Source organism: Mesorhizobium sp. M0491 (genome assembly GCF_040321265.1).
Classification (GTDB): domain Bacteria; phylum Pseudomonadota; class Alphaproteobacteria; order Rhizobiales; family Rhizobiaceae; genus Mesorhizobium.
The window spans coordinates 1-53,871 of the sequence record NZ_JAMYRE010000035.1 but is presented as its reverse complement, the minus strand read 5'-3'; the positions used below and the strand labels follow the sequence as shown (position 1 = coordinate 53,871).

General features: G+C 63.4%; 58 protein-coding genes and 2 pseudogenes. 31 read left to right on the top strand and 29 right to left on the bottom strand.

What is annotated here, in order from left to right; all coding sequences use genetic code 11:
• Positions 1 to 216 precede the first annotated feature (216 nt).
• Positions 217 to 816, bottom strand: a complete 600-nt coding sequence (locus NKI69_RS31265; protein ID WP_023809698.1) for a LysE family translocator — start codon at positions 814 to 816, stop codon at positions 217 to 219.
• A 96-nt stretch (positions 817 to 912) separates the two neighbouring features.
• On the opposite strand from NKI69_RS31265, the gene NKI69_RS31260 reads away from it, so the two are divergent.
• Entirely contained in the window at positions 913 to 1,782 is an 870-nt protein-coding gene (locus NKI69_RS31260; RefSeq protein WP_023809697.1) for a LysR family transcriptional regulator, read from the top strand.
• Positions 1,783 to 1,853: 71 nt separating this feature from the next.
• On the opposite strand, the gene NKI69_RS31255 is transcribed toward NKI69_RS31260, so the two are convergent.
• The 3 genes and pseudogenes from NKI69_RS31255 to NKI69_RS31245 all read right to left on the bottom strand — a co-directional run bounded on the left by NKI69_RS31255 (position 1,854) and on the right by NKI69_RS31245 (position 4,909).
• On the bottom strand, positions 1,854 to 2,504 hold the full coding sequence (locus tag NKI69_RS31255) for a dihydrofolate reductase family protein (RefSeq protein ID WP_352723232.1): 651 nt from the start codon (positions 2,502 to 2,504) through the stop codon (positions 1,854 to 1,856).
• Positions 2,505 to 2,612: 108 nt separating this feature from the next.
• Positions 2,613 to 3,457, bottom strand: a pseudogene (locus tag NKI69_RS31250) (protein-L-isoaspartate O-methyltransferase family protein).
• A gap of 87 nt (positions 3,458 to 3,544) precedes the next feature.
• The gene (locus NKI69_RS31245; RefSeq protein WP_352440440.1) at positions 3,545 to 4,909 is read right to left on the bottom strand and encodes an Nramp family divalent metal transporter; all 1,365 of its coding nucleotides are present in this window, start codon (positions 4,907 to 4,909) and stop codon (positions 3,545 to 3,547) included.
• Positions 4,910 to 5,143: 234 nt separating this feature from the next.
• On the opposite strand from NKI69_RS31245, the gene mntR reads away from it, so the two are divergent.
• Together mntR and NKI69_RS31235 are read left to right on the top strand one after the other, a co-directional pair.
• On the top strand, positions 5,144 to 5,596 hold the full coding sequence (gene mntR / locus NKI69_RS31240) for a manganese-binding transcriptional regulator MntR (protein ID WP_352440441.1): 453 nt from the start codon (positions 5,144 to 5,146) through the stop codon (positions 5,594 to 5,596).
• A 94-nt stretch (positions 5,597 to 5,690) separates the two neighbouring features.
• A complete protein-coding gene (locus NKI69_RS31235) occupies positions 5,691 to 5,879 on the top strand; it encodes a hypothetical protein (RefSeq protein WP_352440442.1) in 189 nt (62 codons plus the stop codon).
• An 83-nt stretch (positions 5,880 to 5,962) separates the two neighbouring features.
• Here the strand turns inward: NKI69_RS31235 and NKI69_RS31230 are convergent, their stop codons facing one another.
• Positions 5,963 to 8,062, bottom strand: a complete 2,100-nt coding sequence (locus tag NKI69_RS31230) for a hypothetical protein (protein ID WP_031212682.1) — start codon at positions 8,060 to 8,062, stop codon at positions 5,963 to 5,965.
• A 188-nt stretch (positions 8,063 to 8,250) separates the two neighbouring features.
• On the opposite strand from NKI69_RS31230, the gene ypfJ reads away from it, so the two are divergent.
• From ypfJ to NKI69_RS31215, 3 genes are all read left to right on the top strand, one after another.
• Positions 8,251 to 9,171 carry a KPN_02809 family neutral zinc metallopeptidase gene (ypfJ, locus tag NKI69_RS31225; RefSeq protein WP_023809690.1) on the top strand — a complete coding sequence of 307 codons (921 nt, stop codon included), beginning with the start codon at positions 8,251 to 8,253 and terminating at the stop codon, positions 9,169 to 9,171.
• Between the two features lie 154 nt (positions 9,172 to 9,325).
• Positions 9,326 to 10,591, top strand: a complete 1,266-nt coding sequence (locus tag NKI69_RS31220; protein ID WP_352677289.1) for a TCR/Tet family MFS transporter — start codon at positions 9,326 to 9,328, stop codon at positions 10,589 to 10,591.
• The gene (locus tag NKI69_RS31215) at positions 10,588 to 11,505 is read left to right on the top strand and encodes an aldo/keto reductase (RefSeq protein WP_352723231.1); all 918 of its coding nucleotides are present in this window, start codon (positions 10,588 to 10,590) and stop codon (positions 11,503 to 11,505) included. Before NKI69_RS31220 ends, NKI69_RS31215 begins: the two co-directional genes overlap by 4 nt.
• Positions 11,506 to 11,578: 73 nt before the next feature.
• Here the strand turns inward: NKI69_RS31215 and NKI69_RS31210 are convergent, their stop codons facing one another.
• The 3 genes from NKI69_RS31210 to carA form a co-directional block, all read right to left on the bottom strand.
• A complete protein-coding gene (locus NKI69_RS31210) occupies positions 11,579 to 11,959 on the bottom strand; it encodes a helix-turn-helix domain-containing protein (protein ID WP_023809687.1) in 381 nt (126 codons plus the stop codon).
• A gap of 14 nt (positions 11,960 to 11,973) precedes the next feature.
• Positions 11,974 to 12,225 carry a type II toxin-antitoxin system RelE family toxin gene (locus NKI69_RS31205; protein WP_023809686.1) on the bottom strand — a complete coding sequence of 84 codons (252 nt, stop codon included), beginning with the start codon at positions 12,223 to 12,225 and terminating at the stop codon, positions 11,974 to 11,976.
• A gap of 70 nt (positions 12,226 to 12,295) precedes the next feature.
• Complete coding sequence (gene carA, locus NKI69_RS31200; RefSeq protein ID WP_352723230.1) at positions 12,296 to 13,513, bottom strand: glutamine-hydrolyzing carbamoyl-phosphate synthase small subunit; 1,218 nt, start codon at positions 13,511 to 13,513, stop codon at positions 12,296 to 12,298.
• A gap of 278 nt (positions 13,514 to 13,791) precedes the next feature.
• On the opposite strand from carA, the gene NKI69_RS31195 reads away from it, so the two are divergent.
• Positions 13,792 to 14,241, top strand: coding sequence for a GatB/YqeY domain-containing protein (locus NKI69_RS31195; protein WP_023809684.1), 450 nt, complete (start codon positions 13,792 to 13,794; stop codon positions 14,239 to 14,241).
• A gap of 128 nt (positions 14,242 to 14,369) precedes the next feature.
• Positions 14,370 to 14,684: a hypothetical protein gene (locus NKI69_RS31190; protein WP_352555724.1), complete on the top strand. Its 315-nt coding sequence runs from the start codon at positions 14,370 to 14,372 to the stop codon at positions 14,682 to 14,684.
• Positions 14,685 to 14,793: 109 nt separating this feature from the next.
• Here NKI69_RS31190 and NKI69_RS31185 read toward each other — a convergent pair whose 3' ends face one another.
• Positions 14,794 to 15,699 carry a LysR family transcriptional regulator gene (locus NKI69_RS31185; RefSeq protein ID WP_352723229.1) on the bottom strand — a complete coding sequence of 302 codons (906 nt, stop codon included), beginning with the start codon at positions 15,697 to 15,699 and terminating at the stop codon, positions 14,794 to 14,796.
• A gap of 102 nt (positions 15,700 to 15,801) precedes the next feature.
• Between NKI69_RS31185 and pcaD the strand changes: the two genes are divergently transcribed.
• From pcaD to NKI69_RS31170, 3 genes are all read left to right on the top strand, one after another.
• A complete protein-coding gene (pcaD, locus tag NKI69_RS31180) occupies positions 15,802 to 16,593 on the top strand; it encodes a 3-oxoadipate enol-lactonase (protein WP_023809681.1) in 792 nt (263 codons plus the stop codon).
• 262 nt (positions 16,594 to 16,855) lie between these two features.
• Positions 16,856 to 17,101 (top strand): hypothetical protein, encoded by a 246-nt coding sequence (locus tag NKI69_RS31175; RefSeq protein WP_023809680.1) that lies wholly within the window; start codon positions 16,856 to 16,858, stop codon positions 17,099 to 17,101.
• 111 nt (positions 17,102 to 17,212) lie between these two features.
• Positions 17,213 to 17,362, top strand: coding sequence for a hypothetical protein (locus NKI69_RS31170; RefSeq protein ID WP_245273118.1), 150 nt, complete (start codon positions 17,213 to 17,215; stop codon positions 17,360 to 17,362).
• A gap of 103 nt (positions 17,363 to 17,465) precedes the next feature.
• Here NKI69_RS31170 and NKI69_RS31165 read toward each other — a convergent pair whose 3' ends face one another.
• Together NKI69_RS31165 and NKI69_RS31160 are read right to left on the bottom strand one after the other, a co-directional pair.
• Positions 17,466 to 17,609 (bottom strand): zinc-binding dehydrogenase, encoded by a 144-nt coding sequence (locus NKI69_RS31165; protein WP_023809679.1) that lies wholly within the window; start codon positions 17,607 to 17,609, stop codon positions 17,466 to 17,468.
• 78 nt (positions 17,610 to 17,687) lie between these two features.
• Complete coding sequence (locus NKI69_RS31160) at positions 17,688 to 18,671, bottom strand: hypothetical protein (protein WP_023809678.1); 984 nt, start codon at positions 18,669 to 18,671, stop codon at positions 17,688 to 17,690.
• 403 nt (positions 18,672 to 19,074) lie between these two features.
• Here NKI69_RS31160 and NKI69_RS31155 point away from each other — a divergent pair, with 403 nt between their 5' ends.
• On the top strand, positions 19,075 to 19,788 hold the full coding sequence (locus NKI69_RS31155) for a DNA helicase (protein ID WP_023809677.1): 714 nt from the start codon (positions 19,075 to 19,077) through the stop codon (positions 19,786 to 19,788).
• 19 nt (positions 19,789 to 19,807) lie between these two features.
• Here NKI69_RS31155 and NKI69_RS31150 read toward each other — a convergent pair whose 3' ends face one another.
• Positions 19,808 to 20,761 (bottom strand): hydrogen peroxide-inducible genes activator, encoded by a 954-nt coding sequence (locus NKI69_RS31150; protein ID WP_023809676.1) that lies wholly within the window; start codon positions 20,759 to 20,761, stop codon positions 19,808 to 19,810.
• A 263-nt stretch (positions 20,762 to 21,024) separates the two neighbouring features.
• On the opposite strand from NKI69_RS31150, the gene katG reads away from it, so the two are divergent.
• Positions 21,025 to 23,223, top strand: coding sequence for a catalase/peroxidase HPI (katG, locus tag NKI69_RS31145; protein ID WP_023809675.1), 2,199 nt, complete (start codon positions 21,025 to 21,027; stop codon positions 23,221 to 23,223).
• 181 nt (positions 23,224 to 23,404) lie between these two features.
• Positions 23,405 to 23,961, top strand: a pseudogene (locus tag NKI69_RS31140) (GNAT family N-acetyltransferase).
• Positions 23,962 to 23,969: 8 nt separating this feature from the next.
• On the opposite strand, the gene NKI69_RS31135 reads toward NKI69_RS31140, so the two are convergent.
• Complete coding sequence (locus NKI69_RS31135; protein ID WP_023809674.1) at positions 23,970 to 24,386, bottom strand: MerR family transcriptional regulator; 417 nt, start codon at positions 24,384 to 24,386, stop codon at positions 23,970 to 23,972.
• A gap of 106 nt (positions 24,387 to 24,492) precedes the next feature.
• Between NKI69_RS31135 and NKI69_RS31130 the strand changes: the two genes are divergently transcribed.
• Complete coding sequence (locus NKI69_RS31130; RefSeq protein ID WP_352723227.1) at positions 24,493 to 26,667, top strand: heavy metal translocating P-type ATPase; 2,175 nt, start codon at positions 24,493 to 24,495, stop codon at positions 26,665 to 26,667.
• Positions 26,668 to 26,726: 59 nt separating this feature from the next.
• Here the strand turns inward: NKI69_RS31130 and NKI69_RS31125 are convergent, their stop codons facing one another.
• Both NKI69_RS31125 and NKI69_RS31120 read right to left on the bottom strand, forming a co-directional pair.
• Positions 26,727 to 27,911 carry an MFS transporter gene (locus tag NKI69_RS31125; RefSeq protein ID WP_023809672.1) on the bottom strand — a complete coding sequence of 395 codons (1,185 nt, stop codon included), beginning with the start codon at positions 27,909 to 27,911 and terminating at the stop codon, positions 26,727 to 26,729.
• 144 nt (positions 27,912 to 28,055) lie between these two features.
• Positions 28,056 to 29,720, bottom strand: a complete 1,665-nt coding sequence (locus NKI69_RS31120) for a Na/Pi cotransporter family protein (protein ID WP_023809671.1) — start codon at positions 29,718 to 29,720, stop codon at positions 28,056 to 28,058.
• Between the two features lie 387 nt (positions 29,721 to 30,107).
• Between NKI69_RS31120 and NKI69_RS31115 the strand changes: the two genes are divergently transcribed.
• The 7 genes from NKI69_RS31115 to NKI69_RS31085 all read left to right on the top strand — a co-directional run bounded on the left by NKI69_RS31115 (position 30,108) and on the right by NKI69_RS31085 (position 37,315).
• On the top strand, positions 30,108 to 30,488 hold the full coding sequence (locus NKI69_RS31115) for an RcnB family protein (RefSeq protein ID WP_023809670.1): 381 nt from the start codon (positions 30,108 to 30,110) through the stop codon (positions 30,486 to 30,488).
• A gap of 136 nt (positions 30,489 to 30,624) precedes the next feature.
• Positions 30,625 to 32,559 (top strand): DNA primase, encoded by a 1,935-nt coding sequence (gene dnaG / locus NKI69_RS31110; protein ID WP_023809669.1) that lies wholly within the window; start codon positions 30,625 to 30,627, stop codon positions 32,557 to 32,559.
• Between the two features lie 423 nt (positions 32,560 to 32,982).
• Positions 32,983 to 35,004, top strand: coding sequence for an RNA polymerase sigma factor RpoD (gene rpoD / locus NKI69_RS31105; RefSeq protein ID WP_023809668.1), 2,022 nt, complete (start codon positions 32,983 to 32,985; stop codon positions 35,002 to 35,004).
• A gap of 181 nt (positions 35,005 to 35,185) precedes the next feature.
• On the top strand, positions 35,186 to 35,479 hold the full coding sequence (locus NKI69_RS31100) for a GYD domain-containing protein (RefSeq protein WP_023809667.1): 294 nt from the start codon (positions 35,186 to 35,188) through the stop codon (positions 35,477 to 35,479).
• A gap of 106 nt (positions 35,480 to 35,585) precedes the next feature.
• Positions 35,586 to 35,855, top strand: a complete 270-nt coding sequence (locus tag NKI69_RS31095; RefSeq protein WP_023809666.1) for a putative hemolysin — start codon at positions 35,586 to 35,588, stop codon at positions 35,853 to 35,855.
• A 26-nt stretch (positions 35,856 to 35,881) separates the two neighbouring features.
• A complete protein-coding gene (locus NKI69_RS31090; RefSeq protein WP_031212677.1) occupies positions 35,882 to 36,946 on the top strand; it encodes a DMT family transporter in 1,065 nt (354 codons plus the stop codon).
• Positions 36,947 to 37,315 (top strand): thiol-disulfide oxidoreductase DCC family protein, encoded by a 369-nt coding sequence (locus tag NKI69_RS31085; RefSeq protein WP_023809664.1) that lies wholly within the window; start codon positions 36,947 to 36,949, stop codon positions 37,313 to 37,315.
• Between the two features lie 67 nt (positions 37,316 to 37,382).
• Here the strand turns inward: NKI69_RS31085 and NKI69_RS31080 are convergent, their stop codons facing one another.
• On the bottom strand, positions 37,383 to 37,640 hold the full coding sequence (locus NKI69_RS31080; RefSeq protein ID WP_023809663.1) for a DUF2798 domain-containing protein: 258 nt from the start codon (positions 37,638 to 37,640) through the stop codon (positions 37,383 to 37,385).
• Between the two features lie 271 nt (positions 37,641 to 37,911).
• Here NKI69_RS31080 and NKI69_RS31075 point away from each other — a divergent pair, with 271 nt between their 5' ends.
• Together NKI69_RS31075 and NKI69_RS31070 are read left to right on the top strand one after the other, a co-directional pair.
• The gene (locus tag NKI69_RS31075) at positions 37,912 to 38,613 is read left to right on the top strand and encodes a PadR family transcriptional regulator (protein ID WP_023809662.1); all 702 of its coding nucleotides are present in this window, start codon (positions 37,912 to 37,914) and stop codon (positions 38,611 to 38,613) included.
• A gap of 112 nt (positions 38,614 to 38,725) precedes the next feature.
• A complete protein-coding gene (locus NKI69_RS31070) occupies positions 38,726 to 39,025 on the top strand; it encodes an HlyU family transcriptional regulator (protein WP_127268097.1) in 300 nt (99 codons plus the stop codon).
• An 88-nt stretch (positions 39,026 to 39,113) separates the two neighbouring features.
• Here NKI69_RS31070 and NKI69_RS31065 read toward each other — a convergent pair whose 3' ends face one another.
• The 6 genes from NKI69_RS31065 to NKI69_RS31040 form a co-directional block, all read right to left on the bottom strand.
• Entirely contained in the window at positions 39,114 to 39,323 is a 210-nt protein-coding gene (locus NKI69_RS31065; RefSeq protein WP_023809661.1) for a hypothetical protein, read from the bottom strand.
• A gap of 93 nt (positions 39,324 to 39,416) precedes the next feature.
• Positions 39,417 to 40,040 (bottom strand): outer-membrane lipoprotein carrier protein LolA, encoded by a 624-nt coding sequence (locus NKI69_RS31060; protein WP_023809660.1) that lies wholly within the window; start codon positions 40,038 to 40,040, stop codon positions 39,417 to 39,419.
• Positions 40,041 to 40,089: 49 nt separating this feature from the next.
• Positions 40,090 to 40,353 carry a YMGG-like glycine zipper-containing protein gene (locus tag NKI69_RS31055; RefSeq protein WP_127297410.1) on the bottom strand — a complete coding sequence of 88 codons (264 nt, stop codon included), beginning with the start codon at positions 40,351 to 40,353 and terminating at the stop codon, positions 40,090 to 40,092.
• Between the two features lie 116 nt (positions 40,354 to 40,469).
• The gene (locus NKI69_RS31050; RefSeq protein ID WP_352613118.1) at positions 40,470 to 41,156 is read right to left on the bottom strand and encodes a hypothetical protein; all 687 of its coding nucleotides are present in this window, start codon (positions 41,154 to 41,156) and stop codon (positions 40,470 to 40,472) included.
• Between the two features lie 21 nt (positions 41,157 to 41,177).
• A complete protein-coding gene (locus NKI69_RS31045; RefSeq protein WP_352723225.1) occupies positions 41,178 to 42,380 on the bottom strand; it encodes an MFS transporter in 1,203 nt (400 codons plus the stop codon).
• A 126-nt stretch (positions 42,381 to 42,506) separates the two neighbouring features.
• Positions 42,507 to 42,965, bottom strand: coding sequence for an Lrp/AsnC family transcriptional regulator (locus tag NKI69_RS31040; RefSeq protein ID WP_352677273.1), 459 nt, complete (start codon positions 42,963 to 42,965; stop codon positions 42,507 to 42,509).
• 173 nt (positions 42,966 to 43,138) lie between these two features.
• Here NKI69_RS31040 and NKI69_RS31035 point away from each other — a divergent pair, with 173 nt between their 5' ends.
• Both NKI69_RS31035 and NKI69_RS31030 read left to right on the top strand, forming a co-directional pair.
• Positions 43,139 to 43,873 (top strand): AzlC family ABC transporter permease, encoded by a 735-nt coding sequence (locus tag NKI69_RS31035; RefSeq protein WP_023809656.1) that lies wholly within the window; start codon positions 43,139 to 43,141, stop codon positions 43,871 to 43,873.
• The gene (locus NKI69_RS31030) at positions 43,870 to 44,169 is read left to right on the top strand and encodes an AzlD family protein (protein ID WP_023809655.1); all 300 of its coding nucleotides are present in this window, start codon (positions 43,870 to 43,872) and stop codon (positions 44,167 to 44,169) included. The genes NKI69_RS31035 and NKI69_RS31030 overlap by 4 nt, the downstream gene beginning before the upstream one ends.
• A 55-nt stretch (positions 44,170 to 44,224) precedes the next feature.
• Here NKI69_RS31030 and NKI69_RS31025 read toward each other — a convergent pair whose 3' ends face one another.
• A complete protein-coding gene (locus NKI69_RS31025; protein WP_023809654.1) occupies positions 44,225 to 44,860 on the bottom strand; it encodes an FMN-dependent NADH-azoreductase in 636 nt (211 codons plus the stop codon).
• Positions 44,861 to 44,970: 110 nt separating this feature from the next.
• On the opposite strand from NKI69_RS31025, the gene NKI69_RS31020 reads away from it, so the two are divergent.
• Complete coding sequence (locus tag NKI69_RS31020) at positions 44,971 to 45,921, top strand: LysR family transcriptional regulator (protein ID WP_023809653.1); 951 nt, start codon at positions 44,971 to 44,973, stop codon at positions 45,919 to 45,921.
• Here NKI69_RS31020 and NKI69_RS31015 read toward each other — a convergent pair.
• Positions 45,860 to 46,480, bottom strand: a complete 621-nt coding sequence (locus NKI69_RS31015; protein ID WP_023809652.1) for a TetR/AcrR family transcriptional regulator — start codon at positions 46,478 to 46,480, stop codon at positions 45,860 to 45,862. The two genes, NKI69_RS31020 and NKI69_RS31015, sit on opposite strands and share 62 nt — an antisense overlap.
• Before the next feature lie 66 nt (positions 46,481 to 46,546).
• On the opposite strand from NKI69_RS31015, the gene NKI69_RS31010 reads away from it, so the two are divergent.
• Positions 46,547 to 46,972 (top strand): VOC family protein, encoded by a 426-nt coding sequence (locus tag NKI69_RS31010; protein ID WP_352723223.1) that lies wholly within the window; start codon positions 46,547 to 46,549, stop codon positions 46,970 to 46,972.
• Between the two features lie 6 nt (positions 46,973 to 46,978).
• On the opposite strand, the gene NKI69_RS31005 is transcribed toward NKI69_RS31010, so the two are convergent.
• Positions 46,979 to 47,929 carry a S1C family serine protease gene (locus NKI69_RS31005; protein WP_023809650.1) on the bottom strand — a complete coding sequence of 317 codons (951 nt, stop codon included), beginning with the start codon at positions 47,927 to 47,929 and terminating at the stop codon, positions 46,979 to 46,981.
• Between the two features lie 168 nt (positions 47,930 to 48,097).
• Between NKI69_RS31005 and NKI69_RS31000 the strand changes: the two genes are divergently transcribed.
• A complete protein-coding gene (locus tag NKI69_RS31000; RefSeq protein ID WP_023809649.1) occupies positions 48,098 to 48,970 on the top strand; it encodes a S1C family serine protease in 873 nt (290 codons plus the stop codon).
• Positions 48,971 to 48,978: 8 nt separating this feature from the next.
• Positions 48,979 to 49,614, top strand: coding sequence for a helix-turn-helix transcriptional regulator (locus NKI69_RS30995; protein ID WP_023809648.1), 636 nt, complete (start codon positions 48,979 to 48,981; stop codon positions 49,612 to 49,614).
• Between the two features lie 6 nt (positions 49,615 to 49,620).
• Here the strand turns inward: NKI69_RS30995 and NKI69_RS30990 are convergent, their stop codons facing one another.
• Together NKI69_RS30990 and NKI69_RS30985 are read right to left on the bottom strand one after the other, a co-directional pair.
• Complete coding sequence (locus tag NKI69_RS30990) at positions 49,621 to 50,010, bottom strand: type II toxin-antitoxin system VapC family toxin (RefSeq protein WP_352555774.1); 390 nt, start codon at positions 50,008 to 50,010, stop codon at positions 49,621 to 49,623.
• Complete coding sequence (locus NKI69_RS30985; RefSeq protein ID WP_023809646.1) at positions 50,007 to 50,273, bottom strand: type II toxin-antitoxin system VapB family antitoxin; 267 nt, start codon at positions 50,271 to 50,273, stop codon at positions 50,007 to 50,009. The genes NKI69_RS30990 and NKI69_RS30985 overlap by 4 nt, the downstream gene beginning before the upstream one ends.
• Positions 50,274 to 50,452: 179 nt before the next feature.
• Between NKI69_RS30985 and NKI69_RS30980 the strand changes: the two genes are divergently transcribed.
• Positions 50,453 to 51,319 carry an SDR family oxidoreductase gene (locus NKI69_RS30980; RefSeq protein ID WP_352723221.1) on the top strand — a complete coding sequence of 289 codons (867 nt, stop codon included), beginning with the start codon at positions 50,453 to 50,455 and terminating at the stop codon, positions 51,317 to 51,319.
• A 124-nt stretch (positions 51,320 to 51,443) separates the two neighbouring features.
• Here the strand turns inward: NKI69_RS30980 and NKI69_RS30975 are convergent, their stop codons facing one another.
• Both NKI69_RS30975 and NKI69_RS30970 read right to left on the bottom strand, forming a co-directional pair.
• On the bottom strand, positions 51,444 to 51,959 hold the full coding sequence (locus tag NKI69_RS30975; protein ID WP_023809644.1) for a TIGR00645 family protein: 516 nt from the start codon (positions 51,957 to 51,959) through the stop codon (positions 51,444 to 51,446).
• A 305-nt stretch (positions 51,960 to 52,264) separates the two neighbouring features.
• The coding region (locus tag NKI69_RS30970; protein ID WP_352723218.1) for an OmpA family protein at positions 52,265 to 53,871 on the bottom strand (1,607 nt) is incomplete at its 5' end.

Here is a 53,871-nt window from a genome sequence, read left to right as displayed (position 1 = left end):
CCGCCCGGACCTTGGCTCAATCGCTCTAATCCCACGAAATCTCTCTCGTGTAGATACAAGGTGGCTCGGCGAAGCCGAGACGGAGAGGGGGACTGGCTCGACGGAGATCAAGTTTCAAGAAGTATCCGCCCTACGAAGCCCCCTCTCCGACCGCTTCGCGGCCACCTCTCCCCCGCGTTGCGAGGGCGAGGAACCCAGGTTCTGCAAGGCCGCGCTTTACGCCGTCCGCCACATCGGAATGATCGAGGCGGCCAGCACCAGCGCCAGCACGATGTTGAGCGCGCGCCATTGCCATTCGGTCTTGAGCAGCCGCGCCAGCACCATTCCGGCCACGCACCACAGCGACAGCGAGGCGGCCGCCGCGAGGCCGAAAGTGGCGCCGAGCAGCAGCGCGAGCTGCATCGGCCCGCTGGCCAGCGCCGCGAACGAGGCCGCGGCGCCCAGCCCCATCGCCCAGCCCTTCGGGTTCATCCATTGAATGCCGGCGCCGCCGAGAAAGCTGTTCGGCCTGGCCATGCTCACATCCAGATTGGGCGGTCCGCTGCGGCCGATCTTGATCGCCAGCCAGAGGAGATAGAGCGAGCCGATGACCTTCATGGCCAGTTGCAGCGAAGGCATGGCAAGCAGCAGACCGGCGAGCCCGGCGGCGGCGGCACCCGTCACCGTGGCGAGGCCGGCGGCGCTGCCGACCAGCAGAGGCACGGAACGGCGAAACCCGAACTGGGCGCCGGACGCCGTAGACAGGGTTGTGGCGATGCCGGGCGTGGTGGTGGCGACGATGGCAAACAGGATGAGCGGGAGAATGGGCTCGAGCATGCGGCGTCCTCTGTCAGGGCTGCGATCGTAGCTGCGCGCGAACTTCAGTAAATGCAATGTTTGCCATGGTCGGCATTAGGATGGATAATGCCAGCCATGATCCGAAATCTCGACATGGCGCTGATCCGCACCTTCATCACCGTCGCCGACAAGGCCAGCATGACGGCGGCGGCCAATGCGCTGCACCTGACGCAAGGTGCTGTCAGCCAGCAGGTCAAGCGGCTGGAGGAGGCGCTCGGCTCCAGCCTCTTCGAGCGCGACCGGCGCGGCTTGCGGCTGACGCGCGCCGGTGAACAGCTGTTCGGCAGGGGCAAGCGGTTGCTGGCCTTGAATGACGAGATCTGGGCGGAGATGGCTGGGACACCGGTGGCCGGCCAGGTGCGGCTCGGCGTGCCCTACGACCTTGTCGGCACCTTGCTGGCGCCGGTGCTGAAGACCTATGCCGAGACCTATCCGCAGGTTGAGATATCGCTGGTCTGCGCCTCGTCGCCGGAATTGGCTGCTGCCCTTGCGGCCGGGACCATCGACCTTGCGGTGATCGAGGAACGCGTCGGCCCGTCGGCGGGCGAGTGCCTTGCCATCGACCGGCTGGTCTGGGTCGGCGCCAAGGGCGGCGTTGCCCGCGCCAAGCGGCCGCTGCCGGTGTCGATCGTCGCCGACACCTGCGCCTTCCGCCCGGCGGTGCTGGCGGCGCTCGGTGAGCATGGGCTGGAGTGGCGCACCGTGTTCGAAAACGGCAACATCGACGCGACGACGGCGACGGTGCGCTCCGACCTCGCCGTCACCGCCTGGCTAGCCTCCACGGTTCCGGCGGATCTCGACATATTGCCACCGGAGTCCGGCCTGCCGCCACTGCCGAATTTTGCCATCAACCTGCATCTGCCGAGGCATGGGGTAGGGCCGGCGGCGCAGGAATTCGCACGCCATATCCGCGATGGGCTGGCACGACGGCCGGTGGCGGCTTGAGAGACTTCTCAGAACTTGGGTTCCTCTACCCCGTCGATCGGGGGAGAGGAAAGGGTGCAAAGGCCGTCCTGCTACTTCCAGTTCTTGCGCCGTTCGAGCTCGGCGTCGGACGGCTCCCCTGTGACAAACGACCCAACCTTGATCTCGCCTGATCGTTCGTAGGTCGCCATGATGACGCCGGTGCTGGTTGCCTGCGACTTGATGAGCTTGAAGGCGGCCGGCATCGCGCTGTCGCCGAACAGCCGCTTGCCCTTGCCCAGCAATAGCGGGAAGATCATCAGCCGAATTTCGTCGATCAGCCCGTTGGCGAGCAAGGTCTGGATCAGATCGCCAGATCCCTGGATGAGCAGGTCCGGCCCATCCTCCTGCTTGAGGCGGCGCAACGTCGCGATGATATCGGGTCCGAGCGCTTGCGTGTTCTGCCAGGTGAGGGTGTCAGGCCGATGCGTCGCCACATATTTGGTCGCGGGGTTGAAGGCATCGGCGATCGGATCTTTCTGATACGGCCAGTAGGCGGCGAAGATGTCGTAGGTTCTGCGGCCGAGCAGCAGGGCGAAAGGCTTGGAGAACAGTTCATCCATCGCCGCGGCCCCCGCCTCGTCAAAGTAATGGAAGGTCCAGCCGCCGAACTTGAAGCCGCCGGCCGGATCCTCTTCCGGGCCGCCGGGTGCCTGCATGACGCCGTCAAGGCTGACGAATGTCGCAGAGATGATCTTTCTCATTCCAATGCTCCCGTTCTTCGATCCACGCCGTCGTGGCCGGACTTCAGCCCAAGGACGGGCGACGAGCCACCGGTCCGACAGGACATATGAAATTTTGGCAAACCGCCGTCATTTGCGAGGTCCGGCTTCGAGATTTTCCGACGAGAACCAGACATCGCCCGATATGGCGGTGGCCGTGTCGTCCGGCGCCTTATCCTGCACCAGCCAGATCGAGCGGCTGCGCGCGGCCTGCTCGCGGGTGGGGGGCCTCGACGCTGAGTCTGCGAGCGAGGCGCCGACACAGGGAATGAACCACGATCGCATGAACGGATCGCAGGCGAAGCCTTTTTGCGTGCGGATCACCATCACCGCCAGTGGGACGCGCTCGGCCGGGCGCCAGGGGAAGATCATGCGGCCGCCAGGCCGCAGCGCCTTCAGCCACCCTGCTGGTGGCGCTGCGACCCCGGCATTGACGTAGATGATGTCGGATGGCGGCAGGGGGGCGTCGTCACCGCATCGCCATGGACGACCGTTGCATTGCCATATGCTTCGAGATTTTTGCGCGCCAGATCGGCTAGTTTTTCGTCGAGTTCGAAGCCGGTGACGGTGCCACCTGGTAAAACCAGCCTGGCCAGCACGGCGGAGTAGTAGCCGGTGCCGGCGCCGATATGAGTGACGGCCTCACCAGGTTTAGGCGCAAGCTTTCCGATCCACATGGCATGCAGGAAGGGCTCGCCATTGTTGATGCCCTTGTCGTCGTCGAGCGTCACCAGCACGTTCTGGTAGACATGGGCCGGGTCGGCGCTCGGCGTCGTGACCTTGCCGTTGCCGGCGACGACCGTCCACGGCCCGGGACCGAGAAACGCTTCGCGCGGCACCTCGGCGAAAGCCGCTTCCAGGCGTGGGTCGGGCGAGCCGGCATTGGCGGCCAGCAGCCGCGCGTAGAATTTCCTGATGTCTTCGATCCGGGCCATGCTGCGGGACAACATAGCGCGGATTGCCGATTTGTCGCGAAACTACCCTTTGCGCAGAGGGTAGTCGATTTCCCGGCGAGGCGGAGCTTAGCCGATCCCGAACATGGTGTCGTAGAGCAGCTTGAAGTTGAGCCCCAGGATGACTGCGGCGACTACCCAGGCAAGGGCGGCGACGCCGCGCGGAATGGCGAGATTGCCCATCTTCTTCTTGTCGGAGACGAACTGCACCAGCGGGACGACCGCGAAGGGCAACTGCATCGACAGGATCACCTGGCTGAATACCAGCAACTGGCCGGTGCCCTTTTCGCCATAGAGCGCGGTGACGACCACCACCGGGATGATGGCGAGGCCGCGCGTCAGCAGTCGGCGTGCCCAGTTGGGGATGCGCAGGCGCAGAAAGCCTTCCATGATGATCTGGCCAGCAAGCGTCGCCGTCACCGTGGAGTTGAGGCCGGAAGCCAGCAGCGCCACCGCGAACAGGATCGAGGCGATGCCGAGGCCGAGCAGCGGCGACAGCAGCTCGAAGGCTTGGCCGATCTCGGCAACGTCTTGATGGCCGGTGTTATGGAAGGCGACCGCCGACACGATGAGGATCGAGGCGTTGACGAACAGCGCCAGCATCAGGGCGATGGTCGAGTCCGTCGTTGCCCATTTGATGGCATCGCGCTTGCCCTTGTCGGTGCGCTCATAGGCACGGGTCTGCACGATCGAGGAGTGCAGATAGAGATTGTGCGGCATGACGGTGGCGCCGATGATGCCGATGGCGATGTAGAGCATCGCCGGATTGGTGACGATTTCCGACGACGGCACGAACATGGCATGCAGGATCGAGCCGGCCGGCGGGGCGGCGACGAAGATCTGGATGGCGAAGCAGCTGAAGATGATGATCAAAAGCGCGATGACGAAGGCTTCGAGATAGCGGAAGCCCTTGTTCATCAACAGCAGCACGAGGAAGGCATCGAGCGCCGTCAGCATGGCGCCGCCGATCAGCGGAATGCCGAACAGAAGTTGCAGCGCGATCGCCGTGCCGATGACTTCGGCCAGATCGCAGGCGATGATGGCCAGTTCGCAGGCGATCCACAGCACGAAATTGACTGGACGGGGATAGTAGGCGCGGCAGGCCTGGGCGAGGTCGCGGCCGGTGGCGATGCCGAGCCGTGCCGCCAGCGCCTGCAAAAGGATCGCCATCAGGTTGGACAGCATGATGATGAACAGCAGCGTGTAGCCGAACTGCGCGCCGCCGGCGAGATCCGTCGCCCAGTTGCCCGGGTCCATATAGCCGACCGAGACCATGTAGCCGGGACCCATGAAGGCGAACAGGCGACGGAACCAGACGCCCGAGTTCGGCACGGCGATGGAGGAATTGACTTCGCGCAGGCTGGGCTGCTCGTCCTCGTCGGGCCTGGCGAACCGCCATGAGGAACGGGAGGCTGTGGCTTCGGCTTCAGACATGAAGGAGGGCTTTCCGCGAGACTGGACGATGTTGCCTCAAGCTATGCCATGGCTCAACATTATGCAATATGCTATATTTCATTGTCGTTGCTTTTAGGCGGCTGGCGGTCATCGGGTGAAACGGCAATCGGAAGCGCTGGTTGCACCTGTGGCGGAATGCAAATAAACGGCCTGAAGAATCAGAGCCCGTGCTATGAAAGCGTGGACGGGTGATAGCCTCGGGAGGAGCGCGTATTGGCGCCGAAGAACAGACCAGTCCCGCGTGAGCCGCTGCTCGACGCCGAAATTCATTCGGAGGGATTCCGGCAGCAGCGCGAAGCGCGCCGCAGCGCGCTGGTCGAGGATTATGTTGAGCTGATCGCCGATCTGATCGAGGACGGCAACGAGGCGCGCCAGGTCGACATCGCCGCACGCCTTGGCGTCGCCCAGCCGACGGTGGCCAAGATGCTGACCAGGCTGTGCGCCGACGGGCTGGTGTCGCGAAAGCCCTATCGCGGCGTTTTCCTGACCGATGCCGGCCGCAAGGTCGCCGAGGAGAGCCGCATCCGCCACCAGACGGTGGAAGCCTTTTTGCGCTCGCTCGGTGTCAGCGCCGAGACGGCGCGCATCGACGCCGAGGGCATCGAGCACCATGTCAGCGCCGAGACGCTGGAAGCCTTCCGCAAGGCCATGACAGCAGTGCGCTGAGCTTCCGCCTGGATTTCCCCAGCCACCGGAACCCTCGCACGCTGAGCACGTTGGGTCTGACATCCGCGCAAGGCGAGCGGCAAGGGAGGAAGCGATGGGCGTTGAACAGGCACCGACCGCAAAGGGCAAGCAGGCTGCCGAGGGACTGAAACAGGCAGCGGCCAGGGATGAGCGCAAGACCGAAGCGGAGACCGGCCATCCGTTGAAAAAGGGCGCGGCTCGTTTCGAGGAACGTTCGAAGAGCTCCGACGGCAAGAGCGCCGGCGCCAAGCAGGAAGATTAGACGTCTGTCAGGTTGACGTCAGCTGTTCTGGGCGAACGCCGTCTGCCGGAACGTGGTGGCGGCGCTTTCAACAAACCGTTCCCTCACTCGCGGACGTCCTGCACCCAGCTGCGCGGGTGGCCGTCGACGCGGAACTGGAAGATGAAATAGGGCGGAATGCAGGTGCCTTTGCCAGCTTTCGCTTCCGCCAGATCGTCATAGCCTGCGGTGCAGATGTAGTCCTCGCGGCAGGGATGCGCCTTGTCGCAGGCTCGTAGGCCGGCGGTCTTGGTAAATTCCTTCGTGCAGAATTTGTGGTCCTTGCCCGACGCGATGCAGTCGTTGAAGCCGGTCTTGGCCAGACGCCCGCACGTTGCTTCGTCGGGAAGCTTGTCGCAGCTTGCCTTGCGCAGCATGCCACCGGGAAAGCCGCCGGTCTTCTGCTGCGGATTGTCGTAGCGCTGGCGCGCGGCGCCATAGCCGGCGAGTTTGACCAGCGGCTTCTTGTCCTTCGCGGAGTCGATGGCGCAGGCCTTGGCGGTGGCCGGCGACAGGCGGCAATACTGGTCGCTGCCCCAGCTCGACATCTTGATCTCGCCGAACTCGACGGGGTCGCCGACCACCGTGCCTGCTTCGCTGACGCAGGTGCCGAAGCCTGGATGGAAGGCGCTTTCGTGGACACCGGCGCAGCGCAGGCCCGCACCGCAGCTCCAGTCCTTGAAACTTGCATCCTCGCCGCGATAGCAGATCGAGCCCCAGCCATTGTAGAGGTCGGTGTCTTTCAGCGCCTCGGCATATCTGGCGTCCGGACGGGCGGCGAAGCTGCGCGTAAAGTCTAGCTGACTGCCGGCGGCGAACTGCTCGACGATGGCGCGGCGGCGCGGCAGGTCGGCGAAGAACACGGCCGAGCCCGGCACGAAGACGGCGTTGCGGCGCGGCTCGCTCACCGGATCTGCGCCGGTGTAGTGGAAACCGGCAATGCCACGCGTCTGATGGCAGCCGGTGCAGCTCATCTCGTTGAGCCGCAAGTTGAAGCCGGCCACCGACTTGATGGTCGAGAGTGTGTTGCCCCTGGCGATATAGTTCTTCAGCGCCTTGTCGATGTCCGCGTCGTCGACCAGCCCGTAGACGATGTTGTTCTGCGACCGGCTGAGACCGCCGGGGGCGACGGAGACGGCGCTCCTGGCCAGGAACTTTTCGTCGATCACCAGCCGACCATGGTCGAGGTCGTAGATGTTGCGGTCGGTGAGCAGCCATTTGGCGAAGGACGGCTTGTCGGCCAGCACAATGGCGCGGTCGATCTGGTTTTCCATCTTCGCTTCATAGAAGCTGGACGCAGCCGGATCCCATTTGAAGATCTTCAGGAGATATTCGGCATGGCCGCCGAAATCGCGCCGCGTCGAGGCCGACAGCCTGAGCACCTGCATGTTGAGTTCGAGCCGCATGATCTGCGACGAATTCAGCATGGTGCCTGACAGCGGCCCTTCGTCGGAGCGCAGCCAGGCGGCAAGCTGGTCGGGTGGCAGGTCTTTTTTTCCAGCTGCCAGCCAGCGCTGGGCAACATCGGCGCAGGACACGTCAGTGGCGCTTGGCAGGTCCTTCGAGGCGCGCGCTTGTGCCTGCCTGGGTTTGGCGTTGAACACCAGGCTCATGGTCAGCGGCAGGCGCGAGGAAATGCGCTGGCCCGCCTTTCCCTTCACAGGCTTTTCCGCGACCGAATAGTGGAAACGGTAGATCAGCCGGATCTCGCCGCATTCGGTGTGGCCGAGATAGCCGCGGTCCATGCGGTTGACGACGCCGGTCAGGTCCAGCGTCGAGCCGTCGTCATCGATGTATTTCGGATTGAATTTCTGGCTGGTGTCCTTCGACTTCGCCATGGCAGCAACATAGGGGTCGGGGCTGGTCTTCGGCTCGTCGGCTATCTGCCGCTTGACTGTGTCGCGCACCGTGGCCAGCGCCGGCACCGAAAACAGGCCGCGATTGTCGACCTCGCGGGTGAGGCCGAGTGCCGGGCCCAGCAGGCGGCTGATCGACAGGCCACCACGCTCCAGCGCCTGCAAGGTGGCGGGATCGGTGACGGCAACGCTGGAATCGAGCGTGGCGGCACGGGCGGATCCGATGCCGAAACAAGTCAATGCCGTCAGCAACAGCAGGAATTGGCCGATCGTCCGCAAGCGCCCCTCGCTTCCCAGAGAAACGGACATTAACGGTCTTCGATAGTCTCGGCCATGGGGACGATTGCAACGCCGAGCCGCTCGCCGCAACGAACTTGGCCGCAAGGCGACCCGTATGGCCAAAAAGGCCATCGAAAAATGCTGTGACTTGGCGCAACCATTGGGATAATTGTTTGTTGCCCCGGAACAACGGGGAAGTTGCTGCACGAGGAGTTGCCATGCTCTGGAAGGGCCGTCGTCAGAGTGACAATATCGAGGACGACCGCAGCGACAGCGGCGGTGGCGGACTCGGCGGCGGCGGTGGCCAGTTCCGCATTCCGATCGGCGGCCGCACCGGTGGCGGCGGCAGCATCTTCCTCGTCATCCTGGTGGTGCTGGCCGGATGGTATTTCGGCTTCGATCCGTCGACGATCCTGGGTGGCGGCGACGGCGGCCTGCTGCCGGGCGGCGGCGGCCAGATCACCGACAACAGCGGACAGGACAACGGTGCCACACCGGCCAATGACGAGATGAAGCAGTTCGTGGCCACCGTGCTGGCCGAGACCGAGGACACCTGGTCCGGCATCTTCAAATCTCAGGGCCTAACCTACGAGGATCCGAAACTGGTGCTGTTTTCCGGCCAGGTCCGTTCGGCCTGCGGCTTTGCCTCCGCGGCGGCCGGACCGTTCTATTGTCCCGGCGACCACAAGGTCTATCTCGACATGACCTTCTTCCAGCAGCTCGACCAGCAGTTCGGCGCCTCGGGCGAATTCGCCCGCGCCTATGTGATTGCGCATGAGGTCGGCCACCACGTGCAGAACCTGACCGGCATCATGTCCAAGTTCAACCAGATGCGGCAAAGCATGGGCGAGGTCGAAGCCAACCAGATGTCGGTGCGAATCGAGCTTCAGGCCGACTGCTTTGCCGGCGTGTGGGCGCATTACACCGGGCAGAAAGGCATATTGGAGCAGGGCGACATCGAGAGCGCACTGAACGCCGCCAAGCAGATCGGCGACGACACGCTGCAGAAGAAGACGCAAGGCTATGTTGTGCCGGAAAGCTTCAACCACGGCACCTCGCAGCAGCGGCAGACCTGGCTGGCGCGTGGTTACAAGAGCGGCAAGCTGTCGGAGTGCAACACGCTGAGTGGGCCGATCTGACAGACCGTTTTCGAGCTTCACCTGCCGGCGATGCTGCCGTCAGGGGGTGTCAGGATGAATAGAATCAGCCTGTTCCCACATTGTTCCTTGCGGCGGGCTCGCCTATAAGTGCGTCCGCCTGCGCCTGAGGGCGAGCAGAGGAGCTTGATCCTGCATGATCGACCCTAAAACCGCCAGACGGGGCCTTGCGCTCGTCTTCACCACGCTGCTGCTCGACATTATCGGCTTCGGCATGATCATGCCGGTGCTGCCGGCCTATCTCAGGGAATTGACCGGGGTCAGCATCAGCGGCGCGGCGATCGAAGGCGGCTGGCTGTTCTTCGTCTATGCGGCGATGCAGTTCGTCTTCGCGCCGATCATGGGCGGCTTGAGCGACCGGTTCGGGCGGCGGCCGATCCTGCTCGCATCGGTGCTGACCTTCTCCATCGACAATCTGATCTGCGCGGTCGCCTGGTCCTACCCGATGCTGTTCATCGGGCGTGTGCTGGCCGGCATTTCAGGCGCCAGCTATTCGACGACTTCAGCCTTCATCGCCGATATTTCGAACGATGAGAACCGGGCAAAGAATTTCGGCCTGCTCGGTATCGCGTTTGGCGTCGGCTTCGTCATCGGGCCGGTTCTGGGCGGGCTGCTCGGTACGTTCGGGCCGCGCGTGCCGTTCTATTTCGCCGCCGGGCTCGCCTTCGTGAATTTCCTCATTGCGTTGTTTTTCCTCCCGGAAACGCTCGATGACAAGCATCGCCGCCGCTTCGAGTGGAAACGCGCCAACCCGGTCGGCACGCTGCTCCAGATGCGCCAATATCAAGGCATCGGCTGGATTGGGCTTGTCTTCTTCCTGATGACGCTCGGGCACATGATGTATCCGGCGGTCTGGTCGTTCGTCTCCAGCTATCGCTATGGCTGGAGCGAGCAGCAGATCGGCTTCTCGCTCGGCGCCTTCGGCCTGTGCGGTGCGATCGTCATGGCGACGGTGCTGCCGCGCGTGATCCCGAGGCTTGGCGAGTGGAAGACGGCGGTCATCGGCCTGACATTCACGGCAGCCAGCGCCTTCGGCTACGCCTTCGCGTCGCAAGGCTGGATGATCTATGCGGTGATCGTCGTCGGCTGCCTGGAAGCGCTGGCCGATCCGCCGCTGAGGAGCCTCGCCGCCGCCAAGGTGCCGCCTTCGGCGCAGGGCGAGTTGCAGGGCGCGATGACCTCGATCTTCTCGATCACCTCGATCATCACGCCGCTGCTCTATACGGCGATCTTTTCCTGGTTCACCGGGCCAAGCGCGCCGGTGACCTTCGGCGGTGCGCCCTATCTGGTGGGCGCATGTTTTCTGACGCTGGCGGTCATCGTCTTCGTCACCAAGGTGGCGAGGCCCGCGGCGCGCGCAAATGTCACCGCCGGCGTCGCCGAAGATGGAGCGCAGGTGTGAGTCACAGCCGCATTGCGCTGACTCGGGACGGACTGTCGCTGTCGCGGTTGGTCTTCGGCGCCTCGCGTCTGCTCGACAGCGCCGCCCGCCCGGATGCCGATCAGGTCGCACGGCTGATCGGCACCGCCGTCGATCTCGGCCTGACCAGCTTCGATCATGCCGACATCTATGGGAACTACGAGGTGGAAGCGGCCTTCGGTGCGGGATTGGCGCGCTGGGAAGGCAAGCGCGACAGCATCGAGCTGATCTCGAAATGCGATATCCTGCTGAAGTCGCCAAACCGGCCGGACAACCGGCTGAAGCACTACGATACCGGTGGCGGCCATATTGTTGCGTCGGTGGAGCGGTCGCTTGCCAATCTCGGCACCGACTATATCGACCTGTTGCTGCTGCACCGGCCCGACCCGCTGACGGATGCCGACGAGACGGCGGCAGCTCTTGCCAAGCTGGTCACATCTGGCAAGGTGAGGGCGGTCGGCGTCTCCAACTTCACGCCGCCGCAGTTCGATCTGCTGGCCTCACGGTTGCCGTTCGCCCTCGCCACCAACCAGATCGAAATGTCGGTGCTGAAAACGGCCGCATTGACCGACGGCAGCCTGGACCACGCGCAGCGCCTTGCCTATGCGCCGATGATCTGGTCGCCGCTCGGGGGCGGCTCGCTGTTCACCGGCAAGGAGGGGCGCGAGGCGCGGGTGCGGGCAGCGCTTGCTGCGGTGGCCGCCGAGATCGGAGCCGGCGATCTGGCTGCCGTCGCGATCGCCTGGCTATTGCGCCATCCGGCCCGATTGGTGCCGGTGCTGGGTTCGATGAAGCCGGAACGGCTGGCCGCCATGGTCAAGGCGTTGGAGATCAGCCTCGACCGCCAGCAATGGTTCGCCATCCTGGAAGCCAGCGAAGGCCGGCCGGTGACGTAGGACGAGATACTAGAGTCTTTGTTTGACGCAATTCCCGGACGGAAAACCGTTTCACACTTTTCCCGGGATTGCTCTAGGTTTCGATCCATTCGCCGGGGATATCCAGCGTCTTTGCCAGCATGGCACTGGTCTGCGGCGATGGTTTGCGACGATTGGATTCGAGGTCGGACAGGAAACCCTGGCTGACACCAATAGCAGTCGCCAAATCGGCTTGGGTCAGGTTGCGCCAATTGCGCAGCGCCTTGAGCCGGCTCGAGCCCCGCAGGATATCCATGGTCACGGCAGCGGGCAGGGGCTTTTCCGTTTTGAGCTCGGCCTTCCGTTCATCGTAGATCGCCACATCCGCAGCATCCATGGCTTCTTCAGCGGCATGCAGCAATGCCTCGTAGTCGGCCCTCGGGATGACGACCAGTTCTTCGCCGGTTGAGGTCTTGATGATTTGCGGGGCGTTCATGATGATGTCCTGTCCTATGGCCTGCTATAGGTCGTCGTTTCACGCTTGCCGATGTAGATCGCGAGAATCGTGGTGCGGTCTTCGTCGAATATGACGCGGTAGCGGCCGATACGCAGTCTATAACCGTTCCGGCCGGCAAGACGCTTTACATCTCCACGACCGCTGACGGCGTAAGTGATCAAACCTTCGGAAACCTGCTCGCGGACATCCGCCGGCAGGTTATCGAGATCGCGAGCCGCCGATACTGAAAGGATGATCGTCTTCACAACAAATAATATCGCACATTTATCGCTTTGCGTTAAGCGATATTATAGCTAACAGCCGATCCTCAAAGGATCAGGCCCGTTCGGCCAGCAATTCCTCGCCGCGCTTTTCGCGGATCAAATTGACGAAGCGGCGGAACAGGTAGTGCGAATCCTGCGGGCCGGGGGAGGCTTCGGGGTGATGCTGGACCGAGAACACCGGCCGGCCGGTCAGCGTGATGCCGCAGTTCGAACCATCGAACAGCGAGACGTGGGTTTCCTCGACGCCCGATGGCAGCGAGTCGGCATCGACGGCAAAGCCGTGGTTCATCGAGACGATCTCGACCTTGCCGGTGGTGTGGTCCTTGACCGGATGGTTGGCGCCGTGATGGCCCTGGTGCATCTTGGCGGTCTTGCCGCCCAGCGCCAGTGCCAGCATCTGGTGGCCGAGGCAGATGCCGAACACCGGGATGTCGGTCTTCAACAGATCCCGGATGACCGGCACGGCATAGTCACCGGTGGCTTCCGGGTCGCCGGGGCCATTGGAGAGAAAAATGCCGTCCGGCTGCATGGCAAGGATTTGTTCGGCGCCGGTCTTGGCCGGCACCACCGTGACCTTGGCGCCGAGGCCGGCGAGCAGGCGCAAGATGTTGCGTTTGACGCCATAATCGATGGCGACGACGTGCATTGTCGGTTCGGTCTGCTCGCCAAAGCCTTCGTTCCACACCCAGAGCGTCTCGCGCCAGACCGAGGACTGGCCCGACGTGACTTCCTTGGCGAGGTCAAGCCCGATCAGCCCCGACCATGCGGCGGCGCGGCGCTTCAGATCGTCGAGGTCGAACACGCCATCGGGCGCATGCGCGATGACGGCGTTGGGCATGCCCCTTTCACGGATCAGCGCGGTGAGCGCGCGGGTGTCGATGCCCGAAAGGGCGACGATGCCGCGCTTCTTCAGCCATTGGTCGAGACCAGCGCCGGCGCGGTAGTTGGACGGGTCGGTGACATCGGCCTTGAACACGGCGCCAACGGCGCCGGCGCGGGCGGCCGGATTGAGATCCTCGATGTCCTCGTCATTGGTGCCGATGTTGCCGATATGCGGGAAGGTGAAGGTGACGATCTGGCCGGCATAGGAAGGGTCAGTGAGGATTTCCTGGTAGCCGGTCAGCGCCGTGTTGAAGCAGACTTCGGCGACGGCGGAGCCGGTGGCGCCGAGGCCGCGACCTTCGATGACGGTGCCGTCGGCCAGCACCAGAAGGGCGGTCGGCTTTTCAGTGGTCCAGGCGGGCGTCGAGGCGGCGGTCATCTCGGCCATGGCGGCACTCCTATCGGGCTGCCCGCTGCAACCGGCCCGGCGGGCCATCTGCGCGGCAAACGGCGCGAAGCGGCGATTTTCGCGGCCTCCACGCAGTCAAATTTCCGTTCATGCAAGGCCCAGTACATAGGGGAAGGGGGCAGAGCGGTCAATGATCATGCGAAATGCCGCCATGTTTTATTTCGCCTAGCAAAATCAGTGGCTTGCCCCGGCATATCAGGGTTTGCCTTGGCTCGCCCCCGGCGCTATTGTCCGCGCCGATCGAAGGAGAATGTACCATGCGCGGCAAAATCGCCGAATCCCTGAAGAGCGCGATGAAGGCGCAGGACAAGCACCGGCTGCCGACATTGCGGCTGATCCAAGCGGCCATTCACGACCGCGACATCGCCAATCGCGGTTCGGGCAAGGAGCCGGCCAGCGATGAGGAGATCCTGCAGATCCTGGCCAAGATGGTGAAGCAGCGCGAGGAATCGGCCAAAGCCTTCGACGACGGCAAACGGCCGGAACTCGCCGCGCAGGAGCGCGGCGAGATGGAGATCATCCGCACCTTCCTGCCGACGCAGTTGGACGATGCGGCGGTGACGGCTGCGGCGCGCGAGGCGATCGCCGCGACCAGTGCGGCCAGCCAGAAGGACATGGGCAAGGTGATTGCCGCACTGAAGCAGAAATATGCCGGCCAGATGGATTTCGGCAAGGCGAGCGGCATCGTCAAGGGTCTGCTGCAGTAGGGTGCTGCTCATCTCGTCGCTTGGGTGGCCGACCGGGCGCTCCCGGAACCCAGATCCGTCCGGAAGTCCAGGAGTTGGAACTCGGATACCGTTGAGATGTTTATCCGTCATGCAATTGGAGAGATGTCATGACTGAGAACGAAACCCGCTATGAAACCGGTGCGACGAAATATCCGGCAAAGACCGATGCCGACGCTTCCGATGAATTCTCCCAGGATGCGGCCGCCAACAAGAAGCCCGCCGGCGGCATCGGGCTCACCCGCCGGGTGGGCGAAGTGGAAGACCGAACCCGCCAGTCGGACGGACAAAACCCGCCAAGGCAAGGCACGCCGAGCGCCGCAACCGAAAAGACGTCCGGGGCCGGCCCCGCTATCGCGGAGCGTTCAAAGGACGCCAAGGCTCCGAAGAGCGGCCGCCAGCCTGGAGCGTATGTCAAGAAGTGATCGCTGGACGGGACCCGAGGTCCTAGCATTGCACGGCCGGTCATTAACGACCGATTTACACTTGCGCCTTTCGCGACTGGTTGGTCGGTATCTGTCCGGGCCTCCTCGGCTACAATGCACGGCCCAATGCCGGCGCTTCCTGCTGGATATGATCCCACAGCCGGTTGGCGATCGGCCCATGCGGCCGGTCGCGGCGCCGCGCCACCACCAGTTCGTCGGTGCGGCCAGGCAGATGGCGGCCGGCAATGGATTGCAGGCGCCCGTCATGCAGTTCTTCCTCGATCAGGAAGCGGGGCAGGTGGCCCCAGCCAAGGCCCTGCAGGATTATCTCCTTCTTCATGCCCTGGTCGGCGACGAGGCATTGCGGCGCGCCTTCGATCAGCGAATAGTTTTGTTGTGGCGAATGGCGGGCGCTGTCGCGCATGACGCATTGGGTGAGTGCCTGCATCTGGTCCGGGGTGATCGGCTGCTCGATACGCTCGGGCAGAAAGCCCGGCGCCACCACGGGAATGAAGGACACCTTGCACAGATCGACCCATTCCACCCGCGCATCGCCCTTGTCGACCCAGTGCAGGATCAGATCGGCTTCGTCATCGAATAGACGCTCCCATGGGCCGCCGACCGCTTCGAAATGCAGATGCAGGCGGGTGCCGGGGCACTGTGCGAAGAACCGCCCGAGCATGCCCAGCACATGCGGGCGCGGGCACAGATCGCCTATCACCACGTGGATCTCACTTTCCTCACCCATCGCCAACTGGGCGGCATGGACGCGCAAACCGTCCAGCTCGCGCAGCAGCGATAGCGCTCGGCGGTGGAACGACAGCCCTGCCTCGGTCGCACGCACGCGATAGCCGCTGCGGTCCAGGAGGCAAAGGTCGAGCTGTCGCTCCAGCTTGGCGACGGCAGCGAACACCGCCGGATGCGAGCGATGCAGCACGGCCGCCGCAGGCTGAAAGCCGCCGGTGCGAATCACCGCATCGAAGCATTGAAGGTCGTGGAGAGTAAATTCGGTCATGTCGGTTTTTATTACAAAGATTGTCCCATCTTTGTAATATCAACAAAATTATCCCTCGGCTACGTTTGGCCTCATTCAAACGTTCCAGAAGGAATTTTCATCATGAACAAGCTGAATTTCGTCACGACGGGCGACGGCACGCGCATCGCCTACCGCTTCGACGGCGAGGCAAGCAAGCCGGTGCTGGTGCTATCGAATTCCATCGGCACCACGCTGCACATGTGGGACAGGCAGGTTGGCGAGTTGTCGAAGCATTTCCGTATCCTGCGCTACGATTTTCGCGGCCATGGCGGATCGAGCGTTCCTGTCGGCGCCTACTCGCTCGACCGGCTTGGCCGCGACGTCATCGAACTGCTCGACGCGCTCGACCTGCAACGCGTACATTTCCTTGGCCTGTCGCTTGGCGGGTTCGTCGCGCAGTGGCTCGGCATCCACGCGCCCGAGCGGATCGACCGGCTGATCCTGAGCAACACCTCGTCTCATCTCTCGCCGGCAAGCTATTTCGACGAGCGGATTGCCGCGGTGCGGCAGGCACCGGACATGTCGGAAACCGCCGAGACGTTCCTGAGCAACTGGTTCCCCGCGTCGATGGTTGCCGCCAACGAGCCCGTGGTCGAAGAGTTTCGCACCATGCTGCTGGCTATCGACCGGCAAGGCCTGGCGGGCCTGTTCGCGGCGGTTCGCGACGCCGATCTTCGCCGTACCGTAGCACTGATACCGCGACCGACGCTGGTGATCGCCGGTCGGCACGACACGGTGACAGCAGCCAGCCACGGCGAGATGATTGCCGCGGCGGTGCCCGGCGCGAAGCTGGTCGTGCTGCCCGCGGTCCATCTGTCGAACATTGAGTATCCGGCAGAGTTCATCCAGGCTGTGGTCGATTTCCTGCGCTGAGCTGGAGCGCGACGGAAAGGCGTCCGGCGCCAGTCCGGTGGTCGCCGAACGTTCGAAGGAGGCCATGGTTCAGAAGAGGGGCGGCGGCCTCGGTCAACGTGAGCGCCTAAGCCGAACCGAGCCCATCTGGCGAAAAGCGTCTTCAACGCTTTTCGGAACGATCCCGTCACCTTGCCATTATCAGCACGAGGGCAGGCTCGGACCCGACCTTAGAGGTGGCCGGTGACTTTCGAGCGCCAACACGAACACGCCGGAGGAAGCGATGACTGGACGCAAAACCCACGATCAACAAATTCGCATCATTGAAGAGCGGGAAAACACAAAGAACGCCGGCAAGGATTTCGATTCAGAGGCGGATCTGAAACGATCAGCGGCGGAACGCGAAGCGCTGCGCAAGGGATCGGACATGAGAACCGACACACCGGACCTCGTCGATCCGGACGACCGCAACATCCTTCGCGGCAAAAATCAGGAAAGCGTCCATCACAAAAACCGTCCTGACGACTAGATGAGCACCGATCCTGGAACATTTCTCATAGATTGGAGGCAGCCCATGGCACGCGGGAGCAAGAAACACATCGGAGCAGGTTCGCAGGGAAAGGGTTCTGGGACAGGCGCCATGACCGTAACGCCAAAGGACAAGCTCGAAGAAAACAAGGTTCTGTCCAATCGCGACAAGGCACAGCATTCCAAAGAACGCGGTTTGGACTCCAGGCAGGTCGCGACAGAGCAGCATCAGGATCATGCCGCCAACCGTTTACGGGACTGACGCCCTGCTGGACGCCAGCCTCGGCGCGCCGCTAGCTTTTGATAAAATTGGCTCGGCGGCCTGATCCAGCTCTGCGTCCGGGGGAATCCACGCAACCACGTCGCTAGGCGGCGACCTCAAATACGATCCTGCCGCGCACATGCTCGTTTTCCAGCCGTTCTTCCGCCTCGGCGACCTCTCCAAGAGGGTAGGTGGCTTGCACGAAGGGGGTGACTTTGCCGGCCTCGATGAGGCGGCCGATCTCCACGCGCGCTCCGCCACTTTGCCTTTTCCGCCGAACATAAAGCGGCACGGTCCTAATCAACGCGGCGGTGCGATGCGGACTTCAAGACGCTTCGCAGATCGGCAGCGGCTGCGGCGGTGGTGCCGGGTGATCCTTCCTGTATTGGGCGATGATCGGCTCGAGGGTCTTTCGCGGCCAGAATTTAGGTGTGCCGATTTCCTTCAGGCAGGACGCGTTCCAGTAGGCGCCCGGCTGTGAATGGTTGGCTGCGACCGCGGCGATGTCGCGCGATTCCGGGTAGATATAGAGCGTCGTCGGATTGTCCTTGACCATGGTGATGATCTGCTGCGCATCCGCCGGCGACCAGCTGGTGCAGCCATTGCTGCGGCCGCCGGCATAGTCCACCAGTTTGCCGAACGGCACGAAGCCGTCATGGTCGGCATGCGAACTTTTCGGGTTTTTGCGCAGGCATAGGCCGTGCAGCACCTGGGCGGCATGGCCGCCGATCACCCGCTGCCTGGCATTCGCGGCCTCGCCTTCGCCGTCGAACTGGATGAAGGTGCGCTGGAAAACCGCGTCCTGTTTCGCAACGGTGCGGTAATAGCCCTTGAACGAGGTTTTTGCCTCGCGGGTGATATAGCCGCCGCCGGCCGTCAACGACGAATCCATCGCATTGCCGAAATTCTTCGCGCACCGCTTGCTGTTCGAAAAATCGACAACGCCTTTCAAATCCCGGCCGCTGCCATGACCCGACGAAATCGCGCGAAACGACTGGCTGGCTTCGCAGATGACGTAATAGCGGCGCCCCAGAACGCCATCGCCCAGATCGCTGGGGCGCGTCGCATCCATGGCGAAGTAGCAGGGGTTCTTGACTGCACCTTGCGCGACCTTCTTCCGGTAAAGCGCGCGGGCTCGTTCGAGGACAATTTGTGAGATCTGGCCGTCGCTGTTGCCGATGTGAGCCTGCAGCCAGGCCGGAACGTCAGATGGTGCGGCAAAGGATCGAGCCGACATCGTCAAGGCAATGGCGGCGACGAGGAGGCTGAGGATCGGGACGATACCCAGAGGGACGAATCTCAACCGCACCGGATCAACTCCTGCCAAAGCCGTTTCCTTGCGGTGTTGCCGCCGGGAATCGATCATAAAGGGTCTCGCATTATCAGGCGAAACACATCTTGTTTAGCGCACCCTTTGTTAACGCGTGCCCTCCGCAAGTCCGCACGAAGAGCCATGAAGGAGATCGACGCGCGCAAATGCTCCTACGCCGGGATGCTGGCTCGAGGCTTGCAGCGGGCTCCCCGCATCTTTGAATGTCTGCGATTTTCGATACGCAGGGATTGAGCTATCATCTGATTCTGGCGCAGCCCACGCCTCCTCCCTCCGCCGGGAAAGCATCGTTCATGCAGGGCACTCTCATCACCGAACCGACTGTTCGAGCGCCAGGCATAAGGAGGGATTGCGGAAACTGCTCGCACCAGGAGGTTTTGCAATGAAGCTGTCCGCGCCCGTTTACCATCTGAAGCGTCAAGCCAAGCTGTTGTCCCGCGAGGCCAAAATTCCGCTCCACGAAGCGCTTGATCGTGTTGCAGCACAGGAAGGCTTCGCCAGCTGGAGTCTGCTTGCAGCCAAGGCAGCCGAGGCGGCGCCTGCCGGCATACTGTTTGCGCAACTTGCGCCCGGCGATCTTGTTCTGGTGGGTGCACGACCCGGCCACGGCAAGACGCTGATGTGCCTCGAACTCGCGGTCGAAGCCATGAAATCAGGCCATCGCGGTGTGTTCTTCACGCTGGAGTATACGCAGCGGGATGTGCTGGGCCGGTTTCGCGCCATCGGGGCGGACCCTGCACGGTTCAACGACCGGTTCGTGTTCGACAATTCCGACGCCATCAGCGCCGACTACATCGTCAGAACGCTGGCGGCGGCGGCGCGCGGTACGCTGGTGGTCATAGACTATCTGCAACTGCTCGATCAGAAGCGGGAAAACCCGGACCTGATGGCGCAAGTCCGCACGCTGAAGGCCTTTGCCCGCGACAGGGGATTGATCCTCGTTTTCATCTCGCAGATCGATCGCTCATACGATCCGGCGAGGAAGCCGGTTCCCGATATCAGCGACGTGCGGTTACCAAACCCTCTGGACCTGTCGCTGTTCGACAAGACCTGCTTCCTGAACAAGGGCGAAATCCGGTTCCACGCGGCAGGCTGACGATCCGGTCAGCCAGCCTTCATTGGGCCGCTGCCGGTAGATTCAGAGGCTGTGCAACCGATGCCGAACTGTGCTGCGCGCGCAATGCTTCGGCCGCCTGGCGAACCACTTCGGATATAAGCAGCAGCTGTTTGGCGATCGGGCTTGTCTTGCGCCAGATCATGCCGATCGTCCGCGATGGTTGGGGATTGGCGAAGTGGGCGATAGAGACTGCCGCGGAGCGCGTCTCCACCGGCACGGCCATTTCGGGGATCAAGGTGACGCCGACGCCGGCGCCGACCATCTGCACCAGGGTCGACAGCGAGCTGCCGTCCAGCAACTCGCGCGGCCGTGCCGAATGCATGTTGCAGAACGACAGCGCCTGATCGCGAAAACAATGGCCCTCCTCGAGCAGGAGCAGCCGCATCTCGCGCAGCATTTCGCGGTTGGGCACCGGCTTTCCCTCATCCTCGCCGGGCCGGACCAGCACGAAGTTCTCGGCAAACAGCACGATTTCCGTCAGCGAGGGTTCCGACACCGGCAAGGCAACGATGGCCGCATCGAGCCGGCCGTCGGCCAGTTCCTGGATCAGCTTCTGCGTCTGCGTTTCGCGCACGTGGATATCGAGCCCGTCATGCATGCGGGCGAGGTTGCCGATGATGGCAGGCAGAAGATAGGGTGCGATCGTCGGGATCACGCCGATGCGCAACCGTCCCACCAGCCGGTCGCGCGAGGCGCGGGCCAGATCCGTCAGCTCGTCCACCGAGCGCAGGATGTCGCGGACGCGCAAGGCGAATTCCTCGCCGAAATTGGTCAGCCGGACCTGGCGTGGGCCTCTTTGGAAAAGCGCCGTGCCAAGCGTTTCCTCCAACTCCCGGATCTGCACCGAGATGGCGGGCTGCGAGATGGCGCAGGCATCCGCCGCGCGTCCGAAATGGTTGTGCCGCGCCAGTGCCTCGAAATAACGCAACTGCTTCAGCGTCAGGTTTGTCATAATGTCATCTTATCGCTGTAATCAGGAAATCCAACTTAAATTAATCAGACGGCTTTGCTATACGAGTCGCAACGAAGATGAGGAGCAGCCGGGACCGCCTGGTGAGGCGCATGCCCGCAGCAACAGGACATCCAACATATTCGGTCGCGTATCGGGCATATGGTCATCGCGCCAGCCATGAAACGGACCGCCTCCAGGGACATTTCTATGTCCCTGTCACGCAGCAGTTGAACAGCTCAACACAGCCACGATCGGAGAAGAACATGGACGCACAGACCGATGATCCCAGCGCCGGCAAATGCCCCGTTGCACACGGATCCTCCAGCAGGAGCAACCGTGACTGGTGGCCCAACCAACTCGATCTTGGCGTTCTCCATCAGCAATCGAACCTTTCGGATCCGATGGGCGAAGAGTTCGACTATGCCGAGGAATTCAAGTCGCTCGATCTCGATGCGGTGATCAAGGACCTGCACCAGGTGATGACGGATTCGCAGGATTGGTGGCCGGCCGACTTCGGCCATTACGGGCCGCTGTTCATCCGCATGGCCTGGCACAGTGCCGGCACCTACCGCATCGGCGATGGCCGTGGTGGCGCCGGGGCAGGCCAGCAGCGTTTCGCACCGCTCAACAGCTGGCCGGACAATGCCAATCTCGACAAGGCGCGCCGGCTGCTGTGGCCGGTCAAGCAGAAATATGGCCGCAAGATTTCCTGGGCCGACCTTCTGATCCTCACCGGCAACGTCGCGCTGGAATCGATGGGTTTCAAGACCTTCGGCTTCGCCGGCGGCCGCGCTGACGTCTGGGAGCCCGAGCAGGACGTCGACTGGGGTTCGGAAACCAAGTGGCTCGACGACAAGCGCTATTCCGGCGACCGTGAACTTCGCGGCCATCTCGGCGCCGTGCAGATGGGGCTGATCTACGTCAATCCGGAAGGGCCGAACGGCACGCCGGATCCGCTGGCCTCGGCCCGCGACATTCGCGAGACCTTCGCCCGCATGGCCATGAATGACGAGGAGACCGTGGCGCTGATCGCCGGTGGTCACACCTTCGGCAAGACGCACGGTGCCGGCGATGCGTCGTTGGTTGGCGCGGAGCCAGAGGGCTCGATCATCGAGGCGCAAGGCCTCGGCTGGTCGAGCAAGCATGCTTCCGGCATTGCCGGCGACGCCATCACCTCGGGCCTCGAAGTGACCTGGACCACGACGCCGACCAAGTGGAGCAATAATTTCTTCGACAATCTGTTCGGCTTCGACTGGGAACTGACCAAGAGCCCGGCCGGCGCCCATCAGTGGACGCCAAGGGGTGGCGCCGGGGCCGGCACCGTTCCGGATGCGCACGATCCGTCAAAGCGCCGCGCGCCGGCGATGCTGACCACCGATCTCGCGCTGCGGGTAGATCCTGCCTACGAAAAGGTGTCGCGGCGCTTCCACGAGCATCCGGAGCAATTCGCCGACGCCTTCGCCCGCGCCTGGTACAAGCTGACCCATCGCGACATGGGTCCGGTCGCCCGCTATCTCGGCCCGCTCGTGCCGAAGGAAGAGCTGATCTGGCAGGATCCGATCCCGGCCATCGACCACGAGCTGGTCAGCGAGCAGGACATCGCCTCGCTGAAGGCGAAGATCCTGGCATCGGGCCTTTCAGTCTCCGAATTGGTCTCGACTGCGTGGGCCTCGGCCTCGACGTTCCGCAATTCCGACAAGCGCGGTGGCGCCAACGGGGCACGTATCCGACTGGCGCCGCAGAAGGATTGGGACGTCAACCAGCCGGCGGAACTGTCGAAGGTGCTTGCCAAGCTCGAAGCCATTCAGAAGGAGTTCAACGCGGGCAGCAAGAAAGTCTCTCTTGCCGACCTGATTGTGCTTGGCGGCGTTGCCGCGGTCGAGAAAGCCGCGAAGGACGGAGGCCATGAGGTGAAGGTGCCGTTCACGCCAGGCCGCATGGACGCCTCGCAGGAGCAAACGGACGTGCATTCCTTTGCCGCGCTCGAGCCAAAGGTCGACGGCTTCCGCAATTACGTCAGGGGCAAGCAGCCGATGTCGGTCGAGGCCATGCTGGTCGACCGGGCGCAGTTGCTGGCGTTGACCGCGCCGGAATTGACGGTGCTGGTCGGCGGTCTGCGCGTGCTCGGCGCCAATACCGGCGGATCGAAGCACGGCGTGTTCACCGACAGGCCGGGCACTTTGACCAACGACTTCTTCGTCAATCTGCTCAGCATGAACACGGTCTGGGATCCGGCCGCCGGCTCTGTTCCGGGTTCGGAAGAGGTGTACGAGGCGCGCGACCGCAAGACCAAGGCGGTCAGGTGGACCGGCACCCGTGCCGATCTGATCTTCGGCTCGCACGCCCAGTTGCGTGCGCTTGCCGAGGTCTATGGCTCCGCGGATGCAAGCCAGAAATTCGCCAGGGATTTCGTGGCGGCATGGACAAAGGTGATGAACGCCGACCGCTTCGACATCGCCTGACTTCGCATAAGGGTACTCCCGCGCGCCTGCGCCGGAGCTCCAGTCCTCCCAAGGACATAAGATCGGGGCCGCGTTTCCAGCGATGGAAACGCGGCCTTGTCGTAAGAGGCTGCTCCTTGGTGGACCGTGCCTTGCCGGGCAATGCTGCTATTTATCGGCGTAGCGTCTCCGCCGATGCACCATGATCGAAATCGTCAAACCCGCGCTTGAACATCTGCCATCCTACAAGGTGGCGCTCGAGCGCGGCTGGTCACCGGACAATGTGCGGCTGATGGAAGCGACGCGCGAGCAGCTCGCGGCCATCGAAAAGGATCCCGTGGCCTTTCTTGCCGACCTCGACAATCCCCAGGCCAAGGGCGGCCCGATCAGCTTGCCCGACGGCAAAAAAGTGCCGCGCCTGCCGGGCTTCCGCCGCTGGATCTGGGATGGCGAGGCGTCGGGCTCGATCGGCTTTCGCTGGCAGAAGGGCACGGCGGGACTGCCGCCGCATGTGCTCGGCCATATCGGCTATTCGGTGGTGCCGTGGAAGCGGCGGCGCGGCTACGCCACCGAGGCGCTGCGGCTGATGCTGGACGAGGCGAGGGCGGTCGGCCTGGCTCACGTCGATATCACCGCCAAGCCGGGCAATCCGGCCTCGCACAAGGTGATCCTGGCCATGGCGGCAAGCTCGTCGAACGCTTCTTCGAGGACGCCGCCTATGGCGGGGCGGAAAGCTTGCGGTTCCGGATCGAGCTGTAGGATGTGTCTCAACCATGCTCATCGGCGCACAGCGCATGATCCGACAGCGCGCGGATGACGTAGCAGTCGCCGACCGTCTGGCCATTGCAGCACGTGGCGATGCGTTCGAGCTCGGCCTCGAGTCGCTTCAACTGGGCAATCTTTTCCCGCACCGAGATCAGTTGCTCCTCGGCGATCTTGTCGGCGTGGCCGCAGGGCTGCTCGGGGTGGCCGCTCAAGTCGATCAGGGAGCGGATGTCGTCGACGGCGAAGCCGAGGTCGCGGGCGTGGCGGATGAAGGCCAACCGCTCCAGCTCCTGCCTGGAATAGCGGCGCTGGTTGCCTTCCGAACGCTCGGGCGCGGCGACAAGGCCCATCTGCTCATAATAGCGGATTGTCGGCACCTTGACCCCGGTGCGACGCGAGAGATCACCGATCGAAAACATGAAATTTTCCCTTGAAGCTCTAGTGACTAGAGCAATTATAGTGCCTGACATCAGCATTCAAGACCCATGCGGCGACGCCGCGCGGGCAAGACAGGCAGGTAATGTGATGACGACGCCGCTCAAGCAGGAAACGATCGGGCAGACACGGTTCAAGATCGGCGGCATGGACTGCGCCTCCTGCGCGGCCAAGATCGATACGGCGGTGCGTCGTCTCGACGGCGTCGCCGATGTCTCGGTTTCGGTGACCGGCGCCAGCATGACGGTCAGCCACAGCGGTTGGCTCAACGACGACAAGGTGCTGCGGCAGGTGGCGCGGCTGGGCTACGGCATCGTCAAGGCGGAAGGCGGGGCCGATGGGCGTGCTTCAGTGGCCAAGGATCATGATCATGCTGATCATGATCACAGCGATGCGGCGCCGGGGCAGGCGTGGTGGCGCTCCCGCCGTGCTGTGCTGACGCTGGCCTGCGCGGCAGCGCTTCTCGCCGCCTACGGCATCGGCCATCTTCTTCCTGCGGCCGAGCGCTGGGTCTTCCTTGCCGCCCTGCTGGTCGGCCTGGTGCCGATCGCACGGCGAGCGCTGATGGCGGCATTGGCCGGCACGCCGTTCTCGATCGAGATGCTGATGACCATCGCGGCGATAGGCGCCGTGATGATCGGGGCTACGGAAGAAGCCGCCGCCGTGGTGGTGCTGTTCCTGATCGGTGAACTTCTGGAAGGTGTCGCAGCCGGCCGGGCGCGGGCGAGCATCCAGGGACTTGCCGATCTGGTGCCGAAGACGGCCTTGGTCGAACGCGCGAGCGGCACATCGGAAGTTCCTGCCGAACAGCTCGGCGTCGGCGACATCATCCTGGTGCGGCCGGGCGACCGCATTCCGGCCGATGGCGAGATCATCGAGGGGTCGAGCGAAATCGACGAGGCGCCGGTGACCGGCGAGAGCACGCCCAAGCGCAAGGGCACTGGAGAGCCCGTCTTCGCCGGTACCGTCAGCACCGACGGCGTGCTCAGGGTTCGCGTGACGGCTGCCGCGTCTGACAACACCATCGCTCGGGTCCTGCGGCTTGTGGAGGAGGCGCAGGAAGCCAAGGCGCCGACTGAACGCTTCATCGACCGCTTCTCAAGATACTACACCCCGGCGGTGCTGGCGGTCGGCGCGCTGGTTGCGCTGTTGCCGCCGCTGCTCATTGGCGGCGACTGGAACGAATGGATCTACAAGGGCCTGGCGATCCTGCTGATCGGTTGCCCCTGCGCGCTCGTCATCTCGACGCCGGCAGCAATCGCCGCTGGCCTTGCGACCGGCGCGCGGCGTGGCCTGTTGATGAAAGGTGGTGCGGTGCTGGAAGGGTTTGGCCGGATCACGGCGGTGGCCTTCGACAAGACAGGCACGCTGACCGCGGGCAGGCCCGTGGTGACCGACATCATGGCCTATGGCCGCGATGAACGCACCGTGCTGGCGCTGGCGGCAGCGCTCGAGCAGGGTTCCAGCCATCCGCTGGCCATGGCGATCCTCGACAGGGCCAAGGCTGATGGTGCGCCGGTGCCGCCGGCTCTGGCGGCGAAGGCGATCTCGGGCAAAGGTGTCGAGGGCAGCGTCGGTGGCGTCGCCGTCTTCCTCGGCTCCGGTCCGGCGGCGGGCGAACGCGCCGACATGACGCAAGTGCAGCGCCTTGCCGTCGACAGCCTCAACGGGCAGGGCAAGACCGTCTCGGTGCTGGTCGCCGACGGCGTGGTGGCAGGGCTGATCGCCATGCGTGACGAGCCGCGACCGGATGCGGCGGTCGGCATTGCGGCGCTGAAGGCCGAAGGCATCCGCACGATCATGCTGACCGGCGACAATCGCCGCACGGCGCAAGCCATTGCCGCTTCGCTCGGCATCGAGGCGCGGGCGGAGCTGTTGCCTCAGGACAAGCAGCGCATCATCGGCGAATTGCAGCGCGAAGGGCTGAAGGTCGCCAAGGTCGGCGATGGCATCAACGACGCACCGGCGCTCGCCGCCGCCGACATCGGTATCGCCATGGGCGGCGGCACCGATGTAGCGCTGGAGACCTCGGATGCGGCAATCCTGCATGGCCGCATCACGGACGTCGTGCGGATGGTGAGGCTGTCGCGGGCGGTGATGGCCAATATCAGCCAAAACATCAGTGTGGCGCTCGGGCTGAAAGCGGTGTTCCTGGTCACCACCATTCTAGGCATCACCGGCCTGTGGCCGGCGATCCTGGCCGACACCGGCGCCACCGTGCTGGTCACCGCCAACGCCATGCGCCTGCTGCGCTGGCGCGGGTGAAGTGTTTTGGTTGATCCGATCTTTTCGGAAAACCGGCGGCCACTTTTCCGGATCGTGGTCTATTCCGCCGGAGCCGTCAGCGGCGGCGTGGCGTTGCTGCGCCCTTCCCAGACATAAGATGCCAGTGCGACCGCGACGGCGACCAGCATGGCGATGGCGCCCAGCAGCGGCAGGCTACGGTAGCCATAGCCGCTGTTCAGCATCGCGGCGCCCAACGACGCGGCCAGCGCGATGCCGACATTGAAGCCGGACGGAATGAGCGACGAGGCGAGGTTCGAGGCGTCCGCCGTCCAGGCCAGGATGCGGGTCTGGATCGGTGTGCCGATGGCGAAGTTGAGGCCGCCCCAGACGACGATCGCCACAACCATCGGCAGGGGATAGGGGCTGACGGCGTAGATGACGGCCAGCGTCACCGCCTGCAGGGCCAGCATGGTGATCAATGACGGCATTAGCTTCCAGTCGGAGAGCTTGCCGCCGAGGAAGACTCCCAGGGTGGCACCGACGCCGTTGAGCAGCAGCACCCACGGCACCAGGTTCTCGTCGAGCCCGGTGACCTCCAGCAGTGTCGGGGTGATGTAGGTGAACAGGCCGAACTGGCCGATCATCAGCATCAACATCAGGATCAGCGAGGTCCAGACCTGCTGGCGGGCCAGCACACGGACCTCGCGGGCAAAACCGGCGGGCCTGACCGACGATCCGGTGGTGCGCGGCAACAGGGCTGCCATGGCAAGCGTTGCCGCCACGCCGAGCGCGCACATCACCCAGAAGGTGGCACGCCAGCCCCAGATGTTGCCGATCGCGGTGCCGGCCGGCACGCCGATGACGTTGGAGACGGTGAGGCCGGACAGGATGACGGCGACAGCCATGCCGCGCTGGTCCTCGCGCACGAGACCGACGGCGACGACCATGGCGACGCCGAAATAGGCGCCATGCGCGACCGCCACGGCAATGCGCAACAGTAGCATCGAGGTGAAGTCGGGCGCCAGCGCGCAAGCCGCCTGGCCGATGGTGAAGGCGATGGCGAGGCCGAGCAGCAGGCTTTTGCGTGACAGCGACTTGGTGGCGAGCGCCAGCAGCGGGCCGCCGATGGCGATGCCGCCGGCATAGCCGGAGACGAGGTAGCCGGCCGAGGGGACCGAAACGCCAAGACCTTGCGCCACCTGCGGCAGCACGCCGGCAATCACGAATTCGGTGGTGCCGAAGGCAAAAGCGGCAATGAACAGGGCTATAAGCGGAAGCGACATGGCAAGGCCTTAGCTGGAACGGCCTCAAACCACGGATGGGCTTTGCGGGCAATGAAGAAATTTTTGTCGCGAGTTTAGGTTTTCTTCAGTGAGCGAGGCGGTGAAGCGCCAATCTCCCTCCTTGTGGGGGAGATTGGCTGCTTCTCAGCTCGCCTTCAACCGCGACCCAGTGAGCAGACCGCGCTCTTCGAGCACCGGATAAGCCATCGAGGCCAGCAGCGAATTGATCTGCTTCAGGTCGCGGATGGTATCGAGATGAATCGAACTGGTCTCGACGCTTTTGGCGGTGCCGTCGCGCAGCCGCACGAAATGGCTGGCGCTGGTTTCCTTCTCGCGGTCACGCAGCTGGTCCTTTTCCAGCACCAACTGGCGGGCAGTCTCGGGATCGCGCGACACCAGCACATTGAAGGCAAGCCGCGCATTGGCCAGCACCGAGCCATGGAAGGCGCACAGCTCGGCCCAGCCCTCGTCGGTGAATTCCAACCCGCGCTCGAATTTCTTCTTCACATGCACCAGCATGTTGCGCACGATGATGTCGCCGACCTGCTCGAGCTTGACGCAGGCGCCGATCAGTTCCTGGCAGCGCAGCGCTTCGTCCTCGGTCAGCGGGTTCCTGGTCAACTTGGCGAGGTAGAGCTTGATCGCGGCGTGCTTGCGGTCGACGCGGTCGTCGAGTGCGGCCAGCGCCTTGATCTTGTCGGCATCGGCACTTTCATAGAGTTCGATGATGCGCTTGAGCATGATCTCGATCGTCTCGCAGACCCGCACCACCTCGCGGGTGGCATTGGCCAGCGCCTGGCTCGGCACGTCGAGCGCGCTTTCGTTGAGCGCGGACAGTTCGACGACGTCAAGCGAGGCGGCCGGCACCGGCTTGGTGCCAAGTGCGACGATCTTCTCCGAAGCGCGGTAGACGAACCCTGCCAGCGGCAGGCCGGCGAGCAGGATCAGCACGTTGAACAGGATGTGGGCATTGACGATCTGGTCCGCCGCCGTCGAACCGAGAAAGGCGAAGTGCGGCCTGAAGATCATGACCAGGATCAGCATGACAAGCGAGCCAAGCCCGCGCATCAGGAGGTTGCCGATCGGCACGACGCGCACTTCGGGGCTCGACGAGCGGGTCAGCATCGGCGCGATGATCGAGGAGCCGAGGTTGACGCCAAGGATGAGAACGACGCCGAGTTCGGGCGTGATCAGGCCGCGGCCTGCCAGCGTCGCCATCAACAGCACCGCCGCGATGCTCGATTGGAACAGCCAGGTGATCAGCGCCGCCAGCAGATAGGCGGTGATGGAATCGGTCGAGAAGTAGTTGATGATGACCGGCATGAGCTGGCTGTTGCGCAGCGGCTCAGACGCCTGGCCGATCATCTCCAGCGACAGGATCAAAAGGCCGATGCCGACCAGAATGCGGCCGGTCTGGCGCCAGTCGCGCCGCTCGGTGGCCATGAACATGACCGTGCCGGTGATCAGGCACAGCGGCACCAGCAAGGTGAGGTCGAAGGTCAGCAGCTTGACCACCAGCGCAGAGCCGATCTCGGCGCCGCGCACTGCCAATTGGCCCGCGGCGCCCGAGACGATGCCAGAGCCGGCGAAGGAGCCGACCAGCAGCGTGACGGCTGTGGAACTCTGCAGGGCGATGGCAAGGCCGGTGCCGGCCAGCACCGCCATGATCGGATTGCGCATGGTGGCGCGCAGGCGGTGGCGCAGCACGTCGCCATAGGCGCGTTCAACGCCGGTCTTCACCATGCGGGTGGCAAACAGCATCAGCGCCACGGCGCCGGCCAGATGCAGAAGGACGACGGACCCGCTCATTTCGCCCCCCGCATGCAAACAGGATGCGCGTCCTGTTTGGCGTGGCGATCAGAAGGGAAAACGAGGGTACGAATCATGTTCATGGCGGTGACTTATAATAACTCGAATATTTTAGCCGGATAATAAAATCTTGTCGATTTCAAGGGCCGTTGCAGCGCGACGGGCGGTGTCGGAAAATGGACGGACGCGCAAATGGTTGCATTGCGGGGCGGGCTCGAAGCAACGGATAGGCAGAGTTAGCAGCGCGACCGGCTCCTGCCTTTGCGATTATGTTCAGCTCTATTGGGTAAATAAAGGAAATCATTACACAATTGTAATGCAGGCGTTCAGCTTCGGTTCATCGGTGGCCCGCTATTCCTCTGGCATCGACAACCAAGGAGACTTCTTTTGAAACGCATTGTCCTTTCCGCACTCGCTTTCTCGATGCTGGCCGCTACGTCGCTCACCGGCCAAGCCGCACCGCTGAATGCACCGAACGCTCCGCAGTCGAATTACAGCCAGGTCGACTGGCAAAAGCCCACCAACAGGGATGTCAAGAAGCGCTTCGTCCAGAAGCGCGTCATCCATAAGAAGGTCATCGTGAAGCGCAACAACTGGCGCAACGGCCATAAATATTCAGGCTGGAGACAGCACCAGCCGATCCGCGACTATGGCCGCTACGGCCTGCATCGTCCCGGTCGCGGCCAGGAATGGATCCGCGTCGGCAACGACTATGTGTTGGTCGGTGTGCTCTCCGGCGTCATTTTCGGCGCGCTTGCCGCGCATTAATCGGTCCCCAGGCGGATATTGGAAAGAGGCGGCCCGCAACGGCCGCCTCTTTTGCCTGTGGAAACCGGGTATGGCCCGCATTAAGGGTCGTCGGATTTCGCGGGTATGATTATATAATCGGGAAACGAGTTCCCCGATGCGCTTTCCACCCGCCTTCCTCGACGAGATACGCGACCGCGTGCCGATTTCATCGGTTATCGGCCAGCGCGTCGCGTGGGACAGGAAGAAAACCAACGCGCCGCGCGGCGACTATTGGGCCTGTTGTCCGTTCCACGGCGAGAAGAGCCCATCCTTCCACTGCGAGGATAAAAAGGGCCGCTACCATTGTTTCGGCTGTGCGGTTTCGGGCGATCATTTCAAGTTCCTCACCGAACTCGACGGGATGAGCTTTCCCGAAGCGGTCGAAAAGATCGCCGATATGGCCGGCGTGCCGATGCCGGTTCGCGATGCGCAGGAGGAGCGGCGCGAAAAGGAACGCGCCAGCCTGACCGACGTCATGGAGATGGCGACCGCCTTCTTCCAGGAACGGCTGCAGGGGCCGGAAGGCGCCAAAGCCCGCGCCTATCTCAGAGACCGCGGGCTGACGCCGGCGACGCAGCAATCGTTCCGGCTCGGTTTTGCGCCCGACAGCCGCAATGCGCTGAAGGAGCATCTCGCCGCCAAGGGTGTGCCGAAGGCCGATATCGAGGCTTGCGGACTGGTGCGCCACGGCGACGACATTCCGGTTTCCTATGACTGGTTCCGTGACCGCATCATGTTCCCGATCCCGGATTCCAGGGGGAAGATCATCGCCTTTGGCGGCCGCGCGCTGCAGCCCGATGCGCTGGCCAAATACATGAACTCGCCTGACACCGAGCTCTTCCACAAGGGCAATGTGCTCTATAATTTCGCCCGCGCGCGCAAGGCATTGGCCAAGGGCGGCACGGTCATCGCCGTCGAAGGCTATATGGACGTCATCGCACTGGCGCAGGCCGGCTTCGAGAACGTCGTGGCGCCGCTCGGCACCGCGCTTACCGAGAACCAGCTCGAACTGCTCTGGCGCATGGCGCCGGAGCCGATGCTGTGCTTCGACGGCGACAAGGCCGGGCTGAAGGCAGCGTGGCGGGCCGCCGACATGGCGCTGCCGTCTGTGCAGGCCGGGCGCTCGGCGCGCTTCGCGCTGCTGCCGGAAGGCAAGGATCCCGATGATCTGGTCAAGGCCGAAGGACCGGATGCGTTTCGTCGCGTTCTGGCCGAGGCGCGGCCGCTGGTCGACCTTTTATGGATGCGTGAGACGGCGGGCGGCGTCTTCGATACGCCGGAGCGGCGGGCCGAGCTCGAGAAGACGCTGCGCGAACTGACCAGCCGCATCCGCGACGAAAGCCTGCGCTACCACTACCAGCAGGAGATGCGCGAGCGTGTGCTGAGCTTCTTCGGCTCGCAGCGCGGCACCAGGCAAAATCGGCAAGACTGGAAACAGGGCCAAGGCAAGACGGCCGCGCCCGGCGGGCAGTTCGCCAAGGCCGGCAGCGGCCGCATGGCGATCACCGAAAGCCTCGGCCAGTCGGCTTTGGTCAAACGCGGCGGCGAAGGGATGTCGGTGCGCGAGGCGACGATCATCGTCGCATTGGTCAACCATCCGGCGCTGATCGACGAGAATTTCGCTCATATCGAGTTCCTCGATCTCGCCAACTCCGATCTGAGGCGGCTGCATGGAGCGATTCTCGACGCGATGGCGCACGACATGGCCAATGACCGGCAGGCGGTGATTGCGACGATCGAACGCGCCGGCTGCGCCGAGATCTGGGAGCGGGCCGTCGGGCTGATCCGGCGGATGCGGCAATGGCCGGCGCTGGAGACCGCCGCCCTTGAAGATGCCCGCGATGCTTTCAGCCAGGCGCTGCACTTGCAGCGCAGCGCGCGCACCTTACATAAGGAGCTGAAACAGGCGGAAGCGGCGCTCGCCACCGATCCCACAGACGAAAACTATCGGCATCTGATCGAAATTCAGGCGCAATTTCAGGATGTGCAGGCTACGGAAGCGCTGATCGAAGGGTTTGGCGTCTCCTCGGGCAGGGCTGGGCGAGCTTAGTTGGAAGCGAGTGAATTGAGAAAGCGTCGTTGCGCGTCCAAATGGCGCGTAACGGGCTAAGTCGGGTAATTGATTCGCTTTTTTCATGCGAATCATGCGAGAGGCGCTTGACCTTCTGGCAGATTGGCGGAATCAGGACGATTCGAAACGTTAACCCGAACCCGCGTCACGGGAAAACAAGCGATGTGAGGTACTGGTCACTGGACAGGCAGCCCGCCTGCCACAGATATCAGGGTTAATCTGGACTTAATGCATGTCGCCCAAAAGGGGAAACCCGATTTGGGCAACGACATACACCAAACGAAACGAGTTGATGCAGTTACTGGCCCGGTGAAGCGCGTTTCATAAGCGAGCGCATCCGATTTGACTGGTCCGACAGCTTACGCGGCTTTGAAGTTCGGCCGCTAGGAGAAGATAAAGACTATGGCGACAAAGGAAAAGGAAGAGGTCGAAACCGAACGCGAAGGCGCCACCGATGGCCCTCTGCTCGACCTTTCCGATGATGCTGTCAAGAAGATGATCAAGGCCGCCAAGAAGCGCGGCTATGTCACCATGGACGAGCTGAATTCGGTGCTGCCCTCAGAGGAAGTGACCTCCGAGCAGATCGAGGACACGATGGCGATGCTGTCCGACATGGGCATCAACGTGGTCGAGGACGACGAGCAGGGCGAGGAGCCCGAGGCCACCGACACCGCGGCCGATGCCGAGGAAGACGCCAACGAGTTGGCTGAGCAGACCGGCACCGCGGTCGCCGCCACCACCACCAAGAAAGAACCGACCGATCGCACCGACGATCCGGTGCGCATGTATCTGCGCGAGATGGGCTCGGTGGAGCTTTTGTCGCGCGAGGGCGAAATTGCCATCGCCAAGCGCATCGAGGCCGGCCGCGAGACGATGATCGCGGGTCTGTGCGAAAGCCCGCTGACCTTCCAGGCCATCATCATCTGGCGCGACGAACTCAACGAATCCAAGATCCTGCTGCGCGAGATCATCGATCTCGAAGCCACCTATGCCGGCCCCGAGGCCAAGCAGGCGCCGGTGGTCGAGCGCGTCGAGGAAGCCAAGGTCGAGGACAAGCCGCGCCGTTCGCGCGACGACGAAGACGACATCACCAATGTCGGCGCCGATACGCGTGGGCTGACGGATGACGACGACGAAGACGAGGACGAAGCGAGCCTGTCGCTGGCCGCGATGGAAGCCGAACTCCGCCCGCAGGTGATGGAGACGCTCGACGTTATCGCCGACACCTACAAAAAGCTGCGCAAGCTGCAGGACCAGCAGGTCGAGAACAGGCTCGCCGCTGCGGGCACGCTGTCGCCCAGCCAGGACCGCCGGCTGAAGGAGCTCAAGGACCAGCTGATCAAGGCGGTGAAGTCGCTGTCGCTCAACACGGCGCGCATCGAGGCGCTGGTCGAGCAGCTCTACGACATCAACAAGCGCCTGGTGCAGAACGAAGGCAAGCTGCTCAGGCTGGCCGAAAGCTACGGCGTGCGCCGCGAAGAGTTCCTGAAGGAATATCAGGGTTCCGAGCTCGACCCGAACTGGACGCGCTCGATCGGCAATCTGACATCGCGCGGCTGGAAGGAATTCACCAAGAACGAGAAGGATGCGATCAAGGACCTGCGCGCCGAGATCCAGAACCTCGCCACCGAAACCGCGATCTCGATCCTGGAATTCCGCAAGATCGTCAATCAGGTGCAGAAGGGCGAGCGCGAAGCGGCGATCGCCAAGAAGGAAATGGTCGAGGCCAACCTGCGCCTCGTCATCTCCATCGCCAAGAAGTACACCAATCGCGGCCTGCAGTTCCTCGACCTGATCCAGGAAGGCAATATCGGCCTGATGAAGGCGGTCGATAAGTTCGAATACCGCCGCGGCTACAAGTTCTCGACCTACGCGACATGGTGGATCCGACAGGCGATCACGCGTTCGATTGCCGATCAGGCGCGTACCATCCGCATTCCGGTGCACATGATCGAGACGATCAACAAGATCGTGCGCACCTCGCGCCAGATGCTGCACGAGATCGGCCGCGAGCCGACGCCGGAAGAACTGGCCGAAAAGCTTGCCATGCCGCTCGAAAAGGTGCGCAAGGTCTTGAAGATCGCCAAGGAGCCGATCTCGCTCGAAACGCCGGTCGGCGACGAGGAGGATTCGCATCTGGGCGATTTCATCGAGGACAAGATGGCGATCCTGCCGATCGACGCGGCGATCCAGGCCAATCTGCGCGAGACCACCACGCGCGTGCTGGCCTCGCTGACGCCGCGCGAGGAGCGCGTGCTCAGAATGCGCTTCGGTATCGGCATGAACACCGACCACACGCTGGAAGAAGTCGGCCAGCAGTTCTCTGTTACCCGCGAGCGCATTCGTCAGATCGAAGCCAAGGCGCTGCGCAAGCTCAAGCACCCGAGCAGGTCGCGCAAGCTGCGCAGCTTCCTGGATAGCTGAGACTTACCGATGCAAAGAGTTCAAGGGCGCCGATGGCGCCCTTTTTTGTTGCGGGACGCACTCTTGCGCTGCAGGCCCTTCAGGAGGATAATTTCCGTGTCGGATGCATTTTCTGGGCGACAACCCGGATGCCCGCCCCGGCGAAGCCGCCGTGCTCCGTGGCCCCGGAGGGAGGTGTGCCATGACAAGCTACATCGTGCTGATGAACTGGACGGAGCAGGGTGCCAGGAACGTACGCGAGTCACCGAAGCGGCTCGACGCCGCCAGGAAGCAACTGGGAGACATGGGCGGATCGTTCAAGGCGTTCTACCTGACCATGGGCGAATACGATATGGTGGCTGTGGTCGAAGCCCCCGACGACGCGGTGCTGGCGCGCTTCTCGCTGATGCTGGCGGCAGCGGGCAATGTCAGGACGCGGACGCTGAAGGCCTTTCCCGAATTAGCCTACCGCGAGATCATCACCTCGCTCGGGTGAAGGAATCGGCAGGGTTTCTCGAAGTCGCTGGTTGGTGCCGGCCTGGTGGCGCTTTGCCGCAAGACGGGGCGCTTCGCCGTGATAGAATGCGGCCGGGGAGATCGCGATGAAGAAGGTTTCGATATTGGTCGCCAGCTTTGCCGCTTTGTCGTCGCTGCCGTTTTCCGTCGGCGCCAGTGCGCAAAAACCGGTCGGCATGGCCAATCCGGCATCAGTCCATTGTGGCGAGATCGGCGGGCGCCTGGTGATCAGGAAGGACAAGGCCGGTAATGAATATGGATTCTGCGGCTTGCCCAATGGACGCCTTTGCGAGGAGTGGGCGCTGTTTCGCGACAACAAGTGCATCGGGCCAAAGGCGGCCATGCGCCGCAAGTGACACACTTGCCATGATAGGGTGAGGTCATGTCCGAACCGCATTCCCATTCGCATCTGTGGCCCGGCGTGCCACTCGCGCTTGGCTCGGCCGTCCTGTTCGGGGCGACGCCGCCGCTCAGCAAGCTGCTGCTCAATGGCGTCAATCCCTTCATGCTGGCCGGGCTGCTCTATCTCGGTGCCGGTCTCGGGCTGGCTCTGTACCGCCTGCTTCGGGGCAGGCAGGCCGCGGCCGGGGAGGCGCAACTGACCGCTGGGGATATTCCCTGGCTGGCGCTGGCGATCGGCATGGGCGGCATCATCGCGCCGGTGCTGCTGATGTTCGGCTTGACCCTCAACACGGCGTCCAGTTCGGCGCTGCTGCTCAACCTGGAAGGGCTGGCGACGATGGCGATCGCCTGGCTCGTCTATCGCGAGAATGTCGACCGGCGCCTGCTTTTCGGCGCGTTCGCCATTCTGGCGGGCGCCGTTCTTCTGTCGTGGCAAGGTGAGGGCGTCGCCTTCAACCGTGGCGCCCTGCTGGTGGCGGGGGCTTGTCTGGCCTGGGGGATCGACAACAATTTCACGCGCAGGATCTCCGCCACCGACCCGGTGGTGATCGCCATGCTCAAAGGGCTGGTGGCGGGTGTCGTCAATGTCGGGCTGGCGCTTGCCGGCGGTGCTTTGTTTCCCCCGGGGTCGGTCATTGCAGCGACCGCGGCAGTCGGTTTCTTCGGCATTGGGGTCAGCCTGGTGATGTTCATCGTGGCGCTGCGTCATCTGGGTACCGCCCGGACAGGGGCCTATTACTCGCTCGCTCCCTTCATCGGCGCGCTGCTGGCAATCGCCATCCTGGGTGACGCCGTCACGCTCAAGCTTGCGGCCGCCGGACTTCTGATGGGTGTTGGCCTGTGGCTGCATCTGTCGGAGCGCCATGAGCATGAGCACGACCATGAGGAACTGGAGCATGAGCACAGCCATGTGCATGACGAACACCACCAGCACCATCATGACGGGCCGGTAAGCGAGCCGCATTCTCATTGGCACCGGCATGCCCCAATGCGACACCGGCATCCGCATTATCCCGACCTGCACCACAGGCATGGCCACGGATAAATGCTGACCGTCTGGTACAACACGCGCTGCCCGGTCTGCGATGCCGGCATAAGCAGGCAGAAGCGGCGGCTGATCGAAGCGGTCAAGGCCGGGCGGATCGAGTTCCGAGACATCAATTTTGAACCGGCAGCGCTTGCCGGGCATGGCGCGTCGCTTGAGGATATCCGCCGCCGGCTGCACGCCACCGACGTGGCGGGCAGGCTGCTGGTCGGCGCCGACGTTGCCATCGCCGTGTGGAAGGTCACGCCGGGCGAGGGCTGGCTGGCGATGGTGTTCGGCAATCCGGTTGTCTTGCCGCTGACACGCTTTGCCTATGATCGTTTCGCCGACCTTCTCTATGCCTGGAACCGGCGCAAGGGTCGCTGGTAGCGCTTCGTGATTAATGACCAGAAGCGCAAAGGTCCGGAGGACATCTCCGGACCTTTTTTCGTGCGAGTTATCGGCTGGCCGGCTCGCAGAGCGCGCCGACGATGCGGCGTACCACCGGCAGCACCAGCAGCAGCGTCGGAAACGCCACCAGCCAGGACAGCCCCCAGGCGGTCAGCCAGATGGACGGCAGCTCGGGGTGGAAGCCAAGGCTTTTCAACGTCGAGATGAACGAGACGATGAAGGTCATCAACAGCGACAGCACCAGCGGGCTAAGAACAGCGGCATAGCGCGCAGGCAGCTTCCTGCGCTGATGTCTTGCAGTCATTTTGAGAGTTCCCTGAAGTATCCGGTCCGTCGCTTTTGGCATCCATTCGCCGGTGACCGGCAAAATTGCCCGGAAAGACCGGGGTTGGATGCGTTGCTTGACGTCAGACGCTTACGGAGCAGCCGAGGCGCTCGCGGGCCTTCTAGCGGTACGTTCCGGTGAAAGCAAGCCTCTGGCGCCGCATTCAGATACATCGTAAGATATATCTTGACTCTCCCGATTGGCTCGCATAATTAAGATATATCGTAAGATACAACTCAAGGAGCAATCAATGCACAAACATTTTGGGAACAATCATTTCGGCGAGCGCATGTTCATGCACATGGCCGGCAAATTCGGCGGCAAATTTGGTGGCAGAGGGGGCGGCGGTTTTGGCCCGTTCGGGCACGGCGGTCGCGGTGGCGGGCGGGGCGGCCCGGGCGACATGTTCCGCGCCGGGCGCATGCTGGCCGACGGCGACCTCAAGCTGATCACGCTGTCGCTGCTGGCCGAGGCCCCGCGCCACGGCTACGACATCATCAAGGCCTTGGAAGAGCGCACCAGCGGCATCTACAGCCCGAGCCCGGGCGTGGTCTACCCGACGCTGACCTTCCTGGAAGAGGCCGGCTATGCCGCCTCCGCCGCCGACGGCAACAAGAAGGTGTTTTCGATCACCGAAGCTGGCCAGGCGCATCTCGCCGACAACCGCGAGATGATCGATGGCGTGCTCGACCATCTCGAGCGCTTCGGCCGCAAAATGGCCAAGGCGCGCGACTGGTTCGGCTGGAACGACGAGAGCGAAGAGGGCGGGCGTCGTGGCGGCCGGGGTGGCCGCGGGGATCGTTCGGAAGCGCGGGACGAATTCCGCGCAGTCCGCCACCGGCTGCGCGCGGCGCTGGGTGACTTCGTCGACGCCCCGGCCGACAAGCAGGCCGAGGCGATCGCCATCCTCGAAGCCGCCGCCGAGGCCCTGGAAGCGCTGTCGCACAAGTAAGCTCGTCCAGCCGACCGGACGCAGCCCTTGCCCGCTGGGCCAAGGACCGATAGTGAAATTCATCCCGCGTCACTCTACATGGTGCGGGATGAATGCTGTTGGAGGAAGCCCGATGTCTTTTCTGAAGCGTCTTTTCGGCGGTGGCGCCAGCGGAGCCGAAACGGCTGGGCCAACGAGCGCAGCGCCGGCCAAGCAGGTCGAGCACAAGGGCTTCCTGATCAGCGCCACGCCCTACAAGGCGGATGGCCAGTACCAGACGTGCGGCGTCGTCTCCAAGGAGATCGACGGCGTGGTGAAGGAACACAAATTCATCCGCGCCGACCGCTTCGCCGGGCTCGACGACGCCGTCGACATCTCGATCAAGAAGGGCATCCAACTGGTCGACGAGCAGGGCGACCGGATTTTTGGGTAGATCACCGCCAGCAGGTCACTGCCTAACCATGCGGGCCTTTGCGCCACGATGGACCTCTCGGTCCGGGTTGACGTACGACCGCCGGCGATCAACTCGTCCTGGTGGGATCAATCGTCATCAGGCGGGTCCTGGCCTCGATCAGATGCCTTCTCGCGGCCCTTATCCGGCCGCACAATGCCAAGTTAAGAGCGACGCCGCCTTCCTCGTCCAGCAAGTCATTCGCGCGCTTCAGAGAGCGCTCGGCTCTCCTTATGCGCAGTCTGGCGTTGGCCGCTTCGATGCTGTGAATTTCAATCATTGTGCCGCGTCCTTTGCGGTTCCGGTCCCTTCATGGACTAAACCGCCGCTGATCCTATTGGTTCCGGCGCTGTGATTATGGCTGCGGTTTCGGCTATTTCGTTGTGGTGTTGAATTCACGGTTTGCCGCATAATCGATAACGAAGGTGCCCTCGGGAGCGCGAACGCCTTGCCTCACATTTGAGATGGTCACCGTCGTGGTAAGTCCCTTCTCGTCGGTGAGGCTCCATCTGCGCAGATCGAGCGATTTTCTGTCGAACACCATGGAGATGTTCGAATTGCCGAAAGCCGATCTGTCGGCCAGCTTGACGGTTACTTGAGCGCCGTCTTCTCTGATGCTTTTGACGCGACTGCCGGAGAAGTCGACCTTGTTGTCGAGCAGCAGCTTAAGCGGCGTCTTCGAGAGAGCATAAAGCCGCGATGTCTTCAGTCTCCTGTTATAAACCACCAGGGATTTGCCATCCGCGATCACGCTGACGCCAGATTGGCCTGCATAGTTGAACCGGATCTTGCCTGGGCGTTGGAGAAAAAACCTGCCGTGTTTTCTTTCCGCTTTCGGGCCTGATTGCACGAAATCCCCTGACATGGATTTCACCGATGAGAAGTGATCGGCAACCGTCTTTGCTTCAACCGGCGCGGCCGAAGCCCCGGCATTCACCGCGGCAACGCCGATAACGGCACACAAGAAACCCAGCAGCTTTTTGATCCGATAGGCCATTCGATTAACCCCCAGCAAACGCGTGATCGAAGGAGATCACGCGTTGAGATCAGTAGCCGTTCGGGCACCGCGCGACGTAAACCCGGCCGTACCGATCGCGATATCTGCACTGGCCGGCTTCGCTGGCGTGGCCGATGACGGCCCCTGCTATCGCACCAACCGCACCGCCAACAACCGCCCCTTCCACAGGGTCTCCGGCCACCGCGGCGCCTACGGCCGCGCCACCCAAGCCGCCGACGGCGGCGCCTTGTTCGGTACGGGAGCACGCCGAGAGCGGAATGAGCAGGCTCAAAATGAGCAGCGTCTTTTTCATTGGTTCTCTCCTGGGGCTACTATTAGCCAAAGCTTAAATGCTCAAGAGAGCTTTTCGATCCATCGACCGTTGCCTGCCATTCAAGCCTGGCCGTGGCGGAGCCACGCGCCTTCGGCTCAAATGCCTGCGATCGCCAAAAGCCAGGCCAGGATGTCGAGCAGCAGAAACAGCAGCGCAATCTGCAGCGCCACCCGCAGCCGCTGGATAATTCGCCAGTTGCCGGCCATGTCCGCCTTGATGCGAAGGGCAAGCGCGCGGCGCATGGCCGACATCGTCGTCGGCCTGTCGCCGTCGACATATTGATCAAGCAGCTCTTCCGGATCGAAGCGGAATGTATATTGGTGGTAGGGCCAAAGCATGAAGACGATCAACCCGCCGATGCCGAACAGCAGGGCCACCGCGGTCCAGTCCCAGAGCCCAAGCCCATTGGAAAGGGCCGCACCGCCGAGCAATGAGTTTGCGAATGCGGTGGCAAAGACAAGGCTGCCGGCGCGGGTGCTCATGTTCTCCACAAGGGTCTGCTGTTGCGTGAGACCTCTCACCGCCTCCTGATAAATGAATGCAAGACGCGGATCGTCGTCGGCAACAGCGCTTGCGGCAATTCTGTTGCTTTCGCTTCCACTCGGATGTTCCGCCATCAGGGTGTCCTCTCTGGCGTGGACTGGATGCGCGAGCTCAGTCGAGATCCCACGGTGCAAATGTTGTCCGTGGACTGCCCCGCGCAAGGGGGGGAACGGATGAAACAGGGGACAGGATCCGTGGCGAACCGAACGGGCCAGGCTGATTGCGCGCCTGGCCAGCAAGGTTTGGGAAATCGACCCGGGCTAAGCCGGCTGCAACTCCCTGCGCGGCAGTGGCGGGAACGCGATGGCGATGCCGACCGCGCCGAGCCCGATAAGAGCCGAGCCGATGAACAGCCAGGAATAGTTGGCGTAGGCGTCGAACACCATGCCGCCGGCAAGCGGTCCCAGCGCCATGCCGAGGCTGGACAGCATGGTGGCGGCGCCGAACACGGTGCCGAGGATGCGCTGGCCGAAATATTCGCGCGCCAGCACCGCATAGAGCGGCATGACACCGCCATAGGTGGCACCGAAGATAACGGCCAGCATGTAGAACTGCTCAAGCTGGCTGATCGACAGATAGGCGGCAATGACGATCGCCTGGATCGCCAGGCCCGCGATCAGCACCGGCTTGACGCCCAGCCTGTCGGCCAGCACGCCGTAGAAGAGCCGGCCGCCGAGGCCTGCCAGGCCTTCGACACTGTAGATCGAGACCGCTGCCATGGGGGCGACGCCGCACAGCATGGCATAGCTGACCATGTGGAAGATCGGCCCGGAATGCGCCGCGCAGCAGGCAAAGAAGGTCAGCCCCAGCACGATGAATTGCGGCGAGCGCAGCGCCTGGCCGACCGTCAGGCCGGCACCTTCGGCAACCGGCGCGGAGCCGGGGTCGACTAAGACGGGCTTCGGCGGCTGGCGCACCAGCAGCACCGCCGGCAACAGCAGCAGCCAGGCGGTAATGCCGATGTCGAACATGGCGGTGCGCCAATCATAGGCGGAGATCAGCCAGCGGGCGAAGGGCGAGATCGTCATCGGCGCCACGCCCATGCCGGCCGAGACCAGTGAGACGGCAAGGCTGCGGTTGGTGTCGAACCAGCCTGTGGTCAGCGCGATCATCGGCGCGAAAAAGGCGCTTGCCGCGAGACCGACCAGCACGCCATAGGTGACCTGGAAGCTCAGCAGCGAACCGGCGCGGCTGGCCAGCACCAGCGCCAGCCCGAGCAGCACCGCGCCGATCATCACGACGATGCGGGCGCCAAAACGGTCCGATATCGCGCCCCAGGCGAAGCCACCAAGGCCCATCACCAGGAAGTTGAGCGTCATGGCGCTGGAAATGCCGGCGCGCGACCAGTTGGTGTCGATCGCCATCGGCTCGAGGAAGATCGCCAGCGAAAACATCGTCCCGATGGCGACACAGGACATCAGCGCGCCAGCGGCGACGATGACCCAACGATAGGAAAGGCTCATTCTAATCTCCCATGCCTAAGGGCAGCACTGCGCGCTGCTTGCACCCGAAGGACGCCGGCACCGGGTTCGATCCTACAATCCGGTTGCATTTTTTATCCAGTTTGACGTGACGCCGTTTTCAGCAGCTCAGATCGGCAGTTCCGACGTGTATTTGATCGTCTGGCTGGGGACGTCGGTCTTGACGTTCTGCACGCCCTTGATGCGGCTCAGATGCTCCGACTGGAAGCGGCGGTAATCGTCGATGCCGGCCGCCACCACGCGCACCATGGCGTCGCAATCGCCGAGCATCAGGTAGCACTCCATCACCTGCGGCAGCTTGGCGACTTCGGTGGCGAAATGCTCGATCGTGTCCTCATCCTGCGTTTTCAGCCAGATGCGGGTGAAGAAGGTGAGGCCCTTGCCGATGCTGCCGGGGTTCAGCACTGCGACGTAGCGGTCGATGACACCGGCCTCCTCCAGCAGCTTCACGCGCCGCAGGCAAGGCGAGGGCGACAGGCCGACCTCTTTGGCCAGATCGTTGTTGGCCATGCGGCCGTCGCGCTGCAGCGCCCGCAAGATCCGCTTGTCAATCTCATCAAGTTTCATGGCTCTGGATTCCATCTATTTATGGCTTTGTAGCGCCAAATGCCAAATTCTGATGAAACACAACAATCTTCGCAACCAAATTGTGAGCCGGTGCCGCTATGTTTGCGGCCGACATCACAAGAGTCCAGAAGCAACCCGGGAGCGGCGGCCGCGAGGCGCGCCAGGGGAGACGCATGAGCATTTCACAGGCAGTCGAGGCGGCGGGCAATGGTTCGGGATCCGAGTTCCGCCGTGGCGTGGCGTCCTGCGCGCCGGTGCTGTTCGGCACCATCCCCTATGCGCTGGTGCTTGGCGCCCAGGCCACGCAGAAAGGCTTAAGCACGGTCGAACTGTCTGCCATGACAGGGCTGAACTTCGCCGGCGGCTCGGAATTCGCGGCGATCCAGTTGTGGACGTCGCCGCCGCACGTCGTGCTCATCGTCGCCATCACCTTCCTGGTCAACAGCCGTCACCTGCTGATGGGTGCGGCACTGGCGCCGTTCCTGCGCCACCTGCCACGACGCAAGGTGTTTCCGGCGCTTTTCTTTATGTGCGATGAAAGCTGGGCGCTGGGCCTGGCCGATGCCAAACAGCGCGCTGCCGCCGGCATCACGCCGGCCTTCAGCCCGCGCTACTATATGGGCGCGGCGCTGGCGATGTATCTCGCCTGGGTGTCCTTCACCACGCTGGGTGCCTTGCTCAGTCCGATGCTCGGCGACGTCGGGACCTATGGTTTTGACATGGCGTTCCCGGCCGTCTTCCTGGTGCTGATGCGCGGCATGTGGACGGGTATGGCGGCGGCGCGGCCCTGGCTGGTCAGCCTGATCGTGGCAGCACTGGTCTATCTCTTCGTTCCCGGCGCCTGGTATGTCGCCGCCGGCGCGGTATCGGGGCTGGTCGCGGCTTGGCTGATGGCGGGTGATGCATGATCGACGCAATGACCTTTCTCACCATCGTGCTGATGGCCGGCGTCACTTACCTGACGCGCATCGGCGGCTATGTCGTGCTGCGCAACCGCACACTCAGCGCGCGTGCCACGGCGGTCATGGGAGCCGCGCCTGGTTGCGTGCTGATCTCTGTCATCGCACCGGCCTTCGTGTCGAAGTCCCCGGCGGATATTCTGGCGCTGGCTGTTACTCTGGTAGCCGCCACGCGGCTTTCCATGCTGCCGACCGTGCTGATCGGAGTCAGCGCCGCTGGTCTGCTGAGGCACCTCATCGGCTAGAACGAAAAAGGCAGGCGCGCACGCCTGCCTTTCGAAGCGGACAAATTTTGGCTCTTTACGCGGCAGCCGCGACACCCTGGCTGGCGGCCACCACGGCATCGACCTTGGCGGTCGCCTTGGCGAGCGCTGCGGTCACCGCGTCAGGACCCATGCCGACGCCTTCGATGCGGATGACATCGACGTCGGTCATGCCGAGGAAGCCGAGCACGCCGCGCAGGTAGGGAATGGCGTGATCGAACTGCACGGCCGCACCTTCGGAGTAGATGCCGCCCGAAGCCAGCACGATATAGACCTTCTTGCCGGTGACGAGACCCTTGGGGCCGTTCTCGCCATAGGCAAAGCTCTTGCCGGAACGAGAGATGTGATCGACCCAGGACTTCAGTGTCGAGGAGATGTTGAAGTTGATGAAGCCTGTGGCCAGGATCACTGTGTCGGCGGCAAACAGCTCGTCGAGCACCACATCGGAGACGCCGACGACTTCAGCCTGGCGCGCAGTGCGGGCTTCCGCCGGCACGTAGATGCCGCTGGCGTAGTCGGCATCGATATGCGGCAGCGGGTTGGCGACGAGGTCGCGCACGACGAGCGTGTTCGACGGATCGGCGGCGACGAGCTTTTCAGCGAATTCGGTAGCGATGCGGGTCGAATGCGAGGCGGCGCCCCGCGGGCTTGAGGTGACAAGAAGAATGGACATTTTGGGCTCTCCAGCGGTTGGAATGATTTTCCCACCAGATATGGGGCTTTCGATCCATTCAATAAACTGGTATATTTTCTATACGATCCATCTATAAGTTAGATATATCGATGCAGCCCAACCCGACGCTCGATCAACTTCAGATCTTTGTGACAGTCGCCGAAGCCGGCAGCTTCTCGGCCGCCGGCCGCAAGCTCAACCGGGCACAGTCCGTGATCAGCTACGGCATCGCCAATCTCGAGGCGCAGCTGGGGCTGAAACTGTTCGAGCGCGAGGGCACGCGCGAGCCGCAATTGACCGAGATCGGCCGGGCGATGCTGGAGGATGCGCGGCGCATGATCGGCGTGCTGCAGCGCATCCGCTCCCGCGTCGACGGCCACCACCAGGGGCTCGAGGCCGAAGTCGCGCTGTCGGTCGATGCGGCGCTGCCGTCGCCGGTGCTGGTGCGGGTGTTGAAGGCATTCGAGGTGCAGTTTCCGACCGTGATGCTGCGCCTGCATATCGGCACGCTCGGCCTGATCCCCGATCATGTCGTCAGCGGGCAGGCCGACCTTGGCATTGGCGGCCTGCTGGGCGATGTCGATGTGCATCTCGCGCGCATCGGCTTCATGTCGATCGTGCTGGCCGCCGCGCCCAGCCATCCGCTGGCCCTGCTGCCGAAGCCGGTGGCGATCGAGGATGCGCGCGAACACACGCAGCTTGTCGTCACCGACCAGTCGGAGCGTACCAAGGGGCGCGACTTCGGAGTCTTCGCCTACCGTACCTGGCGGCTGACGGATGTGCGCACCAAGCATATGCTGATGCGCGAGGGGCTGGGCTGGGGCGGGCTGCCGCGCTGGCTGATAGCAGACGACCTGGCGAGTGGCCGGCTGGTCGAAATCGACCTCGAATCCTTCAGGGAGGTGAGTTCGCCGCTGTTTGCCATGCACCGCAACGATCGCAGCCCGAAGCCAGCGGCCGCCTGGCTGATCGACCAGTTCAAGCGCCAGCTCGGCTGCTTCAACGAGTTCGAACCGGGCGAGGTGCCTGAGGAAGAGACAGGCCATCGATCAGTGCTATGAGCACCGCGCGGTAGTCCTGAGCTGACGCACCGGCCTCGATGGCCAGGGCGGCACGATCGAAGGCGGAGCCGAGCAGTGCGGTCAGCGCGTCGGCCGGCAATCTCGTCATCGTTTGCGCCCGCATCGCCGCGACCAGCCCTTCGCGCAGCGAGCGGTTGCCATGGCGGTTGTCGATCGCGTCCATGGCGGCGCGGCCAAGCACGGCCGGGCCGTCGAGCAGCAGCAGGCGCGTGCGGCCTGGCGTGCGCATGGCGGTGAGATAGGCGTCGGAACCGGCAATCAGTGCGTCGCGGGCATTGAGTGATGGCGCCGAGGCGCGCTCGATCTCCTCGGCGACCGCTGCCGCCTCCTGGTCGACCACGGCGGCAAACAGCGCCTGCTTGTCGGCGAAGTGATGGTAAAGCGCGCCGCGCGTGACGCCGGCGGCAGCGGCGATCTCCGGCGTGCCGGTCTCGGCATAGGATTTTTCCGTAAACAGCTTTCGCGCCGCGGCAATCAGGTCGGCGCGCGTCGCCTCGGTACGGTCACGGTTGGAACGGCGCGCGGAATCGCGTTGCATACATGCAGCCTGTATGTTAATTCAATTTACATGCAGACTGTATGTTAATTGACGGGAGAAGGAAAGATGAAGACGACGAGCTATTACCCGGTGCTGATGACCGGCGACGTCGCCGGCACGACGGCGTTCTATGTCCAGCATTTCGGCTTCCAGCCGCTGTTTGAAAGCGACTGGTATGTGCATCTGCAATCGGTGGACAACAAACGCGTCAATCTCGGCATCGTCCAGGGCGACCACGAGACCATCCCGAAGGAGGGGCGGGGCCGCACATCGGGCCTGCTGATCAATTTCGAGGTTCGCGACCCGGACGCGGTCTATGAGCGGATCCTTGCCGCCGGCCTGCCGATCCTCCAATCCTTGCGCGACGAGCCCTTCGGCCAGCGCCATTTCATCACCAAAGACCCCAATGGCGTGCTGATCGACGTCATCAAGCCGATTCCGCCGAGCGAGGCGTTTCTGGCGCAGTACGCCGAGGGGGCTGCGGAACGGTGACCGTCCTCAGCCCGCCCTTGCCACCGGCGTCACCGTCACCTGGCTGACGCCGGTGCGGCGCACCACGGTGCATTGTGTCTCGCGGCCGATGCGCTCGGCGTCGAGCACGCGCACCAGGTCGTCGACGCCGGTGACCGGGCGGCCGTCTATTGCGGCGATGATGTCGCCCTCCTTCAAGCCGGCCTTGGCCGCCGGGCCGTCCTTCTCGACGCTGCGCAGGCGAACCGCCGTGCTGGTCGAGACTTGCGACAACAGGGCAGCGCGTCGCGGCAGATTGACGGTGTCGGCCGAGACGCCGATGAAGGCGCGGCGCACGCGGCCGAAGCGGATGATCTCCGAAATGACGAAATTGGCGGTGTTGGAGGCAACCGCGAAGGCGATGCCTTGCGCGCCATGGATCATGGCGGTGTTGACGCCGATGACCTCGCCGGCCGACGACACCAGCGGTCCGCCGGAATTGCCGGGATTGAGCGCTGCGTCGGTCTGGATAACGTCGTCGATCAGCCGGCCGGTGGAGGCGCGCATCGAGCGGCCGAGCGCGGAGACGACGCCGGAGGTGACGGTCCATTCGAAACCGAGCGGGTTGCCGATTGCAATGGCGATCTGGCCGCGCCGCAGCCGCTTGGAATCGCCCAGCGGTGCGATGTCGGCAAAGCTGCCGTCGGCGCGCACCAGCGCGATGTCGGTGTCGGGATCGCGGCCAAGCACGCGGCCTTCGCGGGAGGCACCGTCCGGCATCGACACGCGCACCGTCCTGGCGTCGCCGACGACGTGGAAATTGGTGACGACCAGCCCGTCCGGCGCGATGACGAAGCCGGAGCCATGGCCGCCCTGACCGCCAACGCGCTCGATGCGGCAGACGGCCGGACCGATGCGGTCGACGGCGTCGGCAACCGTCGTCGAATAGGCGTCGAGCAGCGTATCATCGGTTTGGAATTTGGCGACGGCGAGGGCCATGGGAGGGCTCCGTGTGTTCAGGCTTGATCGTGACTATATGTGCGGAGCGGCTGGAACCGCAGCGACCTGACCAGATGGCCAGTCAAACCGGCAACTAGCCGTCAGGCGAGTACCCGCGGACGCGCTGTCGAGCGATATCTGGGGCATGGATGAACCCAGGAGACCATTATGAGCGATTTCAATCTGAGCGCGTTTTCGCAAGCCGTCGCCGATCTCGCCGCCAAGGCCGCGCCGGCAACGGCTGGCTTCGCCACGCATCATCACCGCACGGCAAGCGCCTTCCACTGGCGCGACGGCTATTTCGTCACCGCTGAAGAGGCTGTCGAGGCCGGCGAGGAGATCGAACTGGTGTTGGCTTCGGGGGAAACGGTGAAGGCCGAGCTGGTTGGCCGCGACCCTTCTACCGGTGTTGCCCTGCTGAAGCCGGCGGAGGCCGTCAGCGCCGCGCCGTTGGCCAAGGCCGATGCGGTGCGGCCGGGCAACATCGCCATTGCCATCGGCAGCAGTGACGGTTCCGCTTTGGCTGTTTCAGGCTCGGTGGGCGAAGTCGGCCCGGCCTGGCGCTCGATGCGCGGCGGCACCATCGACCGGCGCATCAATCTTGCCGTCGGCGCGGGCGGCCGTTTCGAGGGCGGCCCGGTTCTCGACGCCAAGGGTGCGCTGATCGGCATGCTGTTGTTCGGACCGCGCCACCGGGCGCTGATCATGCCTTACGAGACGATCGAGCGGGCGGTCGCGACCTTGCGCGAAAAGGGCCATGTCGCGCGCGGCTATCTCGGCGCCGGCCTGCATCCGGTACGCGACCGCGACGCGCACGGCGCGATGGTGATGAGTCTCGATGACGATGGTCCCGCGAAGGCCGCCGGTCTCTCTCTTGGCGATATCATCGTGGCGTGGAACGGCGAGGCGGTGCACGGCCCGCGGGACCTGATCCGCAGGCTCGGACCCGACAGTGCCGGCGCTTCGGTGACGCTCGGTGTCGTGCGCGGCGGCGAACAGCGCGATGTCGCGCTGACAATCGGCGAAAAGCCGCTGAGCTGAGAGGATCCATGGACACGCTCACCAGCGACCGGATCATGCATGACGGTGCCGTCTCGCGGCGGCTGGTGGTGCTGATTGCGCTTGGCGATGCGTCACGCGCCGAGCGCCTGGCGGCCTCGCTGGCCGCGAGCTATGACCTGCTGCCGGTCGTGGCTGGCGGTGGAAGAGCCGACGTCGCCATCGTTGACGACAGCATTGGTGATGGCGTGCCGGCCCTCATTCCACGGGTGCTGCTGACCGGACGCGCTGGCGGCGAGTGGCCCGTCGGTGAGGTGCTGGCCGTGATGTCCGCTGGCGCGGACGATTTGTTGATCGCCGCGGCGGCGCGGCTGGCCGCGGCCGGCTATTGCGTCTCGGGCGAGCGCGGAAGCGGACGCCATGAGGATTTCCGTGCCGGCGATGGCGAGCCGTTCGAGGAGGAAGCCTCCGACGAGCATGCCGCCCGGCCTTCGCTGTCGCCGCGTGAGGCGGAAGTGTTGGCGCTGCTGGCCGAGGGCGCTCCAAACAAGGTGATCGCGCGGCGGCTCAACATTTCGGTGCACACCGCGAAGTTTCATGTCGCCGCAATCCTGATCAAGCTCGGTGCCGCCAACCGCACCGATGCGATTGCCATTGCGATGCGCCAAGGGCTGGTGCTGGTCTGATCCCGATCACACCGCCGCCTCGATATCGGTGAGGTGGAAATCATCACCCTTGAACAGGAGCGGCATGGCCTCGAGCCGCGCCGTGGCGTAGGCGATGCAGTCACCGAAGTTCAGCGCCGCCGGGTGCCGACCCTTGCCGTAGCGCAGGAAGGCTTGGCGGGCGACAGCTGCATGATCGGCGGTGAAGGCGACGGTCTCGATCGAGGCGGTGTGTAGGAAGCTGTCGAGGCGATCCAGGATTTCATCTTGCTTGCCGCCGGCAAGAACCATCGTCGTTTCAAGAAAAGTTGGCGCGGCCAGCAGGCGTCTCTTGGCCTGCGTGATCGCCAGCACGAAACGTTCGTGACCTGGCTCGGCGCGCAGAATGGCGACCAGGGCCGAGGAATCGATGATCATTTCGTCGGGATTCCGAACTCGTCGTATCCAAGGATTTCGTCGTCGGTCATCGCATTTTCGCGTTTGGGGATTTTTCCGGCGCTGTCGGAGATCGCCATCAACCGCTGAAACAGGTCGCTGGCTTCGTCGCGCGGCACCAGCCGCTCGCGTGCAACCTCGCGCTCGAGACTTTGGCGGATGGCCTCCGTCACCGAGACGCGCCGGCGGCGGGCAAGTTCGCGCGCCAGTTGCTCGACTTCCAGATTCTTGATCGATAGCGCCATTCTATATCATACCTATCCATATAGAATATATACCTAGGCGGTCGATAAATCCAGTAGGTTTGTAGTGCTGGCCAACGATAGCCTCCGCAACGTCACCGTGGCCTCCCGCAGCAAGCTCTTGATGTCCGAGGCCGTCACAGGCAAGGATCGCGCAGCGAGACAATGCAGGCGGAGGGAAAATGTCGCTCAAGGGAAAGACGCTGTTCATCTCCGGCGGGTCGCGCGGCATCGGGCTGGCGATCGCGCTGCGCGCCGCGCGTGACGGCGCCAATGTGACGATCGCGGCCAAGACCGCCGAACCGCATCCGAAGCTGCCGGGCACGATCTATACGGCGGCTGAAGAGATCGAACAGGCCGGCGGCAATGCGCTGCCTGTGCTGTGCGACATCCGTGAGGAGGCACAAGTGGCCGAGGCGGTCGCCAGGACCGTGGAGAAATTCGGCGGTATCGACATCTGCGTCAACAATGCCAGCGCCATCCAACTCACCGGCACGCTCGAGACCGACATGAAGCGCTATGATCTGATGCATCAGATCAACACGCGCGGTACCTTCCTGGTCTCGAAAATGTGCATTCCTCACCTGAAGTTGGCGCAAAATGCTCACATCCTGAATCTGGCGCCGCCGCTCGACATGAAGGCCAAGTGGTTCAGGAACCACGTCGCCTACACGATGGCCAAGTTCGGCATGTCGATGTGCACGCTGGGCATGAGCGCCGAGTTCGCCAAGGACGGTATCTCGGTCAATTCGCTGTGGCCGATCTCGACCATAGACACGGCGGCGGTGCGCAATCTGCTGGGCGGCGCGACGGTTGCGGCGATGAGCCGTTTGCCCGACATCATGGCCGACGCCGCGCATGCCATCTTCATGCGCCCCGCGCGCGAGACAACAGGTAATTTCTACATCGACGAGGAGGTGCTGCGCGCCGAGGGCGTCAGCGATTTTTCAGCCTATGCGCCAGGTGCGACCGGGCCTCTGGCCGGCGATTTCTTTGTCCCTGATGAGGTGTTTGCCCGCACGGACAGCAAGATCAAGAGCATCTACTAGATCCGCGTTATTGTGAGCGTCGAGCTAAGCCATCCGCCGTGGCTGAGCCACGGCAAAGCCTCGCGCAAACAAAGCATAGGGCGCCAACCCTGCCGGGATGATTCAAGGTCCGGCAGGCGCTTGCTTACGCCTCATCCTTCTTGCCTTTGCTGAGGCCCATCAGCCGGTCGATATAGGCGAGCATGAGGGCCGAGACGACGAAGGCGAGGTGGATGATGGTCAGCCACATCAACTGGTCGGTCGTGTAGGTCGACGAGTTCAAAAACACCTGCAAAAGGTGGATGGACGAGATGGCGACGATGGTCGAGGCAACCTTGACCTTCAGCGAACCGACATCGATGGTGCCCAGCCAGTGCACGCCACCCTCCTGGTCGTCGAAGCGGCTGACGAAGTTCTCGTAGCCCGAGATGATGACCATCACCACCAGCGAGGCAACCAGCGCGGCATCGATCAGGCCGAGCATCTTGAGGATAGTGTCGGTGTCACCGAGCGTGAACGCCAGGGTAATGAACTCATAAAGCTTCTTGCCGAAGGACAGCGCATAGACGGCCAATGCAAGGGCCAGGCCTATATAGAAAACGACGAGCAGCCAGCGCGACGCGAGGATGATCGATTCGATGGCGAGTTCGAGACGCTTCATAGAATGATTCCGGCTGGTTATCTCTCGGACAATGGCCGTATTCGGCCAGGTCGCCACCGTTTGCAACACAAAAAACCCCGCCAAACAACGTCCGGCGGGGCTTAATGCGTCCCGCTGGAGTCGGGACGGGGCAGGGAACGCCCAGCGCCGAATCTGGGGTGGCTGCGCCCGCGATTCAATGAGCCGTGTCTAATCCCAGAACAATTCTTGTTGAACCCGGCGCGTTGATCCACCCCCGGCAGTGCCGGGGATGGATGCTTCTCGTGCCGATTCCGCAAACCAGGTCATGGTTTTGAAATCATGACCTAATTGTTGCTGGCGACCGGTGCCACCAGCGACGTGATGCGGCGAATGCCAACGCGCCGGTTCTCGCGGTTCGGCGCCGACGTATTGACCTTCAGATACTCCTCGCCATAGCCCTGTGTCGTCAGGTTCTCCGGCGGGATGCCGAAGGCGTTGGTCAGCGCCTCCGCCACCGATTCCGCGCGGCGATCTGACAGGGCGAGGTTGGCTTCAGGCGAGCCGACGGCGTCGGTGTGACCTTCGATCAGGAAGGTCTCGGCCGGGTTCTTCTTCAACAACTTCTCCATTGCGGTGGCGACGCCCTCGAGCTTCTGCACCTCGGTGTCGGAGATCGAGGCCGAGCCGAATTCGAAGTTGAGCGTGTCGAGATCGACGCGCCGTGCGATGTCGCGCACGCGGGCCGAACGTTTGACCTCGTCGATCGAGTAGAGGCGCTGGACCTTCTCCACCGGTGGCTGTTCGAGGAAGGTGTAGTAGTCGTCCGGATCTTCGACATCCTCGGAGTCCAGAATGTATTCCTCGCGCGGGATTGTCAGCCGCATCGGCGGCAGATCATCGCCGGGATCGCGCCAGTCGCTGTCGTCCTCATAGTGCCGCTCATCGACATAGCTCAGCACATATTCGCGTCCATCCGGCGCAATGCGCGAACGCTGGATGACGTCGCCATAGCGGTTGCGGATGGTGACGATCTGGACACCGTTGTCACGCTCGACGATTTCCCGGGTGCGATTGCCCGAGAGATCCTCATAATAGACGTTCCTGGCGCCGCGGGTCATGCGCGGGGCGTCATTGCTCTCGACGAACGTCTGGTTGTTGAACTGCAGGATGACGCGGTCGCCGAGTTCCCTGACGACGTCGACGCCTTTCGGACGCCGGCGGTCGCGGGCGTTCTCATCGGGTGCACGCTCTACGCGTGTGCCCTTTTCCTCGGTCACCGGCGCGATCTTCTCGGGCTTGATCTCCTGCTGTGCGGCCCTGTCGTCGGTGGGGGGCGGGCCTTGGTCGATGGGAGCAGCCACCGGCTTGCGGCCCTGATCGCCACCTTGCTGGGCATTTTGCCCGCCATTCTGCTGCTCGCCATCCTGGGGGACGATCTTGTCGCCCTGCTTGCGGCCGCCTCTGCGCTCGGCGTCCTTCTGGCTGTCCAGGATGGGAGCGGCGTTTGGATCGGCCGGTGCTTCGCCTTGCACCGGGTTTTCGCCCTGTACCGGTGCTGCCGTCTGACCATTGGCCGGTTGTTCGCCGGTGGCTGGCTGCTCGGCTGTGGCCGGCTGCTCGCCAACAGGTTTCCTGACACGCTTCTTCGTCGTGTCCTGGGGCTGCTCGCCCTGGGCCGCGGGCTGTTCGCCGGCAGGGGCCGTCGCCTCTCCAGCGGGAGCCTCCTTCGGTGCCGGGGCGACTTCAGGTTGGGCCTGCTGGTCCTGCCTGTTCTTCTTGCGCGGCTTGGCCTGCTCGCCGGGCTGATTGTCGTTGGCCGGTTCCGCCTGGCCGGCCGGCGCCTGCTCGGTTTGCTGCTGGTCGCGTTTCTTCCTGCGCGGCTGCTGTTCCTCGGCTGGAGCGGCCTGTTCGGCCGGCGCCTGCTCGGTCTGCTGCTGCTGGTCGCGCTTCT

Bases quoted from the DNA above. Each gene is read 5' to 3' on its own strand.
- NKI69_RS31255 (WP_352723232.1), bottom strand. From the start codon at position 2,504: ATGAGAAAGATCATCTCTGCGACATTCGTCAGCCTTGACGGCGTCATG.
- NKI69_RS31185 (WP_352723229.1), bottom strand. From the start codon at position 15,699: ATGACCGAATTTACTCTCCACGACCTTCAATGCTTCGATGCGGTGATT.
- ypfJ (WP_023809690.1), top strand. From the start codon at position 8,251: ATGCTCTGGAAGGGCCGTCGTCAGAGTGACAATATCGAGGACGACCGC.
- NKI69_RS31000 (WP_023809649.1), top strand. From the start codon at position 48,098: ATGAGCGATTTCAATCTGAGCGCGTTTTCGCAAGCCGTCGCCGATCTC.
- NKI69_RS30990 (WP_352555774.1), bottom strand. From the start codon at position 50,010: ATGATCATCGATTCCTCGGCCCTGGTCGCCATTCTGCGCGCCGAGCCA.
- NKI69_RS31055 (WP_127297410.1), bottom strand. From the start codon at position 40,353: ATGAAAAAGACGCTGCTCATTTTGAGCCTGCTCATTCCGCTCTCGGCG.
- NKI69_RS31020 (WP_023809653.1), top strand. From the start codon at position 44,971: ATGCAGCCCAACCCGACGCTCGATCAACTTCAGATCTTTGTGACAGTC.
- NKI69_RS31085 (WP_023809664.1), top strand. From the start codon at position 36,947: ATGCTGACCGTCTGGTACAACACGCGCTGCCCGGTCTGCGATGCCGGC.
- NKI69_RS31125 (WP_023809672.1), bottom strand. From the start codon at position 27,911: ATGTCGCTTCCGCTTATAGCCCTGTTCATTGCCGCTTTTGCCTTCGGC.
- NKI69_RS31245 (WP_352440440.1), bottom strand. From the start codon at position 4,909: ATGTCTGAAGCCGAAGCCACAGCCTCCCGTTCCTCATGGCGGTTCGCC.
- carA (WP_352723230.1), bottom strand. From the start codon at position 13,513: ATGGCCGAGATGACCGCCGCCTCGACGCCCGCCTGGACCACTGAAAAG.
- NKI69_RS31025 (WP_023809654.1), bottom strand. From the start codon at position 44,860: ATGTCCATTCTTCTTGTCACCTCAAGCCCGCGGGGCGCCGCCTCGCAT.
- NKI69_RS31175 (WP_023809680.1), top strand. From the start codon at position 16,856: ATGACTGGACGCAAAACCCACGATCAACAAATTCGCATCATTGAAGAG.
- NKI69_RS31070 (WP_127268097.1), top strand. From the start codon at position 38,726: ATGTCTTTTCTGAAGCGTCTTTTCGGCGGTGGCGCCAGCGGAGCCGAA.
- NKI69_RS31100 (WP_023809667.1), top strand. From the start codon at position 35,186: ATGACAAGCTACATCGTGCTGATGAACTGGACGGAGCAGGGTGCCAGG.
- NKI69_RS30985 (WP_023809646.1), bottom strand. From the start codon at position 50,273: ATGGCGCTATCGATCAAGAATCTGGAAGTCGAGCAACTGGCGCGCGAA.
- NKI69_RS31265 (WP_023809698.1), bottom strand. From the start codon at position 816: ATGCTCGAGCCCATTCTCCCGCTCATCCTGTTTGCCATCGTCGCCACC.
- NKI69_RS31030 (WP_023809655.1), top strand. From the start codon at position 43,870: ATGATCGACGCAATGACCTTTCTCACCATCGTGCTGATGGCCGGCGTC.
- NKI69_RS31150 (WP_023809676.1), bottom strand. From the start codon at position 20,761: ATGACAAACCTGACGCTGAAGCAGTTGCGTTATTTCGAGGCACTGGCG.
- NKI69_RS31095 (WP_023809666.1), top strand. From the start codon at position 35,586: ATGAAGAAGGTTTCGATATTGGTCGCCAGCTTTGCCGCTTTGTCGTCG.
- NKI69_RS31130 (WP_352723227.1), top strand. From the start codon at position 24,493: ATGACGACGCCGCTCAAGCAGGAAACGATCGGGCAGACACGGTTCAAG.
- NKI69_RS31230 (WP_031212682.1), bottom strand. From the start codon at position 8,062: ATGTCCGTTTCTCTGGGAAGCGAGGGGCGCTTGCGGACGATCGGCCAA.
- NKI69_RS31190 (WP_352555724.1), top strand. From the start codon at position 14,370: ATGACTGAGAACGAAACCCGCTATGAAACCGGTGCGACGAAATATCCG.
- NKI69_RS31005 (WP_023809650.1), bottom strand. From the start codon at position 47,929: ATGGCCCTCGCCGTCGCCAAATTCCAAACCGATGATACGCTGCTCGAC.
- NKI69_RS31135 (WP_023809674.1), bottom strand. From the start codon at position 24,386: ATGTTTTCGATCGGTGATCTCTCGCGTCGCACCGGGGTCAAGGTGCCG.
- NKI69_RS31090 (WP_031212677.1), top strand. From the start codon at position 35,882: ATGTCCGAACCGCATTCCCATTCGCATCTGTGGCCCGGCGTGCCACTC.
- NKI69_RS31170 (WP_245273118.1), top strand. From the start codon at position 17,213: ATGACCGTAACGCCAAAGGACAAGCTCGAAGAAAACAAGGTTCTGTCC.
- NKI69_RS31195 (WP_023809684.1), top strand. From the start codon at position 13,792: ATGCGCGGCAAAATCGCCGAATCCCTGAAGAGCGCGATGAAGGCGCAG.
- dnaG (WP_023809669.1), top strand. From the start codon at position 30,625: ATGCGCTTTCCACCCGCCTTCCTCGACGAGATACGCGACCGCGTGCCG.
- NKI69_RS31065 (WP_023809661.1), bottom strand. From the start codon at position 39,323: ATGATTGAAATTCACAGCATCGAAGCGGCCAACGCCAGACTGCGCATA.
- NKI69_RS31080 (WP_023809663.1), bottom strand. From the start codon at position 37,640: ATGACTGCAAGACATCAGCGCAGGAAGCTGCCTGCGCGCTATGCCGCT.
- NKI69_RS31040 (WP_352677273.1), bottom strand. From the start codon at position 42,965: ATGAAACTTGATGAGATTGACAAGCGGATCTTGCGGGCGCTGCAGCGC.
- NKI69_RS31210 (WP_023809687.1), bottom strand. From the start codon at position 11,959: ATGAACGCCCCGCAAATCATCAAGACCTCAACCGGCGAAGAACTGGTC.
- NKI69_RS31220 (WP_352677289.1), top strand. From the start codon at position 9,326: ATGATCGACCCTAAAACCGCCAGACGGGGCCTTGCGCTCGTCTTCACC.
- pcaD (WP_023809681.1), top strand. From the start codon at position 15,802: ATGAACAAGCTGAATTTCGTCACGACGGGCGACGGCACGCGCATCGCC.
- NKI69_RS31155 (WP_023809677.1), top strand. From the start codon at position 19,075: ATGAAGCTGTCCGCGCCCGTTTACCATCTGAAGCGTCAAGCCAAGCTG.
- NKI69_RS31015 (WP_023809652.1), bottom strand. From the start codon at position 46,480: ATGCAACGCGATTCCGCGCGCCGTTCCAACCGTGACCGTACCGAGGCG.
- katG (WP_023809675.1), top strand. From the start codon at position 21,025: ATGGACGCACAGACCGATGATCCCAGCGCCGGCAAATGCCCCGTTGCA.
- NKI69_RS30975 (WP_023809644.1), bottom strand. From the start codon at position 51,959: ATGAAGCGTCTCGAACTCGCCATCGAATCGATCATCCTCGCGTCGCGC.
- NKI69_RS30995 (WP_023809648.1), top strand. From the start codon at position 48,979: ATGGACACGCTCACCAGCGACCGGATCATGCATGACGGTGCCGTCTCG.
- rpoD (WP_023809668.1), top strand. From the start codon at position 32,983: ATGGCGACAAAGGAAAAGGAAGAGGTCGAAACCGAACGCGAAGGCGCC.
- NKI69_RS31045 (WP_352723225.1), bottom strand. From the start codon at position 42,380: ATGAGCCTTTCCTATCGTTGGGTCATCGTCGCCGCTGGCGCGCTGATG.
- NKI69_RS31120 (WP_023809671.1), bottom strand. From the start codon at position 29,720: ATGAGCGGGTCCGTCGTCCTTCTGCATCTGGCCGGCGCCGTGGCGCTG.
- NKI69_RS30980 (WP_352723221.1), top strand. From the start codon at position 50,453: ATGTCGCTCAAGGGAAAGACGCTGTTCATCTCCGGCGGGTCGCGCGGC.
- NKI69_RS31010 (WP_352723223.1), top strand. From the start codon at position 46,547: ATGAAGACGACGAGCTATTACCCGGTGCTGATGACCGGCGACGTCGCC.
- NKI69_RS31035 (WP_023809656.1), top strand. From the start codon at position 43,139: ATGAGCATTTCACAGGCAGTCGAGGCGGCGGGCAATGGTTCGGGATCC.
- NKI69_RS31075 (WP_023809662.1), top strand. From the start codon at position 37,912: ATGCACAAACATTTTGGGAACAATCATTTCGGCGAGCGCATGTTCATG.
- NKI69_RS31260 (WP_023809697.1), top strand. From the start codon at position 913: ATGATCCGAAATCTCGACATGGCGCTGATCCGCACCTTCATCACCGTC.
- NKI69_RS31235 (WP_352440442.1), top strand. From the start codon at position 5,691: ATGGGCGTTGAACAGGCACCGACCGCAAAGGGCAAGCAGGCTGCCGAG.
- NKI69_RS31060 (WP_023809660.1), bottom strand. From the start codon at position 40,040: ATGGCCTATCGGATCAAAAAGCTGCTGGGTTTCTTGTGTGCCGTTATC.